38 protein-coding genes (2 of these 38 cut by a window edge) are annotated in these 57,671 nt (G+C 47.0%); 34 read left to right on the top strand and 4 right to left on the bottom strand.

Annotation, left to right across the window (positions count from 1 at the left end):
* The 5 genes from rffA to G9G54_RS09695 all read left to right on the top strand — a co-directional run.
* Nucleotides 1–719: the 3' portion of a dTDP-4-amino-4,6-dideoxygalactose transaminase gene (gene rffA / locus G9G54_RS09710; RefSeq protein WP_165177660.1), read on the top strand. Its footprint begins 436 nt before the window's first position; only the last 719 of its 1,155 coding nucleotides appear in the window; the start codon falls outside the window, past its left edge; the stop codon is at nucleotides 717–719.
* A complete protein-coding gene (locus G9G54_RS09705; RefSeq protein WP_165177658.1) occupies nucleotides 713–1,438 on the top strand; it encodes a GNAT family N-acetyltransferase in 726 nt (241 codons plus the stop codon). Before rffA ends, G9G54_RS09705 begins: the two co-directional genes overlap by 7 nt.
* Before the next feature lie 206 nt (nucleotides 1,439–1,644).
* The gene (locus G9G54_RS25580; RefSeq protein WP_233903786.1) at nucleotides 1,645–1,845 is read left to right on the top strand and encodes a hypothetical protein; all 201 of its coding nucleotides are present in this window, start codon (nucleotides 1,645–1,647) and stop codon (nucleotides 1,843–1,845) included.
* A 7-nt stretch (nucleotides 1,846–1,852) separates the two neighbouring features.
* Nucleotides 1,853–2,332 carry a hypothetical protein gene (locus G9G54_RS09700; protein WP_238807882.1) on the top strand — a complete coding sequence of 160 codons (480 nt, stop codon included), beginning with the start codon at nucleotides 1,853–1,855 and terminating at the stop codon, nucleotides 2,330–2,332.
* A gap of 262 nt (nucleotides 2,333–2,594) precedes the next feature.
* The gene (locus G9G54_RS09695) at nucleotides 2,595–2,792 is read left to right on the top strand and encodes a cold shock domain-containing protein (protein ID WP_013312263.1); all 198 of its coding nucleotides are present in this window, start codon (nucleotides 2,595–2,597) and stop codon (nucleotides 2,790–2,792) included.
* 159 nt (nucleotides 2,793–2,951) lie between these two features.
* Here the strand turns inward: G9G54_RS09695 and G9G54_RS09690 are convergent, their stop codons facing one another.
* Nucleotides 2,952–14,027: a DUF7507 domain-containing protein gene (locus G9G54_RS09690; protein ID WP_165177656.1), complete on the bottom strand. Its 11,076-nt coding sequence runs from the start codon at nucleotides 14,025–14,027 to the stop codon at nucleotides 2,952–2,954.
* Between the two features lie 435 nt (nucleotides 14,028–14,462).
* On the opposite strand from G9G54_RS09690, the gene hpf reads away from it, so the two are divergent.
* The 4 genes from hpf (at nucleotide 14,463) to G9G54_RS09670 (ending at nucleotide 20,514) form a co-directional block, all read left to right on the top strand.
* Nucleotides 14,463–15,023 carry a ribosome hibernation-promoting factor, HPF/YfiA family gene (hpf, locus tag G9G54_RS09685; protein ID WP_013312261.1) on the top strand — a complete coding sequence of 187 codons (561 nt, stop codon included), beginning with the start codon at nucleotides 14,463–14,465 and terminating at the stop codon, nucleotides 15,021–15,023.
* A gap of 412 nt (nucleotides 15,024–15,435) precedes the next feature.
* On the top strand, nucleotides 15,436–17,886 hold the full coding sequence (gene secA, locus G9G54_RS09680) for a preprotein translocase subunit SecA (RefSeq protein WP_134903256.1): 2,451 nt from the start codon (nucleotides 15,436–15,438) through the stop codon (nucleotides 17,884–17,886).
* Between the two features lie 517 nt (nucleotides 17,887–18,403).
* Nucleotides 18,404–19,517, top strand: a protein-coding gene (prfB, locus tag G9G54_RS09675) for a peptide chain release factor 2 (protein ID WP_155765234.1) whose coding sequence is annotated in 2 segments (ribosomal slippage) — nucleotides 18,404–18,475 and nucleotides 18,477–19,517 — 1,113 coding nt in all. Because the reading frame shifts where the segments join, the coding sequence is not laid out codon by codon here.
* Nucleotides 19,518–19,614: 97 nt separating this feature from the next.
* Nucleotides 19,615–20,514 (top strand): YitT family protein, encoded by a 900-nt coding sequence (locus G9G54_RS09670; RefSeq protein ID WP_165178332.1) that lies wholly within the window; start codon nucleotides 19,615–19,617, stop codon nucleotides 20,512–20,514.
* A gap of 93 nt (nucleotides 20,515–20,607) precedes the next feature.
* Here the strand turns inward: G9G54_RS09670 and G9G54_RS09665 are convergent, their stop codons facing one another.
* On the bottom strand, nucleotides 20,608–21,528 hold the full coding sequence (locus G9G54_RS09665) for an SMP-30/gluconolactonase/LRE family protein (protein WP_165177653.1): 921 nt from the start codon (nucleotides 21,526–21,528) through the stop codon (nucleotides 20,608–20,610).
* 416 nt (nucleotides 21,529–21,944) lie between these two features.
* On the opposite strand from G9G54_RS09665, the gene argC reads away from it, so the two are divergent.
* From argC to G9G54_RS09600, 13 genes are all read left to right on the top strand, one after another.
* Nucleotides 21,945–22,994: an N-acetyl-gamma-glutamyl-phosphate reductase gene (gene argC / locus G9G54_RS09660; protein ID WP_069290524.1), complete on the top strand. Its 1,050-nt coding sequence runs from the start codon at nucleotides 21,945–21,947 to the stop codon at nucleotides 22,992–22,994.
* Between the two features lie 103 nt (nucleotides 22,995–23,097).
* Nucleotides 23,098–24,324: a bifunctional glutamate N-acetyltransferase/amino-acid acetyltransferase ArgJ gene (argJ, locus tag G9G54_RS09655; protein WP_069290523.1), complete on the top strand. Its 1,227-nt coding sequence runs from the start codon at nucleotides 23,098–23,100 to the stop codon at nucleotides 24,322–24,324.
* Nucleotides 24,325–24,407: 83 nt separating this feature from the next.
* Complete coding sequence (argB, locus tag G9G54_RS09650) at nucleotides 24,408–25,247, top strand: acetylglutamate kinase (protein WP_165177651.1); 840 nt, start codon at nucleotides 24,408–24,410, stop codon at nucleotides 25,245–25,247.
* Between the two features lie 53 nt (nucleotides 25,248–25,300).
* A complete protein-coding gene (locus G9G54_RS09645) occupies nucleotides 25,301–26,563 on the top strand; it encodes an acetylornithine transaminase (protein WP_165177649.1) in 1,263 nt (420 codons plus the stop codon).
* A 48-nt stretch (nucleotides 26,564–26,611) separates the two neighbouring features.
* Nucleotides 26,612–27,568: an ornithine carbamoyltransferase gene (gene argF / locus G9G54_RS09640; protein ID WP_165177647.1), complete on the top strand. Its 957-nt coding sequence runs from the start codon at nucleotides 26,612–26,614 to the stop codon at nucleotides 27,566–27,568.
* A 63-nt stretch (nucleotides 27,569–27,631) separates the two neighbouring features.
* On the top strand, nucleotides 27,632–28,867 hold the full coding sequence (locus G9G54_RS09635; RefSeq protein ID WP_061829944.1) for an argininosuccinate synthase: 1,236 nt from the start codon (nucleotides 27,632–27,634) through the stop codon (nucleotides 28,865–28,867).
* An 87-nt stretch (nucleotides 28,868–28,954) separates the two neighbouring features.
* A complete protein-coding gene (gene argH, locus G9G54_RS09630) occupies nucleotides 28,955–30,367 on the top strand; it encodes an argininosuccinate lyase (RefSeq protein ID WP_165177645.1) in 1,413 nt (470 codons plus the stop codon).
* 513 nt (nucleotides 30,368–30,880) lie between these two features.
* Nucleotides 30,881–31,132 carry a hypothetical protein gene (locus tag G9G54_RS09625; RefSeq protein ID WP_023990629.1) on the top strand — a complete coding sequence of 84 codons (252 nt, stop codon included), beginning with the start codon at nucleotides 30,881–30,883 and terminating at the stop codon, nucleotides 31,130–31,132.
* Nucleotides 31,125–33,584, top strand: a complete 2,460-nt coding sequence (locus G9G54_RS09620) for a glycosyltransferase family 2 protein (protein WP_165177643.1) — start codon at nucleotides 31,125–31,127, stop codon at nucleotides 33,582–33,584. The genes G9G54_RS09625 and G9G54_RS09620 overlap by 8 nt, the downstream gene beginning before the upstream one ends.
* A gap of 23 nt (nucleotides 33,585–33,607) precedes the next feature.
* Nucleotides 33,608–34,615 (top strand): glycosyltransferase family 2 protein, encoded by a 1,008-nt coding sequence (locus G9G54_RS09615; protein WP_165177641.1) that lies wholly within the window; start codon nucleotides 33,608–33,610, stop codon nucleotides 34,613–34,615.
* Nucleotides 34,578–34,997, top strand: a complete 420-nt coding sequence (locus G9G54_RS09610) for a GtrA family protein (protein ID WP_023990626.1) — start codon at nucleotides 34,578–34,580, stop codon at nucleotides 34,995–34,997. Before G9G54_RS09615 ends, G9G54_RS09610 begins: the two co-directional genes overlap by 38 nt.
* The gene (locus tag G9G54_RS09605; protein ID WP_165177639.1) at nucleotides 34,994–36,595 is read left to right on the top strand and encodes an ArnT family glycosyltransferase; all 1,602 of its coding nucleotides are present in this window, start codon (nucleotides 34,994–34,996) and stop codon (nucleotides 36,593–36,595) included. Before G9G54_RS09610 ends, G9G54_RS09605 begins: the two co-directional genes overlap by 4 nt.
* 103 nt (nucleotides 36,596–36,698) lie before the next feature.
* Nucleotides 36,699–38,333, top strand: a complete 1,635-nt coding sequence (locus G9G54_RS09600; protein WP_165177637.1) for a glycosyltransferase family 39 protein — start codon at nucleotides 36,699–36,701, stop codon at nucleotides 38,331–38,333.
* A 75-nt stretch (nucleotides 38,334–38,408) separates the two neighbouring features.
* Here G9G54_RS09600 and G9G54_RS09595 read toward each other — a convergent pair whose 3' ends face one another.
* Nucleotides 38,409–39,197 carry an alpha/beta hydrolase gene (locus tag G9G54_RS09595; RefSeq protein WP_165177635.1) on the bottom strand — a complete coding sequence of 263 codons (789 nt, stop codon included), beginning with the start codon at nucleotides 39,195–39,197 and terminating at the stop codon, nucleotides 38,409–38,411.
* A 266-nt stretch (nucleotides 39,198–39,463) separates the two neighbouring features.
* Between G9G54_RS09595 and G9G54_RS09590 the strand changes: the two genes are divergently transcribed.
* Nucleotides 39,464–40,609: an S-layer homology domain-containing protein gene (locus G9G54_RS09590; protein WP_165177633.1), complete on the top strand. Its 1,146-nt coding sequence runs from the start codon at nucleotides 39,464–39,466 to the stop codon at nucleotides 40,607–40,609.
* 71 nt (nucleotides 40,610–40,680) lie between these two features.
* On the opposite strand, the gene G9G54_RS09585 is transcribed toward G9G54_RS09590, so the two are convergent.
* The gene (locus G9G54_RS09585; RefSeq protein ID WP_165178331.1) at nucleotides 40,681–42,099 is read right to left on the bottom strand and encodes a VanW family protein; all 1,419 of its coding nucleotides are present in this window, start codon (nucleotides 42,097–42,099) and stop codon (nucleotides 40,681–40,683) included.
* A 230-nt stretch (nucleotides 42,100–42,329) separates the two neighbouring features.
* On the opposite strand from G9G54_RS09585, the gene ftsE reads away from it, so the two are divergent.
* The 11 genes from ftsE to G9G54_RS09530 all read left to right on the top strand — a co-directional run.
* Complete coding sequence (gene ftsE / locus G9G54_RS09580; RefSeq protein WP_023990620.1) at nucleotides 42,330–43,016, top strand: cell division ATP-binding protein FtsE; 687 nt, start codon at nucleotides 42,330–42,332, stop codon at nucleotides 43,014–43,016.
* Nucleotides 43,006–43,923 carry a permease-like cell division protein FtsX gene (ftsX, locus tag G9G54_RS09575; RefSeq protein ID WP_013312238.1) on the top strand — a complete coding sequence of 306 codons (918 nt, stop codon included), beginning with the start codon at nucleotides 43,006–43,008 and terminating at the stop codon, nucleotides 43,921–43,923. The genes ftsE and ftsX overlap by 11 nt, the downstream gene beginning before the upstream one ends.
* 87 nt (nucleotides 43,924–44,010) lie before the next feature.
* The gene (locus G9G54_RS09570) at nucleotides 44,011–45,294 is read left to right on the top strand and encodes a M23 family metallopeptidase (RefSeq protein WP_023990619.1); all 1,284 of its coding nucleotides are present in this window, start codon (nucleotides 44,011–44,013) and stop codon (nucleotides 45,292–45,294) included.
* A 207-nt stretch (nucleotides 45,295–45,501) separates the two neighbouring features.
* Nucleotides 45,502–46,968 carry a S41 family peptidase gene (locus G9G54_RS09565; RefSeq protein ID WP_165177631.1) on the top strand — a complete coding sequence of 489 codons (1,467 nt, stop codon included), beginning with the start codon at nucleotides 45,502–45,504 and terminating at the stop codon, nucleotides 46,966–46,968.
* A gap of 165 nt (nucleotides 46,969–47,133) precedes the next feature.
* Nucleotides 47,134–48,450 (top strand): PDZ domain-containing protein, encoded by a 1,317-nt coding sequence (locus G9G54_RS09560; RefSeq protein WP_165177629.1) that lies wholly within the window; start codon nucleotides 47,134–47,136, stop codon nucleotides 48,448–48,450.
* Nucleotides 48,451–48,627: 177 nt separating this feature from the next.
* Nucleotides 48,628–49,185, top strand: a complete 558-nt coding sequence (locus tag G9G54_RS09555) for a class I SAM-dependent methyltransferase (RefSeq protein WP_023990616.1) — start codon at nucleotides 48,628–48,630, stop codon at nucleotides 49,183–49,185.
* A gap of 273 nt (nucleotides 49,186–49,458) precedes the next feature.
* Nucleotides 49,459–49,842, top strand: coding sequence for a hypothetical protein (locus tag G9G54_RS09550; RefSeq protein WP_023990615.1), 384 nt, complete (start codon nucleotides 49,459–49,461; stop codon nucleotides 49,840–49,842).
* Nucleotides 49,843–50,143: 301 nt separating this feature from the next.
* Nucleotides 50,144–54,208: a glycosyl hydrolase gene (locus tag G9G54_RS09545; RefSeq protein ID WP_165177627.1), complete on the top strand. Its 4,065-nt coding sequence runs from the start codon at nucleotides 50,144–50,146 to the stop codon at nucleotides 54,206–54,208.
* Between the two features lie 929 nt (nucleotides 54,209–55,137).
* On the top strand, nucleotides 55,138–56,346 hold the full coding sequence (locus G9G54_RS09540; protein WP_238807880.1) for a HEAT repeat domain-containing protein: 1,209 nt from the start codon (nucleotides 55,138–55,140) through the stop codon (nucleotides 56,344–56,346).
* A gap of 2 nt (nucleotides 56,347–56,348) precedes the next feature.
* Nucleotides 56,349–57,017 (top strand): hypothetical protein, encoded by a 669-nt coding sequence (locus G9G54_RS09535; RefSeq protein ID WP_165177623.1) that lies wholly within the window; start codon nucleotides 56,349–56,351, stop codon nucleotides 57,015–57,017.
* Nucleotides 57,018–57,454: 437 nt separating this feature from the next.
* Nucleotides 57,455–57,671: the 5' end (the start) of a helix-turn-helix domain-containing protein gene (locus G9G54_RS09530; protein WP_165177621.1), read on the top strand. Its footprint extends 1,181 nt past the window's final position; 217 of the gene's 1,398 nt are visible here — the first part of the coding sequence; the start codon lies at nucleotides 57,455–57,457; its stop codon lies off the right edge, out of view.

Genomic DNA, 57,671 nt, shown 5'->3' with positions numbered 1-57,671 from the left:
ATTTGGCAGTTGTGGAGGATGCAGCACAAGGGATTCTTAGCGAATATAAAGGAAGGAAACTGGGTACCCTGGGTCACTTAGGATGTATCAGCTTTCACGAAACCAAGAATGTACATTGCGGGGAAGGTGGCGCTTTGTTAGTTAATGATGAAACATTTATGGAAAAGGCTGAAATAATACGTGAGAAAGGGACAAACAGATCTAAATTTTTTAGAGGTCAGGTAGATAAGTATACTTGGGTTGACATAGGTTCTTCCTACCTCCCTAGTGAACTGAACACTGCATTTTTAATGGCACAACTTGAAGCCTCAGAAATGATTACAAAGAATAGATTGGTTAGCTGGAATTTATATTTTAATCTATTACAGCCTTTGAGTGAATTAAATTTAATCGACGTACCATTTATACCTCTTAATAGTACCCATAATGCTCATATGTTTTATATTAAAGTAAGAGATTTAGAAATAAGAACCGAACTATTAAATTTTTTGAAAAGACATGAAATCATGGCTGTTTTTCATTATGTGCCGCTTCATAGTTCCGAGGCAGGATTAAAGCATAGTTCATTTATTGGTGAGGATGCCTATACAACTAGAGAGAGCGAACGCTTAATTAGATTACCTCTCTATTATAATATAAAAGAGTCAGATATAAATAAGATTGTAGATTGTATATACGATTTTTTTCGACAGTATAGTTGGAGGGATTTAGGATGCTAAGGCTTTTGCATTGGGATTCTATTTTTTTTGCTATGAATATGGCGGAAGTTTCTACTACTTCCCCAGTTACAAGCTCATATTTTCAACATGTGATAGAAAAGAATCAATTAGATTTTATACAAGCACTTTGTAAAATTGATGATATAACGACTATTCATTTTCTCGAAAAGGAAAATTTCCACTTAGCGGATACTAAAGTAACATTTGAGACTAGAATAGATACTAATGCACAGAATAAAAGTTCTCTTGTATTAGCAACGGAGCATGACTTTCCTGTTTTACAAAATATAATGACTGGATTATTTAAGGATAGTAGATATTCTTGTTATCCACATATTTTTAATATTGAAAAAGTGGATGAGTTATATAAACTATGGGTGAAAAAGTCTATTACTGGTGCGTTCGATGATTATTGTCTTGTCATTAAATTAAATGAAGAAATTATTGGATTTGTGACAATTAAAGAAAATCTAATAAATAGAAAGGCAAGAATCGGTCTTTTAGGAATTGATCTGAAACATCAAAGCAATGGAATGGGCGCGAAGTTGCTAACAGAATTAAAGGTGTTTCTTGAAAGTAGGCCGATTGAACAACTAGTAGTTTCAACACAAGGTCGAAATTACAATGCATTGAATTTATATATAAAGTGCAGTTATAGAATTCAAAAAATGGAAAGTTGGTATTATTGGACGAGGGATTCGAAAGAAGAGGTGCAATGAACCTTCCTAGCTTCCCCCGCCGACAGTGCTCTCTTTGTATGTTGATGGTGCTGATCAATACTCGTTCATAGATTCAATGTAAGATCGTCTAAGACGAAATCTTAGAATAAAGGATAATTAAGTATGTTATAGAATTAGTACATTATCCATAGGAATTATTTTCAATCTATGAATAATTTTAAATATTCTGAGAAGGGATGATGTTTATGAAGTGGGGAAAATACCTTTCTGGAATTTTATTAGCCATTTTAGTTTTAAGCATTATGTCAATAGCTCCAGCCTCAGTTGAGGCCAGCTCATCAAGTTTAACGGCGAAGGATACTGATACGTCACTTTCGCTTAATACGATTCAAGCGCTGGAACCTACCAGCACGACTGAGGCTGTACTTCCACAGGAACGGTTATAGTATCCACATGAATGCGGTCTCGCCAGCGGATACACCGATTAATGGTAAGGCGGCCAAGCTAACATCCTACTCTAACAATTTGTTATATACGGTCATTGAGTATCCAAACGGAGATATTAAGGTGAATGGGACCCAAATTGCCAATACAACGGTGGCAAACCCGAATTTGGAATGGTCAAGAGAATTCAACTTTTCAAATTATGCAAGCTCTGATAATGCTGTTTTGATTGTTCTAAATGCAGATACGCTTTTTACCTATTTTGAATCTGCATATAGTTCTGGCAATCCACCGTATCACAGTTCCTCTTTTGTTGACACCAGTGGCAGAACTACGCCGAGACGCCTGGATTTTATTGATATGGCTGGAGATCCAGACATTCTTGTGTATGATCTGGATACAAAGAAAGTAATTGATTTTGTAAGTAACTTGAATTACTACTATGCAAAAGGAATTGAGCCCCAGCCAACGGTAGTTTACTATAATTAAGTAAAAAAGAAATAACAAAAATTTTCAAAGTTTTTTCCCCTAGAAGTTTCAAACATTCACAAAGAGTTTACTATACAAGTATAGTAAACTCTTTTGCCTAATATATCATTTCAATCTATAGGAATAGGTCGCTTTGTAAAATTGGAATAACTATGAATGAAAACATTATCAATTCCAATTGACAATGGATAACTTTGGGTGGTATAGTCGGAAATGTGGGCGAGAGCTTCACTTCATTTGATGACGAAGGGAATGTTAGTGCATGCAAGGTAAAGTAAAATGGTTTAACGCAGAAAAAGGTTATGGTTTCATTGAAACGTCTGACGGCGGCGACGTATTTGTACATTTTTCCGCAATTCAAACAGAAGGCTTCAAAACACTTGAAGAAGGACAAGACGTGGAGTTCGACATTGTCGAAGGCGCACGTGGACCACAAGCCGCTAACGTAACCAAATTATAATCATCCCCGGCATAGCCGACCTACATAATTGGTAAGATGGTTAGCAATGGATAACGCGCTAGCAACTGCCCTGGAATATATTCCAGGGCTTTTTTATGTTTTCTAATTACATAAAAAAGCTCCTTACCCAGTGGTAAGGAGCTTAACACAATAGAACATTTACTCTAGAGAACCGTCAAAGTCAGCCATCTCCACAAAAATGGTATTGGAGGAGGCAGATTGTTTCTCTACGCTTCCGTCTGGATAACGGAATTGATAGCGCAGGATAACCTGGGCGATCAGATACGCGCGGAGCGCAGATTCGATGTCGAAAGAGAATACGATGACTGCTTTGTGGTTTGGATCAAGCCGACCTAACGGAATACCTTGGAGCAGGTTAGGATACGGAAGTGGCACAGAATTCACGGTGACAGTTCGTAGCAAAATGAAATCTTCGGCTGCAAATGGTGCAGTGAGCAAGAGCTCTTCCAGTGGGGTGTTTCCGATGTTTTCCACATGGACGGTGAAGGACAGGGTATCTTCTTGGCCGACACGCAAAGCGCTGGAGCTAAGCGTAAGTTTAGGGATGGCTGCAATAACGGTCACGCCGACGGTGTTAGTCTGGGAGGTTTTCTGAATGGTCTCTCCTCCACTACGACGTGAGGTATATTCGATGGTGGCCTGGTTGCTGAATGTTCCATCTGCAGGTGCTTCACGGATTTGTGCCTGTAATGTAATGGTGAGCGTCTCCCCTGGTGCAATATCCGGGAGCGTGATACCTGCAGCGGGATTAGCGCCTGGCTGTGCTTTTTCTTGAATAGTCAGGCTGTTGGGTACATAAATGAGTCCATGCGGCAACGGGTCTCTGAACAGCGGATACTGCGCTGTGATTCCCCCTTTGTTAGTAATCTGTATGGTGAAGGTGAGTGTGTCGCCTACAGAGGCATCCGTGGTATTCACCTTTTTAACTAATTCGAGCAGTGGGAATACAACTGGGATCGTAACGGTATTGGTATTCAATGTCCCCGATACGACTCTTCCTCCAGGTAACGTAAACGAGTAGGCAAAGGCAGCTTGATTTACGATGTAGCCAGATGGAGGCGTCTCCGATACGGTCACTTGATAAGTCAGTGTCAATGACTGTCCAGGTTCCACAGACCCAAGGCTAACACCGACAGCAGGATCGGCTCCCGACAGTGATTGACCGTTCAACTGTATGCTGTCAGGAATCAATAGAGTCCCGGCAGGAATGAAATGTTGCAGTGTAACTTCGGATGTTACGTTGCCAAAGTTGTTGAGCAGTACTGTATAAGTAAGGCTTTCTCCTGCGATGGCCTCCGTATTTTCCGTAGAGATACTTGCGGCAAGCTGTGGATCAAAAACAGTTATAGTCACGGTGTTGCTGGTAACCTCGCTCGCACCGTCACTGCCAGCATATTGAAGCCGTACGCTATTGTTTAGACGTCCTCCGAGAGGCAGAGACTGAACGTTCACGCTGTAGGATACATCGATTGTCTGTCCCGCCTGTAAGCTGCCGATAAATAATGGTTCACCCGGCTTGCTAGAAGCAGGTGGAGAACCGTTAATTCTCAAGCTATCCGGGTTTATGATGGTTCCATTCGGTACGTAATCGGCTAATACTACATCGGTAATGACCGAGCCTCCATCGTTAACGAGAGTCAGCTGATAAGGCACAGCATCCCCTAATGCGACAGTAGACACTGTTGTGCGTAGCACGGCTGACAAGGCTCCTTTAGTAGTAGGGGCTACTTTAACCGAGACAGAAGGTGAAGCAGTTACCAGATTCGTGCTTCGTCCGTCCGGCAGCTGGTAGGAGTAAGCCAGCGAAGCTTGATTCACCAGTGTGCCAGACTCGGAGGCACGAATGACAAGCGCGGAGAAGACGGTAGTCGTTTTTTCTCCTGGTGCGATGGTGCCTAGGGCAATGCCTTGCCCTGGACTGACCCCATATTGAGGGATTCCATTAACCGAAACAGAGCCAGGAACAAAAGAAAGCTCCGATGGCAATGAGTCCGTTAACAAGCCAAACGCACCGATATTTCCCGTATTTTCTGTGACGATAGAATAGGTGATGCTTTGGCCTGGCTGTACGCTCTCCGTGCTGGCTGTTTTCGTCAGTTTCACCACAGGCTGAAGTAAGGCAATGGTGACAGTATTGGACAAAACGGCACTCGCTTCTTCACCATTTGAGAGTAACAAGCGTGCCTGATTCGTACGTGGTCCTGGCTGTTCTGTCGCTGTGATACGGACATCAAAGGATATGACAGTCTTGGTATTCGCTTGTAACGGTGGCAAAGGTATGCCAGTGCCGGGATCGCTTTCTGCTACCGTAGATCCATTAATCTGAACTGAACCTGTAATAAACTCGATGTCCTCTGGCAAAGTGTCCAGCAAACGGGCATCTTGCACGGTATTCGTATCCTCGTTGAGGATCACGAGTTCATACGTCAAGGTATCGCCAGTAGTGGCGAAAGGTGAGCTTACGCTTTTGCTTAATGTGATGTCTAGCGGTGACACGGCAACCTCAACAATGTTGGATAAATGGAAACCGCCTGCCTCTCGTCCATCTGGTGCATTAAAGCGATAGTCTACCTCAGCCTGATCGACTAGTAGTACGGTTGCAGGGATGGAGGATACCAGCACTTGGAAAGTGATGGTTGCCGATTGTCCTGCTGGTATGGCTGGAGTCGGGATGCCAGAAACCGGGCTTGCACCGGGAGCTGCAATGCCATTAATCGAGACTGTGTTGGGAAGGAATACAGAGCCGTCTGGAATATTGTCACTTACAGTAGTCGAGGCTGCAATGTTACCCGTGTTGGATACGACAATCGTGTAAGTGATGATGTCTCCGACTGTGGCATTATTGGTATTGCTTGTTTTGACTGCTGTCAGGATCGGCTGGAAGACCGAAATGGTTATCACATTAGATGTTGAGCTGCCAGTAAATACTCCGTTGGTAAAGCTAACGGATGCCTGATTAGTTAATTGTGCCGGTGTTGGCAGGAAGTCGACTCGAACCTGGAACGTAACGGTAGTAACAGCTCCTGGAGCGAGCGTACCGATGGCAATACCAAAGCCAGGGTTTCCATCAGGGAAGGAAGTTCCGTTTATGGTAACACTCCCATTCACAAAGGAGCTTCCCGTCGCAATCATATCTGAAACCACTATATTACTGGCTGTACTGATCCCATTGTTGGAGACAGCCAGTGTGTAGGTGATGATATCGCCAATAATGGCGTCGGTAGCCGTCGTTCCTTTGACGATGCTAACGTCTGGTGAGGATACAGAGATACTAACTGAATTGGATACCGCAGATCCAGATACAGTTCTGCCATCTGGTGGTTGGAAAGTGAATGTGCCTGATGCCTGATCGACCAGTACCTGTGGATTAGGCAGAGTATTGATAACGGTTTGGAACGTTACAGATACCGTTCCGCCTGGCAGCACGGATCCAACTGGAACGCCAGTTTCGATGGACAATCCAGGTTGCGGACTGCCAGCAATGCTGACACTGTTGGCAAGGAAAGTCGATCCGGCCGGGATGTTATCGCTGATGGTAAGCGCTGCTGCAATATTGCCGCTATTCACGGCCGTAATCGTGTAGGTCAGTGTATCGCCGACGGAGGTGTTAAGAGTGCTGGATGCCTTAGTAATTGCAATTAACGGTTGGAACACAGGTACGATGAGTGGATCGGAAAAGGCAGTGCCAGTGAACGTTCCGCTAGTAAATGTGACGGCTGCAATATCTGTGAGCAGTGGTGGCTGCGGCAAAGACTGGACAGTCGTTTGGAAACTGACGACGAATGTATTTCCAGGTGCGACGTTTCCAATGGCAATTCCAGCAACCGGAGAGGCATTAGGGAAGGCTACTCCGTCGATTAGGACACTGCCCGGAACGATGGAGGTACCTGCAGGAATTGTATCGGTTACAACAGTATCTGTGACTGAATCCACACCGCTATTCGTGATGCTCAGTGTATATCTGATCGTATCTCCGACTACAGCGGCTGCCAGACTGGATGTTTTCGTCACCTGAATATTAGGTGCAGACACAGCAACATTGACTGTATTGGATGTGACGGAATCACTCAGCACCCTACCATCTGGCGGTGAGTACGTAAAGTTTGCTTGCCCTTGGTCGGTCAATACAGGCGGAGTTGGCAGAGACGAGACGATAGTTTGGAAGCTCACTGTAATACTGCCTGAAGGGGCCAGTGATCCGAGCGTTATGCCTGTAACTGGCGAAGCCCCTGGTACAAGGATGCCGTTAACGACTACGCTGTTAGGCAGTAGTTCAGAACCTGCAGGAATGTTATCCGACAGCACAGGTATAACGGCAATATTTCCGGTATTGGTGAGCGTCAGGGTGTAGACCAATGTTGATCCGATCTGTGTGTTGACGGTATTGACGGTTTTGGTCAGTCCGATGATCGGCTGATAAACGGGCAAGGTGACCGGATCGGATTGCGAAGACGAGGTCAACGCGCCCGAAGTAAAGCTGACGGTCGCTTGATTGGTTATTTGCGGCGGTTGCGGCAGACTAACGACGGAGACCTGGAATGTAACTGCTGCCGAACCACCTACAGCAATGGTGCCCACAGGGATACCGGAGCTTGGCGACGCAGCAGGCACCGAAGTTCCATTCACGGTTACGCTACCCGGAACAAAGCTGGTACCGGACGGTAGTGGATCAGATACAACGGCATTGACGACTTGACTGATTCCGTTATTCGTAGCAATCACAGTATACGTAATGGTATCTCCGACTACGGCATCTGTAGCGGAGGCTGTTTTGATAACGTCCACATCTGGCGAAGAGACCGAGACGGTCACAGACGGAGATACTGCACTTCCAGTCAGGACACGACCATCTGGAGGTTGGTAGCTGTAAGCTGCGGTCGCCTGATTGACCAATGTACCTGATGCGGGCAGTGAGGTAATGACTGCCTGAAAGGTCAGAGTGACAGTCGTAGCTGCACCTATGATACCTAATGGAATCCCAACACTTGGATCTGAACCAGGTGCGGCGGTGCCATTGATCACTACACTATTAGGTATAAAAGCAGCCCCTGCCGGAATGGGATCACTAAGGACGGTATCTGCGCCGATGTTTCCAGAGTTCGTAACGGAGAATGTATAGGTTACAGTATCTCCAACCGTAGCTCTTCCCGTTCCCGCGCTTTTAGTTACAGTGACGATCGGTTGATACACAGGGATGGTAACGGGATTGGATACCGAAAATCCGTTAAATACACCTGAAGTAAAGCTGACGGTCGCTTCATTGGTAATGGACGCTGGCGAAGGCAGTGATTGTACGTTAAGCAAAAAGCGAATGGTGGCTCCGCCCCCAGCTCCAAGCGTTCCGACAGGAATGCCGTTTTGCGGATTGGCTGTAACAACAGGAGTGCCATTGATTGTAACGCTGCCTGGGACAAAGGCAGTTCCAAAAGGAATGGAATCTGTGACGATTACGTTAGTAACCGGATCGAGTCCGTTATTGAATGCAGTTATGACATAGGGGATAGAATCACCCACGACAGCGACAGCCACATCAGCTGCCTTCGTGGCGGTAACATTCGGTGATGAGATCGGAATGGATACAGGTAGGGCTGCACCATTTCCGGTCAGCGTTCGTCCATCTGGTAGCTGGAACGTGTAGTTCACAGTGGCCTGGTTGGTTAGTATGGAGCCAGGTGGTACTGATATGACCACAGCGCTAAACGAGACGGTTACCGTTGCACCTGGGGCGACCGAACCGATATTAATGCCTGTAATCGGGTCTGCTCCGGGAATGGGCGAACCGTTGACCAGTACGCTATTTTGATTCAGGCTAAGCGAGCTGGACAACAGATCAAGCACGACCGTTTCTGCAGGCGCGTTGCCGGTATTGGTTACAGTGATGAAAAAACCAAGTGTATTCCCTACGGTTGCACGATCTGCACTGAGGGTATTGGTTACATTCAAGATCGGCTGTAATACAGGCAGGCTGACCTGATTCGAGACGGATTGACCTGCAAAAGCCCCGGAATTAAAAGAGACCGTTGCCTGATCCGTTGACAAACCTGACACTGGCAAGGATGTTACCGTGGTCTGGAAGGTGACCGTTACTGAGCTGGCGGCAGGGACAATGCCTACGGATACGCCTGTGGCGATGTTGGCGCCCGATATAGTGACACCATTGACTTGTACGGAATTAGGTATAAAAGTAGTGCCATCAGCAATCGGGTCGATAAAGACAGTTCCCGTCACGGGTGTAATGCCGCTATTTACTGCATTAATGGTATACGTAATGGTATCGCCGAAGGCAACAGAAGTCTGATTGACCGTTTTGGTCACGGTGACATTCGGATTGGATACGGGAATGAACACCGGATTCGATTGTGCGCTCCCATTTAATGTGCGGCCGTCAGGTGGCTGGAAGGTGAATGTGGCCGAACCTTGATTTAATAGACCCAGACCAGCAGGGACAGCGTTAATGACCACTTGAAAGGTAAGGGCGACAGAAGCCCCTGCTGCAATGTTTCCGACCACTATCCCTGATTGAGGATTGGCTCCAGCAACAGGCAGACCGTTCACGGTGACGCTATTCGGTATAAAGGAGGAGCCTGATGGAATGGCATCGGTGAAGGTGGCGGTCGCTGCTAGATTACCTGTATTTTGGGCGGTGAGTGTATAGACTACGGTGTCGCCTACCGTTGCTTGACTCGTATTTGCGATTTTAACAAGACTGATAATAGGCTGGTAAACAGGGACGACAACTGTGTTAGAGAGTGATGTGAAATTCAGTGTACCGCTGGTAAAAGAAACTGTAGCCTGATCACTCAGCTGAGGTGGGTCAGGCAGGCTGTTGACAGACACGGAAAAGGTGACGGTTGTTGACGCTCCAGCAGCGACGGAACCGATTGGTATCCCCGTTAAGGGGCTGGCTGACGGCAATGTCGTTCCATTTACAATAACCGAGCCAGGAACAAAGGTGGAGCCCGACGAGATCGTATCGTTTACTCGAACATCCGTCACGGTTTGGACTCCGCTATTGGTAGCTGTAATGGTATAAGTTATTGTATCACCGGGAACTGCGTCAGCTACCGAAGCACTTTTACTTACCTGTACATTGGGTGATGATACAGGAATTGTGACAATATTGGACGAAACATTGCCGTTAACAATCCGGCCATCCGGCGGTTGAAAGGAAAAGCTGATATTCGCCTGGTCGGTGAGTTGGGGAGGTAAAGGCACGGAAGTAATCACCACCTGAAAAGTTGTTTGAGTCACGGCTCCAGGTGCAATGGAGCCAATAGACAGACCTGTTTCGGGACTGGCACCGGGAATAGGAACACCGTTGACAACCACACTGTTCGGTACCAGTGCTGAGCCTGCGGGGATATTGTCTATCAATGTGGCAGCAGCTGCAATATTACCGCTGTTGGTTACTGTCACAGAGTACGTTACGATGTTTCCGACAGTGGCTGATATAGGCTCAGCGGTTTTGCTTACGCTTAACACCGGAGCGTTCAAAGCCACTGCCACCGGGTTAGATACGGATACCCCTGAAAAAGCACTGCTGGTGTAGCTGACACGCGATTGATTGGTGAGCTGCGGCGGACTTGGCAATGGAGAGGATACCATTGCTCTGAAAGTGATCGTAGCTCCCCCTCCAGCGGCAATGCTCCCAATTACGATACCTAAAGACGGATCTCCACTGGCTATTGTGGAGCCATTCAGCGTTACGCTACCCGCAGTGAATCGAGAGCCGGCCGGGATAGGATCGGAAACGACCACATTGCTCACGGTCTGGATTCCGTTGTTGAGTACGGTCAGGGTGTATAACACCGAATCACCCGGAATGGCGGTGGAACGGTCTGCAGTCTTCGAAATGGACACATTCGGCGCTGACACAGGAATGGATAACACGTTGGACGATGTGCTATCTGTTCGCACCCGCCCATCGGGCAACGTAAAGGAAATGGCGGCGGTGGTCTGGTCTGTCAGTTGGGATGGTGTTGGAAGAGAAGCCACTACAGTTTGGAATGTCAATGTGATAGGGCTTTGCGGCGACACGGTTCCGATGAAAATACCTGCTGCTGGACTGGCTCCGGGCTGACTAACGCCATTGATTACCACGCTGTTTTCCATAAATGTGGACCCGGCAGGAATAGCATCTGTCAGCGTTACAGAAGCGTTATAATTGCCGCTGTTCGTGACCAACAATGTGTACAGAATCGTGTCGCCTATCGTAGCGGCTGTTGTATTTGCAGATTTGGCCACACTGATGCGAGGCTGATAAACCGGCACAGAGACGGTATTTGTCTGGGATGTTCCGGTAAAAGCACCGCTGGTGAAGCTGACACTGGCTGTGTTTTGCAGCGGCTGTACGGACGGAACGGCATTGACCAGCACAGCATAGGACACCTGTACGGATGCGCCTGCGCCAATGGTGCCGACTGGAATGCCACTTCTTGGGTCGGCTGTGCTAACAGGTGAACCACCGACGGTTACACTCCCGGGTACAAATGACACGCTGCCGGGGAGTGGATCGGTGATCACGGTGTTTGTGATGGGGTCAATTCCGTTATTTACGGCGTTCACGCTGTAGGTCAGCGTTTCGCCAACACTAACGGATGTGAATCCCGCAGACTTGGTTACTGCTACGTTGGGAAGCGAAATCGATACGGAAACAATATTGGAAAGAAGCGAGCCCGAGAGGGTTCTTCCGTCTTGCAACTGATATGAATATTGGAGCAGGCCCTGATCGTTTAACCCACCCCCGGGTGGTAGGGAATCCACTGTCGTCCGGAATGAGACTGTAATTTGTGCACCAGGGCTTACGGTGCCCACTGAAATTCCCGTATTAGGATTGGCGCCTGGCACTGAGGACCCGCCGACAATGACGCTTCCGGGAATAAAGGTGGAGCCTGTCGGTACAGTTTCCGTCAAGGTTGTGTTTAATACGGCTGTTCCGGTATTAGCGATGAGAAATGAATAAGTAATCGTCCCGCCAACGCTGGCACGGTTGGAGCTGGCGCTTTTGGTAATCGTCGGCGCTGCAATAACGACTGGTATGGTTACAAGATTGGACAAAGATGATCCGGTAAAGGCCCCGGAAGTGAAGCTGACAGTTGCACGATTGTTGATCTGTGCAGGAGAAGACAGAGAATTAATAGCTGCCCGAAATACAACCGTAACCGATGCGCCTGGAGCTAAAGTGCCGATCGGAATACCGTTCACAGGTGTAGCAGTCGCAGAAGCAGTTCCGTTCACGGTGACGCTACCAGGTACAAAGGCAACTCCGTTTGGCAGCGGATCGGTAACGACTACATTGGTCACATTGGCGATTCCGTTGTTTGTGGCGGTTATGGTGAATTGAACAGTCTCTCCGACTGCGGCAGCCGCCAGGGAAGAGGCTTTTGTCACGGTCACATTTGGTGAGGATACGGGAATGGTGAGCGTGTTAGACGTGCCGCTTCCGTTCAATACACGTCCGTCAGGCGGTGTGAAGGTATACGTGTAAGCCGCCTGATCGGTCAGATTACCAGAGGCGGGGACCACGTTGACGAGGGTCTGGAAGGTCACGGGTATAGTAGCACCTGTATTAATCGTTCCTACTGAAAAACCAGTAGTGGGATTGGCAGCAGGCACGGAAGAACCACCAATGGTCACACTTCCCGGTATGAAAGATGATCCGGCGGGAATGCTCTCTGAAAAGCTGAGATTTGCAGCAATGCTGCCCGTGTTGGATATCTGAAACGTGTACGTAATCGTATCTCCAGCTGTAGCAGCCGTTGTATTGGCACTTTTAACAATCCCGATGACGGGCTGGTAGATTGGTGTACTGGCAGTGTTGGACGGAACGTTGCCAGAAATGACAGGTCCTCCAGGCACGGTTTGGAAGGAAAAGGATGCCGATGCCTGATTGCCCAGCTGGGTGTTTGCTGGCAATGAAGTGACGGTTGCACGGAATGTAATGGTCACCGTGGAAGCAGGAGCTACACTGCCCACTGTGATACCTGTAGCGGGATTGGCCGTTGGCTGGGCTGTGCCCGCGACAACAACACTGCCGGGTACGAAGGTAGCCCCGGCTGGTATGGTATCGGTAAGCACTGTGTTGGAAGCACTGACGAGCCCCGTATTCGAAATGTTAACCGTATAGGTAACTGTATCGCCAATAACCAAGCCTGTAGAGCTGGCAGTTTTGGTCAGGGTCACCAGCGGAGCATTGATATCAATTTGAATGGCATTGGCATTTACAGTGTAAATGTCGCCATTTGTTGTCAGCTGGAGGACGCCTGTGGTTTGGCTGTTGAGCAGCGTGGAGGAAATATCGACATTGGTAATGTCCCAGCCTTGCCTTCCGCCCGTCACCTGCGTTCCAGGTGCCCCATTCACGGCATTAGTTGTACCGAAGGTCCCGGTCGTGACCAATGTACCGTCGTCTCCGTTTATTTGAGAAGCGAAAAAATTAGTTGAAAAATTATTAGGCCCAGACAGCGCAGTCAAACTGGATGTGGTAGGTCCAAACAACGCACGATCACCAGTGATGTCCACGTCACCCTCTTGGGCGCTAATCAGCGCCCTACCACGCAAAGTCCCCTGTACGGGCGTAGCAAAGCCACTCACCACCACATTGACCGAGCCTGTAGCGGTACTGACCCCTTCACCACCAACGCGTAGCGACAGGTTACGGAAGGGCAGAGATGGGTTATTGTACACCACAGCCAGCGTCCAGCCGGCATGGTTGGTGTTGGTGGAATCGGGAACCGTGATGGTGCCCGTTACATTTCCGACCGTGTATGCCCCTGCACCGCCTTGAATGACTAGATTTGTGACATTCGCTGTTCTCACATAGGTACTGAGACTGGTGACGTTGACTGATGTTGCAGATTCAGGACTGACCGTAGTAGATAAAGCAGGTGTCTGAAATGTGACCGGGTTGTTGGTGCTGGATAATACATTGGTACTGCCGTTGGCATAACTTCCTCCCCAAATAAGCTCAGCGTACAGCACCGTACTGCCCACAGGAAGCACAAGGAATGCTGTGGATGAGTTACTGGTAAAGGCAGAAGTCGTACCGAATGGATACGTGCCGAAGCGAGAGGCTGTATTGGTTGTGATGAACGCGCCAATGCTGGTCGTTGTTCCCGGCACTCCTACCGAATTAGAGCGTGCCAGACCAAGTGTATTCCCTATAAAGGTGACAGCCCCCGTCTGGTTCGTTACGTAACGCTGAATAAAAGCCATGGATTAGCTTCCTACTTTCCATCTCTTCCAAATCCGTTATCTTGGGATCTCCGTATAGGGAAGAGCCAGCTAGGCTGGGTGTAATAATCCTTTCGTATAAATTGTCTGGGTTGTAACCAGGCCTTGCATACCGCACAAGTCCATGTACCTGTCCAGCGGGAAAGGGACACCCCCTTTTTCGATAAAAATCGCTTAGCATGAAGCCCAAAATAGTTGTTTGTCATGACGTCAGCGGAGCAATATTCGTATATGCACTCATTATTCACATATGTATGCAAGTCGATTTTAAACATACCTGTTTTCAAAGAATGACGTTATGGGAAGCGTTTTAGCGAAAAAAGAAGAATTTTGTAAAGTAGCTTCGAAAGGTTGGTCTCTTTTTTTACTTGGCGTTAACATATGTGCTATACTGAAGGGGCAAAGGAGGCGTGCCCTATGAACTTAACAGTACGAGGTCAACAGATCGAGGTTACCGACGCTTTGAAGGACTACGTTGATAAGAAATTCAGCAGACTTGAAAAGTATTTCGATGCACCCCCGACGTCTGATGGAAGTGTAACGTTAAGCACAACCAGAGATTTGCACACTGTAGAAGTAACCATTCCTTTGCCGGGGCTTGTACTCCGTGCCGAAGACGAGAGCGATGACATGTATGCATCCATTGATGCCGTAGTAGACAAGCTTGAACGGCAAATTCGCAAGCACAAAACCAAGCTAAACCGAAAATTCCGTCAGGAAGGCAGTTTGAAAACCCTTTTTGTGGAAGATCCGGCAGGTGGCGTGGCTGTTGCTGAAGATGAGGATGTAGAACTGGATGAGCTGGAAGTCGTCCGCACCAAGCGTTTCTTATTGAAACCTATGGATGTGGAAGAAGCTATTCTTCAAATGAACATGGTTGGACATAATTTCTTTGTATTTTCCAATATAGACAACGAAGAAGTTAACGTAGTTTACAAGCGCAATGATGGTAAATACGGTCTGATCGAACGGGAATAGCCTGTAAGTAGGAACTTTTTACATTTTAAAATGAATAGAACGATTTCGATTGAAGCATGCTTCATGGATATTAGGAAAATGAAAACAACACGAGCCTTATCCTTGCGAACCTGGCGGGATAGGGCTCTTTTATATGTTTTTTTTGTAAATGTAAGGAAAATTTAACTTGGATAAGTGTAACCAAGTTGTGTATTTCGTGCGTCAATTGTTTTGGTATCTTTAACCGGATGCAAATCTGGAGGCTGCTTGTGTTGCGGCATGTCCTACAAACTGTTACAATTTATGCAAAGAACATCGCACGATGGGCTGGTACAGCCGGGCCTGTCAAACATATCGGGAATCAATTTCATCATGGACCCTTTCTTATTGTGAAATTGATTCTATTAATTGTTTTGCGTGAAAGGGGTAAACCATGCTAGGAATTGTTAAGAAAATCTTCGGAGATACCAATGAACGTGATGTCAAGCGTTTAATGAAGACGGTTGAACTGATCAATAAGATAGAGCCGGATTTCGAAAAGCTCTCGGATGAGGAGTTGCAAGCGAAGACGGCGGAATTTAAAGCTCGGGTCGAACAAGGAACTACGGCTGAAGAAATTTTGCCGGAAGCTTTTGCAACTGTTCGCGAAGCGTCCAAACGGGTGCTGGGTAAACGTCATTATGACGTACAGATGCTCGGCGGTATTGCGCTGCATGAAGGTAAAATTGCCGAAATGAAAACCGGTGAGGGTAAAACACTGGTAGGAACACTGCCAGTTTATTTGAATGCTCTGTTGGGCAAAGGCGTGCACGTGGTTACGGTCAATGACTATTTGGCGCAACGTGACAGCGGAGAAATGGGACAGATTTATAACTTCCTGGGAATGTCCGTAGGGCTGAATTTGGCCAACATGGATCATGCCGCCAAGCAGGAAGCGTATGCTTGTGACATCACGTACGGTACAAACAATGAGTTCGGGTTCGATTATCTGCGCGATAATATGGTGCTTTACAAAGAGCAGATGGTACAACGTCCGTTGTACTTCTGTATCATTGATGAGGTCGATTCCATTCTCGTCGATGAAGCCCGTACACCATTGATTATTTCAGGACAAGCTCAGAAATCGACAGAGCTGTATTTCGCGGCCGACCGTTTTGTGAAGAGCCTGAATGTTGAAGAAGATTACACGCTGGATATTAAGGTGAAGTCAGTTGCTTTGACCGAAAACGGCGTATCCAAGGCCGAGAATTTCTTTGGTCTCGAAAACTTGTACGATCAGGAAAGTGTTACAATCAATCATCACATTGTACAGGCATTGAAGGCTAATGCTATTATGCGTTTGGATGTGGACTATGTCGTAGCTGACGGTGAAGTTCTGATTGTCGATGAGTTTACAGGTCGTCTGATGGCTGGACGCCGTTATAGTGATGGTCTGCATCAAGCCATTGAAGCGAAGGAAAACATCATTGTACAAAATGAAAGCATGACGCTAGCGACGATTACATTCCAAAACTATTTCCGTATGTACCGCAAATTGGCGGGGATGACGGGTACAGCGAAAACAGAAGAAGAAGAATTCAAAAAAATATATGGTCTGGAAGTGCTCCAAATTCCGACGAATCGCCCCAACCAGCGTGTGGATATGCCTGACGTAGTGTACAAGAGCGTAAAAGGCAAATTCCATGCAGTGGTAGATGAAATCCTGGAGCGCAACAAAAAGAACCAACCGATATTAGTAGGTACGGTTTCTATTGAAAACTCGGAGCTTCTTTCTGAAATGCTGAAACGCAAAGGCGTTCGTCACAAAGTGCTTAACGCCAAGTATCATGCTGAGGAAGCTGAGATTATTTCCCGTGCAGGTGAAGCTGGCGCAGTTACTATCGCTACCAACATGGCTGGACGCGGTACTGACATCGTACTGGGCGAAGGCGTATCAGAACTTGGTGGTTTGCACATCATCGGTACAGAACGTCATGAATCCCGTCGTATTGATAATCAGCTTCGCGGACGTGCAGGACGTCAGGGTGATCCGGGTTCCACACAGTTTTACTTATCGCTGGGCGATGAGTTGATGAAGCGTTTTGGTGCGGACAACGTACTGAATATGATGGAGCGGTTGGGTTTCGAGGAAGATCAACCTATCGAGAGCCGTATGATTACACGTGCTATCGAATCAGCTCAAAAACGTGTCGAAGGCAACAACTTTGATCAGCGTAAAGTCGTTCTCCAGTATGATGATGTAATGAACCAGCAGCGTGCTATTATTTACAAGCAACGCCGTGAGGTGCTGGAATCAGAAAACATCAAGGAAATTGTGTTTGACATGATCAAGCCTGTCATTGAGCGTGTGGTGGAAGCTCATTGCGGTGATGACATTCCTGAAAACTGGGAACTTGAAGAAGTAGCAGAGTATGTGAACAACAACCTGCTTGAGGAAAATACACTTACGCGTGACGACCTGTGGGGCAAGGAAAAAGAGGAGATCGTGGATATGATCTTCGAAAAAGTGACCAACAGATACCACAGCCGTGAAGAAATGATTGGCGAAGATATGGTACGCGAGTTCGAGAAAGTTATCGTACTGCGTGCAGTCGATAGCAAATGGATGGACCATATTGATGCTATGGATCAATTGCGTCAAGGTATTCACTTGCGTGCTTACGGCGGTACCGATCCGCTGCGCGAATATCAATTTGAAGGCTTCGAAATGTTCCATGCTATGATTGCTAGCATCCAAGAGGAAGTAGCGACATACATCATGAAAGCACAAATTGAATCCAATCAAGAGCGTCAAGCTGTCATCGACGAAGACAAAATCTCGACGAGTGGTGAACCCGCGGCTCCTAAAAAGAAATCCGCTCCTTCGCGTCCGCGTAGAAAATAACGGATTGAAATTAAGGGAGAAATCTTGAGATACACTATTCCCTGCAGTGCATATAATGGCAGGCGGCAGTTCAACCACTGACCGTCGGCCATTTTGTGCCATACAGGGGTGAGACTGATGTATTCAACTTAGAGTTCTTCTGTTTAAGGGTCAGTTTGAATATTGATGAATGGCTAGATTGCTCTCAATTCTTTTAAAACAATTATGACAAACAAGCAGATCCCTGCTTGCTTGTCAGTTAATTAGCTCTTGACTCGGCTTCACATACCAGAGCCGATTATTTAAAAGTCGTTTGACTTTACGGCGGTTGGTAGCGAAGCGGAGGATTTGAATCTGGAGAAGCGTCAGCGTTCGCCTTTGCAGTGAGATGCCCACCTTTGAATGTGTTAATCCAATCAAGGGCATCTCGCTGCAACAGCGATCGTAAGATCAAATCATTCGCGCAGCGCCTACCCACCAGCCGTAACTCACAACGCTTTTACTCCCCCTAACCATATATTAAAAGGAGAATGACATCATGATTGATCCAAGTGTAAAGCATGATTTGCGAGAAATAGGCAAGAAACTAACAAACCTTAGGGGGTCTCTTTGACTTAGATCTCAAACAGGAAATGATCGCAAACTTTGAAGTAAAGATGGCTGCACCTGACTTTTGGGATGATAATGATAAGGCTCAAGGTGTAATTGCAGAAATGAACGCTGTTAAGTCATCAGTAGACAGCTATGAACAGCTTCGTCAGGAATATGAAGACGCTGGTATGATGGCTGAGCTGGCTGATGAGGAAGGCGATGAAACACTGGCTGGAGAGATCGAGAACAGTGTCACTTCTCTGCTGAGCAAGCTTCAGGAGTTTGAATTGCAATTGCTTTTGAATCAGCCGTATGACAAACTTAATGCCATTCTGGAGTTGCATCCGGGAGCAGGCGGAACTGAGTCCCAAGACTGGGGGCAAATGTTGCTACGGATGTATACACGCTGGGCTGAAAAACGGGGCTTTAAGGTAGAGACCCTGGATTATCTAGCGGGTGATGAAGCAGGGATTAAGAGCGTAACACTATTGATTAAAGGTTATAATGCCTACGGCTATTTGAAAGCGGAGAAAGGCGTGCATCGGCTGGTTCGTATCTCTCCATTTGATTCCTCCGGCCGTCGGCATACATCGTTCGTATCCTGTGATGTGGTGCCTGAAATTGCGGATGATGTGGACATTGAAATCCGCACGGAAGATCTCAAAATTGATACGTACCGGGCCAGTGGTGCGGGCGGTCAGCATATTAATACGACCGATTCAGCCGTTCGGATTACGCATTTACCTTCCGGTATTGTCGTGACCTGTCAGAATGAACGTTCCCAGATCAAGAACCGAGAGCGTGCCATGACGATGCTCCGTTCCAAGCTCTACGAGCGTAAGATCGAAGAGCAACGTCAGCAATTGGACGAAATCCGCGGAGAACAGTCCGATATTGCATGGGGTAGCCAAATTCGCTCCTACGTGTTCCATCCATACAGCATGGTTAAGGATCACCGTACTAGCGTGGAGACTGGCAACGTAGGAGCTGTCATGGATGGCGATCTCGATCCATTCATCGATGGTTACCTGCGCAGCCAAATTAAGCTGGACGCAGAATAATAGCCTGTACGTTTTCCTACAGTCCGCAGACCATGTGCCTGCGGACTGTAGGAATTTTTGTGTAACGGTATTTTTTAACTAAAGGAGAACACGAATGATGTTTCAATTGAATCCTCCCGCTGCCCGCCGAAGACGACGCAAGCCTCTGATTGCCGCCAGCGGACCCGCACGCAACGTGACCGATATTTTGCTGATTATACTCGGCTCTTTCATTACAGCGCTGACCTTTAACATGTTCTTGCTCCCAAACCGGATTGCATCCGGGGGTGTATCGGGCTTGTCAATCTTGGGCGAGGACCTGTTTGGCCTGGAACCCGCCTATACGCAGTGGGGAATGAATATTCCGTTATTTATAGCAGGGGTCCTGCTGTTAGGGAAAAAATACGGTTTACGTTCTCTGCTGGGAAGTATTATGCTCCCGCTGTTCGTTTATGTGACGAAGGACTGGGCAGTACCGACAACAAATCCGTTGCTGGCTTCGCTATATGGTGGAATCGGAGTAGGGTTGGGTTTGGGTACCGTGTTTCGGGGCAGGGGCTCGACGGGTGGACTGGCTATTTTGGCGCAGATTATTCAAAAGTATACGGGGTTTAGTCTTTCTCTCTGTGTCATGTTGATGGATGGCACAGTGATTACACTGGCTGGTTTCGCCCTCTCGCCGGAACGGGCGCTGTATGCGTTGATCGGCTTGTTTGTAACGGGCAAGGTCATTGATGCCGTGGAAATGGGACTGAGCTACTCCAAAGTGGCTTACATCATATCGAGTCAGAAAGAAACGATCACGCAGGCTATTTTGCAGGATCTGGACCGGGGATTGACAGAACTGGCGGGACGGGGCGGTTACACGAACGAAGAACGTCCTGTGCTTATGGTTGTAGTCGGACAAAACGAGGTAACTCGCCTTAAAACGCTCGTCCGTTTGGTAGACCCGGAGGCTTTTGTGATTATTAGTAATACTCGTGAGGTATTGGGTGAAGGGTTTAAGAAGGAAAGCTGAAACCAAGAGGGCCTTCGGAGGCATGCTCTTAACTGAATCCATGCAGGAGAGCCCACTAATGTAGTGGGCTCCTCTCTCTTCAGTATGGCTTTACTAGATTCTTTTTACTAATCGTTCAAGCCAATTTGCCGTTTGTCCTTGATTGAAATACGAGGTTGGCATCCCTTTTACGCCTGTTTTCACCATGAATAGACCGCCTGCTAAGGGTTGATCGGCACTATCATCATCTTGAGCAGTCGTAATATATAACTCATCCAGATGTTCACCGCCAAAAGCGCACGAAGTCACACAATTGACGGGGAGTGACACCTCAGCAATTACTTCTCCATGAGCAGGATGGATACGGGAGACACGTTTACCGCCCCATCTCGCGATCCACAACATGCCCTCTGCATCGATTGTCATGCCATCTGGATACCCTTCACATTCATCCAATCTAGCCACCAGTTGCTTATCCTTAATAGTGCCTTGTACCACATCGTAATCGAAGGAGACGATCTCCAATGTTGGAGTATCAATGTAATACATTGTACGATGATCTGCGCTCCAGGCTAATCCATTAGATATGGAGGCTTTATCAACCAGTAAGGAGACATGGCCTTTTGTGCTCAAACTATACAATGCTCCTTGTGCGTGTTCGTCATTTAGGCTCATTGTTCCTGCTAAAAAACGACCTGCAGGATCGCATTTTCCATCATTAAAACGATTACCTGGTCTACCTTCCTCAGGATCATGGATCAATACTTTGGCCCCTGTCTCAATATCCAAACAATATAGACCGCTAATCAGCGCTACGATTACTTTATTTTTGAGATAAGGTACAACTGCACCAATATGTTCACCAACATCTATTGTACGATCTGTGCACGTAGAAGGATCATAGATATGCAATTGAAAGCCTTCAATATCGACCCAAAATAAACGTTGAAACCGCTGATCCCAGCTAGGCCCCTCGCCTAACTTTGCTTTTGCATCTATAACGATATTCGCTGTATATGTTTCGATGTGTAGCACTCCTAACGTTTTGGTTTATTTTCGACCCCAATTATCCGCTTCAGCGGCTCCTCTACGCAGATTCACTAGATGCAGCCCATGTGATTTGCTCTTGTGTGTAGTGCTACGTGTACTCCCTTCATGTTCAACAAGTTCATAAAGTGCAGCAAATGACCAATCGAGATGGATACCAATATGTGAAATAATTTAAAGGGAATATCCCCCTTTTCTTTATGCAAAACGGCAGACTGTATTCAAGAGGTCCTCTGTCTATTTTTTATTTCCTTTATTATAGCCTGTACTGCCTGCCCGTCAAAAGAATAGGTAAGAGCGCATATTTTAAATTTGGAGGAATAACATGACATGAGGTGTTGTATTTATATGAATAGAGTCGTATAATAATACATATTTCATAGGAACGGAATGGAGGAAGGTCTGTGAGCAGCAAGTTAAAAGTGGCAATTGTCGGTTCCACCGGGTATGGCGGGGTGGAGCTGATTCGTTTTTTGGTTCATCATCCGCAAGTAGAGATTGTATCTGTTATTTCTTCATCCAGCGCGGGTGTCCCAATCAGTGACGGGTTTCCACATCTGACGGACATTGTGGTGCAGGATTTGGACGGTGTCGAAGTCCACGAAATTGCTGCCAAGGCCGATCTGGTTTTCACTGCTACGCCATCGGGCGTTAGTACTAAGTTAGTGCCGCAGCTTCTTGATGCCGGACTGAAGGTCATTGACCTTTCCGGGGACTTCAGGCTTCGAAGCGGAGAAACGTATGAAGCATGGTATAAAAAGCCTGCGGCTTCACCCGAGTATCTCAAGCAAGCAGTATACGGACTCAGTGAGGTGTATGCAGAAAAGCTGGCGGGCGTTTCTTTTATTTCTAATCCAGGCTGTTATCCGACCGCAACATTGCTGGGCATTATTCCTGCACTGAAAGCGGATTGGATTGACCATCGGTCGCTGATTGTAGATGCCAAATCCGGGGTATCCGGCTCAGGTAGGGGAACAAGCCTCGTTTCGCATTATGCGGAAATGAACGAAAATTTTAAAGCTTATAAGGTGAATAAGCACCAGCACATCCCTGAGATCGAACAGGTACTGGGTGATATTGCGGGCGAGGACGTTACGATTACGTTTACGACACAACTTGTTCCCATGACCCGAGGAATTATGAGTACAATTTATGTCACGCTGAAGGGTGACCATACAGATCAGGATCTTATCGGGTTATACCGGGATTATTATAAAGGGCATCCTTTTGTCCGTGTACGTGGTGAAGGTATATGGCCAGCAACGAAGGAAGTATTGGGTTCGAATTACTGCGACATCGGTTTTGCAGCAGATGCTCGAACCGGGCGCCTTACGATTATTTCCGTCATTGATAATGTTGTGAAGGGTGCCGCTGGACAGGCGATTCAGAATTTAAATTTGATGATGGGATGGGAGGAGAACCTCGGGCTGGGCTTCATACCGGTATATCCGTAAGTAGCAAGTAACCGCAACATGGATACGGAAACGTCAGCGAGCGGAATTTCGAATACAGGCAGCTGTCATTCATCGAATATGTTGCGAACGAGGGCACATAATTATGGGCAAAGTAGAGTTTACAGTAGTAAACGGAGGCAACATCGTAACTCCGCGTGGCTTTACAGCCGGGGGATTACACTGCGGACTGAAAAATTCGAACCGCAACGATATGGGGGCAATTCGTTGCGAGGTAGAAGCGACAGCTGCTGCGGTGTACACCACCAATGTGTTTCAGGCTGCACCGCTGAAGGTGACCCGCGAGAGCTTGGCAGATGGCCGATTGCAGGCAGTAGTGGTGAACAGCGGGAACGCCAACGCCTGCACGGGACAACAAGGAGAGCAGGATGCCTACGCTATGCGTTCGGCTGCGGCTCATGAACTGGGTGTTGCTGAGAGCAATGTAGCCGTCGCCTCGACGGGCGTGATCGGCGAGCATTTGAAAATGGATTGTGTACTTGGCGGTATATCCTCCTTACCTGACCGTATGAACGGGGCAAACGATGGAGCAGAGCAATTTACGCAAGCCATTCTGACAACGGATTTAGTTAAAAAGGAAGCGTGTGTGGCGGTTGAAGTGGACGGTGTGACCGTACACATCGCTGGGGCGGCCAAGGGCTCGGGCATGATACATCCGAATATGGCAACAATGCTCGCTTTTATGACCTGTGATGCAGCGATCGGACAGACGGCGCTTCATCAACTATTAAAGCAGGCAACGGATACCAGCTTTAATATGATTACGGTGGATGGGGATACGAGCACGAACGATATGCTAATCGCCATGGCGAGCGGACTGGCTGGCAATCGTGAGCTGAACGTTGGGCATCCCGATTGGGACGCTTTTGCCGAGGCGTTCACCTATATCTGCCGAGAGCTGGCGAAGGCAATTGCTCGCGATGGAGAGGGTGCTACGAAGCTAGTAGAGGTGTCTGTAAGCGGAGCGGTAAGCGATGCGTCCGCTCAAGCGATAGCTAAGACGGTGGTTGGGTCCAGTCTGGTCAAGTCAGCCGTCTTCGGAGCAGATGCGAATTGGGGACGGATTATTGCGGCCGTAGGGCGTGCTGGAGAGCCCGTTAATCCAGATACGGTAGATATTCGCTTGGGTGATATTGTTGTGCTAAGCCAATCGAGTCCGGTCGCTTTTGACGAAGAAGAGGCGCTAGCCTATTTGCGGGGAGATACGGTGCAAATTATTGTTGATTTGCATCACGGGAACGGAACCGCTACAGCATGGGGCTGTGACCTAACCTATGATTATGTGCGGATTAACGCTGCTTATCGGACATAGATACCAGAATAAAATACGGATTGAGTAAGTCCAGCATCATTTAAAAATTGCACGGATATGCAGAGAAGAAAAGGAGAGATGATATGCAATCGGCAGTGGAACACGCGGATCAAGCGAATCATGCGGGAGTGGCACGTCGTAATTTTGTGATGAAATGCGGAGGAAGTACGCTGGCTGCGTTACCTGATTCCTTTTTTGAAGATTTGGCGCGTTTGCAGTCGGAAGGTCTTCAACCTGTCATTGTACATGGCGGTGGCCCTGCGATTTCCGACAACTTGGCGAAGCTGGGGATCGAAACAGAGTTTATTCATGGATTACGCAAAACGACCGAACCCGTGCTGGATGTCGTGGAAATGGTACTGGCAGGCAGCATTAACAAGCAGATTGTACGTAGAATAGGGATGCATGGGGGCCGAGCGTTGGGGTTGTCAGGCAGTGATGGCTATTTAATCGAAGCCAAGCCTGTGTCGAACGCCGCTGAGGTCGGTTGGGTCGGAGAGGTAACGTACGTTCAAGCCTCGATTATTACAGGTGTACTGGATATGGACTATATGCCTGTTATTGCACCCATCGGGATTGATCGATCTGGTCAGCGTTACAACATTAATGCGGATACAGCGGCGGGTGCGGTAGCCTCTCATCTGGGGGTCAGTCGGATGATCGTCGTTACAGATGTACCAGGCATATTGAAGAAGTATGGCGGAGAAAAGAAAGTGCTGGATTCTATCACCGTACAGGAGATTGAGGATATGATCAGCACAGGTGAAATATATGGTGGTATGATCCCGAAAGTGAGAGCGGCTATTGCCTGTATCCATGGCAAAGTGAAGGAAGTCGTCATTGTGAACGGTAGCGAACCGCAGGTACTAAGCCGTGTGCTGGGCGGAGAATCGATTGGAACACGCATCGTGCGTATGCAGTAATTGCAACATATAGCTCGACCTATATAACCAAACGATAAAGGAGCGTGAACATAATGAGTAAGGAACCGAATACGCTGGTGAGCGAGGAAATGCCAAGTACGGATGGAAGCGGAGTGCAAACGGAAAAGGTGTCGGCAAAAGCGCAGACAGAAAGCTCCCTTTTTCCAACCTACGCAAGATACCCGCTTACACTCGTGAAAGGACAAGGAAGCTGGCTGTGGGACGATCAGGGCAAGCGTTATCTGGATTTCATGTCAGGCATTGCCGTTACCAATCTCGGCCATGCGCCTCAAGCAGTAGCTGAACGATTGAAAAAACAGATCGATGAATTGTGGCATGTATCCAATCTGTTTCATATTCCGGGGCAAGAACGGGCTGCTGCGTTGCTGACAGCAAATAGCAGTGCAGATGCCGTGTTTTTCTGCAACAGCGGGGCCGAAGCGAACGAAGCTGCAATTAAGCTGGCGCGTCGTTACCACCAGAAGGTAAAGCAGACCGGTCGCTACGAAATCATTACGTTCACGCAATCCTTTCACGGACGGACGCTGGCAACCTTGACCGCTACGGGTCAGGACAAAGTTAAAGAGGGTTTTTTACCGCTTCCTGCCGGGTTCAAAAGTGTTCCGCTTCATGATCAGACGGCTCTTGAAGCAGCCATTAGTGAGCATACGGCGGCAATTATGCTGGAAATGGTGCAGGCTGAAGGCGGTATGTATCCGGTAGACCCTGCTTTCGTAGACGTGATTACAAAGCTGTGCCGTGAGCATGGTTTGCTGCTGATCATTGACGAGGTGCAAACAGGTATGGGACGGACGGGCAAACTGTTTTCCTTTGAGCATTATGGCATAGAGCCGGATATCTTTACATTGGCGAAAGGACTGGGCAGTGGTTTCTCTGTGGGTGCGATGCTAGGCAAAGGATATTTGCGTGAAGCGTTCACAGCGGGCAGTCATGGTTCTACCTTTGGAGGTACGCCACTTGCTATGGCAGCGGTTCAAGCTACTATTGAAACGATTATTGATGACAAGCTGCCAGAACGTGCAGCTGAGATGGGAGATTACCTTTTCTATAGTCTGCAAAAGCAGCTTGGAGATAGTCCTTTTGTAAAGGATATCCGTGGAAAAGGTCTGATGGTTGGTATTGAGTGTGCGGAACCGGTAGCGGAGCTTGTTTTGGCAGGACAGAAGAAGGGCATTCTGTTCATTACAGCAGGACCGAACGTGATTCGTCTGTTGCCTAACTTGTATGTAACGAAAGACGAAATAGATCAGGCTGTAACCTTGATTGCTGAATTGTTTCGGGAGCATTTGGCTTAGTGTAAAGGCCAAATTATCATAGACTAGAGTGTAAAAGGAGACGATAGCATGAGCCAGAGCGGCGCACTGCAGCAGATGAATTTGAAAGGACGAGACTTCCTGGAGCTGGACGATTACTCTCCAGAGGAAATCCAGTATTTAATTGATCTCGCCATTGAAATTAAGCGTAAGCATAAAAACGGGGAAACCTATCAGCCGCTAAAGGGGAAAACGCTCGGACTGATTTTCGAAAAATCCTCTACACGTACACGGGTATCTTTTGAAGTCGGTATGTATCAATTGGGGGGGCATGCTCTTTTCCTAAGCAAAAATGACATTCAACTGGGACGCGGCGAACCGATTAGCGACATGGCTCAAGTCATGTCACGTTATCTGGATGGCATTATGATTCGTACCTTTGGGCACGATAATGTGGTAGAGTTGGCACGTTATGCATCCGTTCCTGTGATTAATGGATTGAGTGATTTGGCGCATCCATGCCAAGTGCTAGCTGATTATCAAACCTTGTATGAGCAAAAGGGTAAGCTAAAAGGGCTCAAATTGGCTTACATCGGAGACGGTAACAATATGGCTCATTCCCTCTTAATTGGGGGAGCAAAGCTCGGAGTGCATGTGTCCATTGCAAGTCCAGCTGGTTACGAGCCCGACCCGAATGTGGTCGTAGCTTCCCGTGAAATTGCCAAACAGACAGGGAGTGAGATCGTTATAACCCAAAGTCCGCAGGAAGCAGTACAAGATGCGGATGCGATCTACACAGATGTGTGGGCGAGCATGGGCTTTGAGGAAGAACAGAAGGAACGGGAGCTTGCTTTTGCCGACTTTCAGGTGAATGAGGAGCTGGTCAAGCTGGCGAAGCCAGATTATTTATTCTTGCACTGTCTGCCTGCGCATCGTGGGGAAGAAGTAAGCGCAGGCGTAATCGATGGTCCGAATTCGGTCATCTTTGATGAAGCAGAGAATCGTCTGCATGCGCAAAAAGCGCTGTTAGTTGCTTTAATGGCATAAGGTTGATAGGTATTGATAGGTAAAGAAGATAAAGGCTAGAAGCATTCGGGGAGGACTTCAACAATGGCAAAAGAAAAAATCGTACTCGCATATTCCGGCGGTCTGGATACGTCGGTCATTCTGAAATGGCTCAAAGAAACTTATGATGCTGAAATTATCGCATTCACCGCAGATATCGGTCAAAAGGAAGAACTGGACGGTTTGGAGGAAAAAGCACTCGCTACAGGGGCTTCCAAAGTGTACATTGATGATCTGCGTGATGAATTCGCCAAGGATTTTATCTATCCGATGTTTCAGGCAGGTGCTTTATATGAAGGACAATATTTGCTCGGAACGAGTATTGCACGTCCATTGATCGCTAAGCGGATGGTCGATATTGCGATTGCCGAGGGAGCAACAGCCATTGCTCACGGGGCAACAGGCAAAGGTAACGATCAGGTACGCTTCGAGCTGAACGCGGCGGCGTTGACGCCGGATATCAAGGTGATCGCACCTTGGCGGCTGGAAGAGTTCCGCAATCAGTTCCCGGGCCGTGCAGAAATGATTGCCTATGCGGAAAAACACGACATTCCGGTAACTGCTTCTGCAGCCAAACCATACTCCATGGACCGTAATCTGCTGCATATCAGCTATGAAAGCGGCGTGCTGGAGGACCCTTGGTTTGATCCAAGTGCTCCTGAAAATAAAGGAATGTTCTTGCTCAGCAACGCGCCTGAGGACGCTCCTGATGAAGCAGAATATTTGGAGTTGGAATTTGAAGCAGGTAACTGCGTCGCTTTGAACGGAGAACAGCTAAGTCCATTGCAAGTGATGGAAAAACTGAATGAGCTCGGTGGCAAGCATGGTATCGGACGTGTGGATATGGTAGAGAACCGTTTTGTCGGCATGAAAAGTCGGGGAGTCTATGAGACGCCGGGCGGTACGATCCTGTTCACAGCTCACCGCAAAATGGAATCCATCACGATGGATCGCGAGGTTATGAATCTGCGTGATAGTCTGATTACCCGTTATGCTACCTTGGTTTATAATGGTTTCTGGTTCGCACCGGAACGTGTCGCTTTGCAGGCCCTGGTTCATGAGAGTCAGAAAAATGTCAGTGGTACCGTGCGCGTGAAGCTGTACAAAGGCAACGTTATCGGCGCAGGCGTTAAAAGTCCGGTTAGCTTGTACAACCCGGACATTGCTACCATGGAAGCCGATCCGACACAAGCCTACGATCAAGGCGATGCAACAGGCTTTATCCGCTTGAATGCTCTGCGTTTAAAGGTCAACGCGGGCGTAACACAAAATCATAAATAATGATGTAACCTAAAAAAATGTACGGGATGCGGGCCGTTCTTGTCCAAACGACGAGGGCGGCTTGTATTGCAGAGAGGGGATCATGCAATGAGTAAGCTATGGGGCGGACGGTTTACGAAGCAAACGAACAAGTTGGTAGAGGAATACACGGCTTCTATCGGGTTTGATCAGGCGTTGGCGGAAGAAGATATTCAAGGCAGTTTGGCTCATGTGGCCATGCTGGGGAAATGCGGAATTATTCCGCAGGAGGATGCAGACACGATCAAGGAAGGACTGCACACGGTTCTGGAGCGTATCCGCCGTGGGGAAATTGAATTTTCCGTTTCGGATGAGGATATTCACATGAATATTGAAAAAAATCTAATTGAGGCCATTGGTCCGGTCGGGGGGAAACTACACACTGGGCGCAGCCGTAACGATCAGGTAGCAACGGATATGCACTTGTACTTGCGAGGACGTGTGGTATCGCTGGTGGGTATGCTGCATGACGTACAAGCTGCATTAATCGGCCAGGCAAAGGATAATCTGGACACGATTGTACCTGGATACACACACTTGCAGCGTGCACAGCCTATTTTATTTGCACATCATCTGCTGGCGTATGTGTCTATGCTGGAGCGTGATATTGACCGACTCAAAGACAGCTATAAGCGGATTAACGTATTGCCGCTCGGTGCTGGCGCTTTGGCGGGGACCACTTTTCCGATCAACCGTCACTTTGTAGCCGAGCAACTGGGGTTTGATGGCGTATATGAAAATAGCCTCGATGCCGTCAGCGACCGGGATTTTATCGTAGAGTTCCTGGCTGGCGCCTCGCTGATTATGACGCATTTGTCTCGTCTGAGCGAAGAATTGGTGCTATGGAGTAGCACGGAGTTTGGTTTTGTCGAGCTGGATGATGCTTTTTGCACAGGCAGCAGCATTATGCCGCAGAAGAAAAACCCGGACGTGCCCGAGCTGGTACGTGGTAAAACCGGACGTGTCTATGGAAACCTCATGGGCTTGTTGACTGTACTGAAATCCTTGCCGCTGGCATACAACAAGGACATGCAGGAGGACAAGGAAGGGATGTTCGATACCGTTGCCACGCTGGAAGGAGCCTTGCAACTGTTCGCACCGATGATCGCCACGATGAAGGTGAACAAGGATCGCATGCGTCAAGCGGTCAACCAGGATTTCTCCAATGCAACTGATATTGCGGACTTTTTGGTCGGCAAAGGGCTTCCGTTCCGTCAGGCGCATGAGGTCATTGGCAAAACCGTGCTGTATTGCATCCAGCATGGAAAATATTTGCTTGATCTGACACTGGACGAATTTCAGCAGTTTTCGGATCTGTTCGACGATCGTATTTATGAGGTGCTTCAACCAGAAGCGGTAGTTAATGCACGGAATGTATATGGCGGAACCGCTACTGCGCAGGTACAGGCAGCCATTGGGCGCAGTGAACAGCTCCTGGCGAATACATCAACATGGTTTGGAGGGCACAAGCCGAAAAATTAATCAGTAAAGAAAGATATTATTGTCTTGCACAGTAGCGGGATGCTGTGTAAAATCAGATTTTAAGGAATTAGCAATCTAGGTTTCAAAGGCACCGTTCGCGGTGTCTTTTGTGCTTTTTGAGGTATTTGTTTTATTCATGATCCCAATGATCATGAAATGCATAGATTTCCTGGAAGGTATTTTTCATAGCATTTAATTTATAGTTCTAAATACCTACTAATACGCTAGTGTGAAAGTTTCTAGAATTTACATTTTTGTATACTACGCCTACGATGATTATGGTAGAATAGCACTAAGTTTTTCATTGAATTACCAATTCAATAGGACAAGAACTATATTCAATAAATAAATGTCAAGTTACTAGAGGCACTTTTGATTAGGCCAATTTCATAAATGTGTAAATGAAGGGCTTGAATGAGAACATAGGTATGTCCTGGTTTCGGGAGAACGGCAAGTAAAGGCTCTAAAGTCGATGTAGCTGAAGGCAGAGTCGGGATGATCTAGGGAGGTATTATGAGAACTAAAAGGACGGCGCGTCAGTTAAAGAGCGCTTGGTTCGGTTATCGCGCTTCTGAAGCCGATCAACTGATATCTTCATTGCATGAGGAACGGGTGCAAGCGGAGGAGTTACTGCGTGAGGAGCGGGAACTTTTCCACGCGGCGCTGGAACGGAAAAAGCAGCGGGATGCGGAGTTAAAGCAGCTGCTTGCGGATGCGCTTGCGGAAGAGCGGCGCTGGATTGAAAGGGCGGGAATTCATGGGTGACAAGCTTAGGTGGCAGGTTGGAGGAGTTTCAATTCGCCAAACCAAGAGAAGAATAAAAGAAGAGCGTCAGCGAATCGAACAACTGCAACAACAGCTAGAGGCTCAGCGGTTAGAGCAGGCCCCGGTGCTGTACAAGCTTGATTTTCATATTGAAGAGTTAGAACGGCGACTTCAGGATACAGAACTTCGTATCCAGGTGATACAGAACGCCAATGATACAGCAGCAGCTGTGGAACAATTGCTGGATGAAGGGATACAGGATGGACAGGTGCAGGAGGCTCAAGTCCAATATGCCTCTGGGCAGGAACAGACAGCAGCAGGAGCTGCTATGGGCGCTGCTTCCAGTATCCCTGGTACGGAAGGCGAAGAGGCCGCAACAGGAACGCAGAGCGGACGAAACGGCAAGGCCCGTCTGGGGGATCAACTGGTGGAGAACGGGATGATCACCCGCGATCAGCTGACAGATGCCATCCGTAACCAGAAGCGTTACGGTGGCAGGTTGGGCGATATTCTTGTAGAGATGGGCTTCATTACGGCTGAGCAGCTCCAGGAACAGGTTGACGGCGACGAGTCCAAGGAGCGCTTAGGCGATATGCTGGTTCGTTCCGGTTATATATTACCGGAACAACTGGAGCGCGCACTGGAGTTCCAGGCGAAGAGCGGCGGACTACTGGGAGACATCTTGCTGTCATTGCAAATGCTGGAACCTGCGGATTTGTACCGCGCGATTGCTACACAGAACCGAATCGGGCGTATTGGTGAGGAACTCGCGCTGGATGCGGCGTATAAACTACCCGAGCAAGTGGCGATGGCATATGGCGTGGTCGTCATCCATCAATATATGAACCGTTATATTGTGGCGGTCAGCGATCCACTGCCAGAAGAGCGACGCTTGAAGCTGGAAGAAATTTTGGGTATGCCGGTAGAGCAGGTGCTTGCTACGAAGGAAGAGATGGAGCAGCTCTGGGGTAAAATCTACGGTGAAGAAATGATGCAGGAGAGCACGACCGGGCTATTGGAAAAAGAACCGCACAATTCGGCGCGGACGACTTTTACAAAGGGACAACTTTGGGTGTTCGCGGCCATGGGTATGATTACACTGCTCGGCCTCTTGTGGAACAGTTGGAAAACGGTGTTGATCATCAATATGATGATTCAGCTGTTTTATTTTGCCATGACGCTATTTAAATTTGGCATCATTTATCTTGGTTCCCGACGTGGGGCGCAGCTTCGTTTCACGAAGGAAGAGGTTGACGCCATGGATGAAAAGAAACTGCCGATCTATACCATTCTTGTACCTATGTATAAGGAAGCGGGCGTGCTTCCGATGTTATTGCGGAATTTGGAGCAGCTGGATTATCCAAAGTCCAAGCTGGATGTGCGGCTGCTGATTGAAGAGGATGACATTGAGACGATTGAGCTACTTCGGGAAATGAAGCTGCCGGCCTATTACACGACACTAGTCGTTCCAGACGGTTTGCCGAAAACCAAGCCGAAGGCATGTAATTACGGACTTATTCGGGCACGTGGCGAGTTTGTCGTGATTTACGATGCTGAGGATCGTCCCGACGCTGATCAGCTTAAAAAGGTCATTGCAGCGTTCGATTCACTCCCTGAGCATTATGCGTGTATTCAGGCGAAGCTCAACTATTTTAATAGTACACAAAATCTGCTGACCCGCTGGTTCACTCAAGAATACAGTATGTGGTTCGAGTTACTGCTGCCGGGTATTATGCAGTTAGATACCCCAATTCCGTTAGGCGGCACATCCAATCATTTTCGGGTATCTGTATTAAAAGATATTAATGCGTGGGACCCCTACAATGTAACCGAGGATGCTGATCTGGGCATACGTCTGTATAAAGGCGGCTACAAAACTGCTATTGTCGATTCCCGCACATGGGAGGAAGCTAACAGCCGCGTGGGCAACTGGATTCGTCAGCGGTCACGCTGGATCAAGGGGTATATGCAGACATGGCTGGTTCATATGCGAAATCCGGTTAAGCTGGTGCGCGAAGTGGGCTGGAAAGGCTTTTTCGGCTTTCAGGTGATGATTCTGGCAACTCCGATGTTGCCATTGCTGAATCCGATTTTTTGGGGGTTGCTTATTTTATGGTTTGGCTGGGAGTTGTCCTTTATTCCCAAGCTATTCCCGGGTTATGTATATTACTTGGCCAGCGCGGAGTTTTATATCGGTAACTTTCTGTTCGTATTCAGTAATGTGGCCGGAATGTATTGGGTCATCGGGGAACTGGAAGAGCGCGGTGAACGAACATTTTCATACGCGATGGTCAAATACGGGCTACTCTCGCCGTTATATTGGGTACTTATGAGTATAGCTGCGGTGAAAGCCGCTTGGCAGCTCATTACCAAGCCGTTCTATTGGGAGAAGACCACGCATGGTCTGACCGATATGCACGACTTGGATGATACCCCGGCACAGTCCTCCTGAATATGAAGAAAGAAGGAGCAAGAATGGAGACAAAAACACCTTTTTTATCCGTCGTCATTCCCATGTACAATGAAAGCTCGCATCTCGAGCGTTCACTTAAGGTAATTGATGGGGTATTGTCTGTTGTCACCTCACGCTATGAGCTCATCATAGTAGATGATGGTTCCAAAGACGATACGTGGCTCAAGCTGTCCGAATTGTCCCGTCGTATGCCCTCTTTGCTCGCGCTCCGGCTGAGTCGGAATTTCGGCAAGGAGCTGGCGTTGTGCGCAGGTCTGGAAAATGCCTCTGGCGATGCGATTATTGTCATGGACGGTGATTTGCAGCATCCTCCTGAAATGATTGGAGAAATGGTACGTTTATGGCAAAATGAAGGTTATGATTTGGTCGAATGTGTGAAAGAATTTCGGGGAGAAGAGTCGGTGGGCAAAAAGCTCGGAGCTTCTTTGTTCTACGCGACCCTGAACCGCTTGACGGGCTTTAATCTCAAGGATGCCTCCGATTATAAGCTACTGGATCGACGAGTGGTGGATGCCTGGATGGCGATGCCAGAGCGGATGCCGTTTTTCCGCGGGATGACAGCCTGGCTAGGTTTCCGTAAAACCCAGATCTCATTCCGGGTGGCTCCACGCGAAGAGGGGCCAAGCCGCTGGAGTCCGTTAGGGCTGATTCGACTGGCAGCAGAAGCGATCGTTTCGTTTTCAACAGTACCGTTGCGGGTAGTAAGTCTGATGGGCCTCATTTTTATGCTGATTTCAGTCGTATTGGGGATTCAGACCTTAATGCGCAAATTAACGGGTGACGCTGTGACCGGTTTTACCACTGTGATTTTGCTGCTCTTGATTATTGGCAGTGTACTCATGCTGTCGATTGGAGTGGTAGGAGAATATATTGCCGCCATATATCACGAAGTCAAAGCTAGGCCTCGCTATCTGATAGCAGATAAACGGGCGAATGCTGACCGATTTTGGGTGGACAGGGAGTTTAATCAACATGATCAGACGTTCATATCTAAAGTATCCAATCATTAAATACGGTATTGTGGGGCTGCTGGGTACAGGTATCCATGTTGGTGTGCTTGTGTTGCTGGTGGAGTTGTTTACGGTACCAGCAGTAACGGCTACTACAATCGGATTCGTGGTTACATTGCTCGTTTCGTATGTGCTGAACCGAAACTGGACGTTCGAGCCTACCGGCGAGGGAAGCCGCACCCAGTTTCTTAAATATTTATTGGTCTGTACCTGTGGCTTGCTCTTAAATGCCGCTCTGATGTACGTGACCATTCACTGGATCGGTTGGTCGTATCTGATCGGTGAAGTACTAACTACCATCATCGTGCCTGTTCATAATTATATCTGGAACCGTTACTGGATCTTCTCCGTTCCGCAACAGCGTCAGAAAGAGGTTTCATGATTTTAAGAAAACACGGAAAATTGCTATCATTGTTTGCTTGTATTACTACTCTTGAACTGGCCGTGGGTGTGTATTTTGCATGGCATCTTGGCTATATGCATACCGATGCGCTCAGTCGAGTGGCTAATGCATTTTATGTGCTGTACAGTCGTGATCCACACTTGGGTGCTATCGGGTTTGTATGGAATCCGCTACCCAGTTTGATGGAACTGATAGTGCTGTTGTTTTATCCTTTATTTCCGGTACTCGCTTCCCACGGGCTGGCGGCAGTGATTGTGAGTAGCCTGTTTGCAGGGGCGAGCGCGGCATTATTGTATGCGACGGGCAAACAGTTGGGGCTTCACGGTGCAACCAGCTTGCTGATTGCGCTATTATTTTCACTGAATCCATTTATGTTTCTGTTTGGCTTCAACGGCTTGAGTGACTCGCCATATATCTTTTTCATCCTGTTGACAGTGAGTCGATTTTGTATGTGGTTGAAGGATCGCAAGGCGGCGAATTTGATCGTATCCGGTTTTGCGCTTGCATTGGCATTTTGGGTACGCTATGAAGCGGTCCCGCTCGGCGTTGCGATGGCTGTGGGTGTATTGCTGACGATCTTTTTTCTGCACCGGTGGCGTACAAACAGAGAGAGGGTTAGAACGGAATTGTCTTTAAAAGAGCGACTGTACAAGGTGGAGGCGACATGGCTTCTATTATTGTTGCCACTTGTCTTTTCCGGTCTGCTGTGGCTCTTTTTTAACTGGATTATCATGGGCGATCCGCTTTACTTCTTACGCTCGCAATATTCCAATTCCACACAATCAGCGGTTTTGTTGGAAGATCAACGCTTTGTGGCCATGTTTGCCCACCCTGTGCTGATGCTAAAGTTTATCGGGCAACGAACCTTATGGTATGCTGCTCCGTTGATTGCGATTTTGCTCATACGACTATTGGACAAACGTCTGTTGAGTTGGAGCACGTTAACGCTACTGGCCATTTTTTTATCGGTGCCTGGACTTCAGCTTTTGCTGATGCTCAAGCAGTCTTCTTTTGGCTGGTTCCGATATTTTATGTATGTATTCCCGATTACAGTTGCCTGGTTGCCGTATGAGCTAAGTTTATTGAAGGGAAAAATGAGGGGGATCGGAATCTCTCTGGTAACAGCAGGAATGTTGGTAACAGCAGGCTTGTTATCCTACGCACTGACGAACCCCGCGATTGCAGCAGATGAACACAGCTATTTAACGCATAGTGGTAATGAAAGCTACGAACGTCAAATTATTGAGCGGAAAATAGCGCCGTGGCTGGATGAGCATTATGGTTCATCTCTCATTTTGACAGATTCCTATGCCGCCTATCCGATCATTTTGAGCAGTAAAATTCCAAAGAAATTTATGATTACGAGTGATTACGATTTTGGGAAATCTTTAATGGATCTGCCTGCTTCCAAGGTGGATTATGTCTTGGTCACGCGCTTGGTGGATGGGGTACCGCTGGATCAGGTAAACCGGAGCTATCCTGATTTATTCGAAAAGGGAGCGTCGTGGGCCTCACTGGTACATGACTTTGACGGGCAGTGGCGATTGTACAAAATAGAGCATGAAGAATCGAAATAATTATGATATTTTACTGCATCGTAGCGGAGGAAAGAATACAGCTGTAGGGTGTGAGTGGGCTACAGCTGTATCACCGCAAGAAGTTTGAGGGGGAACGAGAGGAATGTCCTTTCGCAAATGGTCTGCAAGCAGATGGATGGCTATAGGTCTGTTTGTATTTATACTTGCATTGGAACTGTCTGCGGGTATCTATTTCAGCTATGTTCTGGGATATATGCACACAGACGCGCTCAGTCGCGTAGCTAATGCATTTTATGTGTTGTACAGCCGTGACCCGCATCTGGGCGCAATCGGATTTATCTGGAATCCACTACCCAGTCTTCTGGAGATGGTGATTCTACTGCTGTATCCAATCTTTCCGGCATTAGCCACCTATGGATTGGCTGCGGTCATTCTTAGTGCTACCTTTGCCGCTTTGACCGCTATGTTGCTGTATCGGGCGGGGGTCAGAACAGGGCTTAGCTCAGGGATGAGCATCATGCTGGCACTGTTGTATGCACTGAATCCGTTTATTTTACTGTTTGGTGCCAATGGGCTGAGCGATTCGCTATACATATACTTCATTATGATGACGGTGATTGAGTTTGCATTGTGGCTCAAGGATCGCATGACGGCAAGTTTGATTGTTTCTGGATTAGCGCTTGCCATGGCGTTCTGGACTCGCTATGAAGCGGTTCCTCTGGGCGTGGCAATGGCGGGTGGAGTGGTATTGGCGATCATGTTTCTTCATCGAAACATGGGCAGACGTGAACTGGCCTTGCGAGAAAAACTGCACAAGGTCGAGGCAACCTGGTTACTGCTTCTGCTCCCTGTGGTCTTTTCCGGGCTGTTGTGGATTTTCTTCAACTATCTCATTATGGAGAATGCTTTTTACTTCCTGAATTCGGAGTATTCGAACACAGCCCAATCGGCAGAGCTGCTGAATGATGATAAGTTTGTAGAGATTTTCTCCAATCCGCTGGTGGCCTTGAAATTTATTGCTTCCAAAACACTCTGGTATTCGGTACCGTTGTTTGCTATTCTGTTCATTCGTCTGTTGAGTGGACGCTTGTTCCGATGGGGAACATTGATTATTTTGCTGCTGTTCCTGTCAGTGCCAGGGTTGCAATTTTTACTCATGATGAAGCAATCTTCGTACGGATGGTTTCGTTATTTTATGTACGTGTTCCCAATTACTGTAGCTTGGTTGCCTTATGAGCTGAGCCAGCTTCAGGGACGATGGCGGAGGGCAGCCTTTGGTCTGGTGTCGGTCAGTCTGCTGCTTACCGCTGGATTACTTTCCTATGCGTTGACTCGCCCGGATATTGCACCGGATGAGAACAGCTTTCTCACACGAACGGGTAATGTGAACTATGTGAGACAGGAGTCAGATCGTAAGATTGCCGTCTGGTTGGATGAGCATCTGCCGAAGTCTACCATTATGACCGATTCGGCTTCAGCCTACACCATGATTGTCTACAGCCAATATCCCAAACGCTTCCTGATCACCAGTGATTATTCGTTCAATAAGGCATTAAGTTATCCGCAGGATAACCATGTGGATTATATCCTTGTACCTAAGATCATGTCAGGCATGCCACTGAGTAAAATCAATATGGTATATCCAAATTTATATGAAAAAGGCGCTCCATGGGTCCAGCTTGAACGTGAGTTTAACGGTGAGTGGCGCTTGTACAAGGTGCTACCCAAGTCACTAACTAAAGCCTCTCCCTCGACGGAGACCACGACAAATCCGTAATGTGCAAAAAAATCCCCGAGCCTATCCCTTAGCCATGGTGCGATGAGGGAAGCTGCGGGGATTTTTTTAACCTGTTTAGTGCTCTTTGAGTGGTAGCCACGCCAGTACATCCTGAATTTTCGCGTCCCAGTATCCCCATTCATGAGCCCCAGGACCTTCTTCGTAGGTCAGCGGAACTCCGGTAGTATTACATCTTTCACGGAAAACCTGATTTCCCTTATATAGGAAATCCTCCGTGCCGCAGCATTGGTAAAGCCGGGGAAGAGAGGTCCCCAAGGTCGCATGACGTTGTAACAGTTCCAGCAAGTCGTGATCCGTTCCACGTATTTCACCTGGACCAAAAATGTTAAGCCATTCCGCTGGACTCATCGCATTTTGCATAGGATCGGTGCGTGATGCGTGTAAATCCATGACTCCCGAAAGGCTGGCAGCGGCTGCAAAACGCTCTGGATGCTGGAGTGCCAGTTTGAAAGCACCATATCCCCCCATAGAAAGCCCGGCTACAAAATTGTCTTCACGCTTGTCGGACAGAGGAAAGAATGAACGTGCCAAAGACGGCAATTCTTCACTGATAAAGGTCCAATAAGCCGCTCCTTGCTCCATATTCGTATAGAAACTCCGATGTACCTGGGGCATGACGACAGCTAGGCCCAATGAGGCGACATAGCGTTCAATGGAGGTTCGACGCAACCAGGTTGAATCATCGTCCGACAGGCCATGCAGCAAATATAGCGTCGGATGTGGCCCGGTTCCTTGCTTGCCCTCCAGTCCGATTTGCGAACGGGTTGCCTGAGGAAGAATAACATTCATGGATGTGCTCAGACCTAGAACTTCCGAATAAAACTGACATTGAATAAGAGCCATAAGAAGACCTCTTTTCTTAGGGTTTTGTGATCTCATTGCGGTGTTCCAGCATATGACTGAGTATTCATTCAGTATACCTTAGCCTGTCTAAATATACATATCCAAGTGAATAACTAGGTATTAAGTCCCGTTTCTTATTTATCCTACATTAGGTGGGGGTATGGTTATATGGGACGATTTTTTTAATTTGGGGGTTATTTGGGTTTGATTTCTGGTAAAGTGTTTAAAAAAGAATGATGAATCCAATCAGAGGAGGAATTTATAGCATGGGAAAAAAGTTAAGAAACACAGTTACAGGTGTATTGAGTACAGGTCTTATTCTTAGCGCATTCAGCGCAGCGGCAGCTGCTCCCCAAACTACAAGTGGACATTGGGCGGGAGACCAGGTGCAACGCTGGTCAGCCACAGGGCAATTGGACGGGGCGGTGAAACCGGATGCAGCAATCACACGTGCTGAATTTATTGTTCTTCTGAATCGCAGCTTGGGAACGTTCACACAGGAAACTCCAGCAGTGACAGACGTAACATATGCGGGTGGTGTGAAAGTAAACGGTAATGGAAGCAGAACGTTCACAGATGTTCCAGCTTCGCACTGGGCATACAACGAGCTGACAAGTGCCGTGAATGCAGGCTACATAAGCGGCTATGCAGATAACAAGCTCAAACCAAATGGTAAGGTAACACGTCAAGAGGCTGCGGCTATCGTAGGCAAAGCTATTGGACTGACTGCGGGTAACGCAGCAGATGTTACTAAATTCATTGACTCCGACAAAATTGGATCTTGGGCGAAGAAAAGTGTAGCGGCAGCTGCGGAGCAAAAAATCATCAACGGTTATCCGGATGGTAAATTCCAGCCACTGAAGTCGCTGACTCGTGCAGAGGCGATTGCTATTCTGGACGCTGCTTCCGGTTACAACCTGAGCTCTGTCGATAATCTGACGACGACTCCTGGTGGAACGGTGACGGACTCCACATACAGCAACGTGACAGATTCCACTTATGGTAACACGTCAACTACTTCTGGCAGCGAAACAGGAGATAGCAGCACAAGTACCAGCACAGATAGCACGACTACGGACAACTCTACAACAATAGATACCAACACAGATACCGACACAACTACGGATACGACTACGACTACAGACACAGTTGCAACTACGGAAGCACTGAAAGTCAACGATGTGCATGATGGTGAAGGTACAATTACAGGGACAGCTAAAGCTGGTTCCACAGTTACTGCCTATTCCAACGATCTGCCTATCGGTAGTGCAGTTTCCAAAGATGATGGCACATTTAGTATCAGTGTGCTTACTCAAAAAGCAACGGTTAGACTGGTAATCAAAGCTAAAGATGCAGACGGTAACGAAAGTGAGCCTGTAGAAATTTCTGTTTTGGGTAAACGCAGCGAGTAATTTATAGCTAAAATCCCCCTTTCACTCTGTCTGGAACAAGTCCAGCCGACAGTAGAAGGGGGATTTTTCGTTTATTCGCTTATACCGTCCTCGACAATAGATCTCTCGGGTTCACGTGTTTGTGGCTCAGACGATGTGCCACCGCCATAACTAGCTATAATGCGTTGCTGCGCTCGATACGTATCGCGGCTGATTCGGGTGCGATCTACAGTTTTTCCGTCTACCTTTTTTACCCGGAATGTTTCTACCACATACCCTTCTTTGCCTTGCCGAAGTACTTGATAGAAGCCGGGGGAAAGTGAGTCGTTACGGAGTCTCTTCTCCGGTATGGGAAGTACGCGAACCGTATGGGATTCCAGTTCATACGAAACATTGGATGGAAATGTACCAAAAAATTTAACAGTAAGCGTTCGGTTTTGGACAGCCGCACGAAGCAGTAAATGCTTGCCTGTATTGTTTCTAAAACGAAAATTAATGGACCCTGTAGCAAAAGTCGCATCCTGACCTTTGGGTAGGTAGCTGACTGGCAAAGAATGGTTGCGGCGCTCAACAATGTCCAAACCGACTCGCAGTGCTGCATTATACACCGTGCTGGATACCTGACAAATCCCGCCGCCTATGCCGGACTCCAACTGACCGTTCACGATCACTGGAGCTTCACGAAAGCCATGAGTGCGCTCAGCCTTGGCAATCAATTGACCGTAGTCGAATATGTCGCCCGGCTTGAGAATTAAACCATCAACGGTGCTTGCCGCTGAATTGACGTTATACACGCGTCCTTCCGAGCTACTGCCGAGACTGGTGGAGAACTGGACGATTTTACGCTCAATCCCTTCATTACGTAGACTGTCCACCGAAATTTTCGGTTCCAGCTGACGGAACGGTAATTCCACTCGTATCGGCTCGTCAGAAGCGGTAAAATCCTTGGGCAGCGCCTTATCTAGTGCGGCGTCCAATCTGGGCCAATCCAGGCGTCGGGCAGAGCGCCCTGGAATATAACGAACCTGATCATTCCCGTCAATCTGACGCACAGCATTGATAGGCATGCCATATCGTTGCTCCTCCCAATCGACTCCGAATCGGGCCCTTAATATCTCCTTCTGTCGGAAAGATGTGATAGACCATTCCTTCTCGAAGCTAAAACGTGTCTGCACACGAGTCCATAGATGCTCTGAGCTGAGCGCCTTCACGGCATTCCGAAATGCCTCCGCTTTATAACGAATCCCTGCTTCCCCAAGTGTAAGTTTTATATCCTGTGCACTGCTGTCACTGTCCGTCAGAAGCAGTCGACGTTGCTTCAATGCATCCAGTTTTTTATCCACCAGCCGAAGAGCGGCTGTGTGATCCATGCTTCCTACGTTCATTCCTCCGACCCTCACTCCCTCCGGCAGCGTTTGTCTGTCGGCGTACAGATGAAGTCCTCCCCACAACATGGCCAGCGCCAGAACGCCAGACCATATCCAAATGACAGATAAATGAATTTTTTTCATTTTCATAATGCAGATGTCTCCTGTCTGATAAGCTTGATAGCGTACTCGTGTGCCATAATATTCATATATATGTGCCAAAAGCAGAAAACTTTCGGTACTATTTAGGTAACAAATTTGTTACAATGATAAACGGTATGATGAAATAGAGAAGTTTTTAAAGGAAATGCATGGAATATGTCGAATGGATATTAGGTTATGCGTAATATGATTAAGCAGCGGGAAGTGATCGAGTGATTGAAATGCAGGATGTGTGGAAGACCTATACTAACGGAACCCACGCACTTCAAGGAGTATCGGTCAGAATTGACCGTAATGAATTTGTATACGTAGTCGGCCCGTCTGGAGCGGGGAAATCGACTTTTATGAAGCTTATTTATAGAGAAGAAGTACCTACCAAGGGGCAAATTTCAGTCAATGGTTTTAATATCGGGAAGCTCAAGCAGCGTAAAATTCCCTACGTTCGTCGTAACATCGGAGTCATTTTTCAGGATTTCCGGCTTTTGCCGCGTTTGACGGCTTATGAGAATGTGGCTTTTGCTATGGAAGTTATTGAAGCTCCCAAGAAGCTGATTCGCAAACGGGTACCAGAAGTGCTTGAACTGGTTGGCTTGAAAACAAAAATGAATCGTGAGCCTGCCCAGCTTTCCGGTGGGGAGCAACAGCGTGTAGCGATTGCACGGGCCATCGTGAACAATCCTTCCGTGATCATTGCCGATGAACCTACGGGAAATCTGGACCCCGAAACATCGTGGGAGATCATGCAGTTGCTGGACGAAATTAATTTTCGGGGCACGACTATTGTAATGGCGACCCACAATAAGGACATCGTGAACTCCATGCGTAAACGTGTAATTGCCATTGAAAATGGCAACATCGTAAGGGATCAGGTAAGAGGGGAGTACGGATATGACTTTTAACACCTTCTTACGTCATGTGCGGGAAGGTTTCAAAAACATATTCCGCAATGGCTGGATGTCCGTGGCATCTGTCACCTCGATTATTGTGTCATTACTTATATTGGGCGTATTTATCATGCTGGTGCTCAACGTCAATTCCCTGGCTGATCAGGCAGATAGTCAGGTGGAGGTTAACGTATTTCTGGAGCTAAATGTAGAGCAGAACATGCGTGAAACGCTGCAAAAGGAAATTGCGGCGATGCCGGAAATCAGCAAAACGACCTTTGTGACTAAAGCTCAGGGTTTGGAGGAGCTGCGCAAAGATTTGGGAGACAGCGGCAAGGAGCTGCTGGAGGGTTTTGACAAGGACAGCAATCCACTCCCGGACAAAATTGTGGTAGAGGTTATTGAACCAACAACGGTTCCATTTGTGGCCGAAAAGATTGAGAAGCTGAATACGTTGCATCCAGAGAAGCCGATTTTAAAGGTTCGTTATGGAAAAGGCACCGTAGAGACACTCTTTACGATTACGAAGCTTATTCGTAATGTAGGCTTTATATTCGTCGCCGGACTGGCGATCATGTCCATGTTCCTCATCTCGAATACGATTCGAGTGACCATATTGGCACGACGCAGAGAGATTGGCATTATGAAGCTGGTCGGTGCGACCAACTTTTTTATACGCTGGCCGTTTTTTATCGAAGGTGCGCTTATCGGTCTCATTGGTTCCTTGATTACCGTAGGTATTTTATTTACTGGCTATCAGCGTTTGCTCACAGCCGTACAGGGTGATATAGCTCTGAATATGTTGAAGCTTATGCCACTTGAAGGCATTTGGATTCAGTTGAGTGCATTGCTGATTATTTTGGGGATGCTGGTCGGAATTGTTGGCAGTACCCTGTCCATGCGCAAGTTCTTAAAAGTATAAAAGAAGCGTTGGCTGGACGTCGTGTTCGATATCAATTAGAACGGGGAAGCCCGGTGTTATTTTGCGATAAAGGATGGGGAGTGCAAGTTGAAAAAAACAGGATCTGTGTTGGCCGCTACCTTGGTAGCCGCATTGCTAATCCAGCCTTCTGACGGATATGCCAAAAGCATGAGTGAAATCAATTCGCAGCTGAACCAATTGGAAAAGCAGGCCCAATCTGCTAAGCAACAACAGGAAAAGGCTGCTCAAGATAAACAGTATGCTCAACATTACAAAAATAAAACCGTGCAAAACCTGAAAATTGTGCTTGCTCAGATTAACAGCGTCAGTGATCAGCTGACTCGTGTTGCGGTTCAGATTGACCAAACGGAAGATAATCTGCGTGCGACTAAAAAAGATTTAGCCGAGGCCATTGATCGTATCCAGTCACGGGAAAAAATGCTGGAAACCCGTGTGCGCTTGATGTATACGGATGGAACCGTCTCATATATGGACGTGCTTATGTCTTCGTCCAGTTTTAGTGACTTTCTCAGCCGGGTAGATTCCCTGAAAACGATCGTGGAGCAGGATCAAATCCTGTTGGACGAGCATAAAAAGGACAAGGCATTGGTCGTAAGCAAGAAGAAACAGCTGGACACGGAATATAAAAATGCCAAGAAGCTGTATGCGCTCAAGCAGGACGCTAAAGCAGAACTGAATTCGAAAGAGAAAGAGAAGCAAAGACTGATTTCCAATTATGATCATGATATTGCGGAGTCAGATGAAATCAGCGAAGAGCAAAATGACATGCTGGTAGCACTCGCTAACAAACGTGTGGGTCTGGTGCAGGAGAAGAACAAGCTTAGAGCGGAGCAGGCTGCCAAAGCAGCACGCGCTAGAGCGGCTGCACGTGCGGCTGAAGCCAAACGATATGCATCTTCATCCTCAGGTGCCGCCTCGAATTCCAGCCATGCGGCAGCCAGCACGTATACAGGCGGAACGGGCACATTGGCTTCGCCTGTATCCCATTACCGACTTTCATCTACTTTTGGCATGCGGGTACATCCGATTACTGGCAAGCTTAAAGGCCACACAGGTGTTGATATGGCGGCTCCGCAGGGAACCGATATTCATGCAGCCGAAGATGGTGTTGTCATTGTTGCCGAATGGTGGAGTGGCTATGGAAACACAGTTGTGATTGACCATGGAGACGGACTATGGACCCTATACGGACACATTCGCAATGGCGGTACGGTGGTTCATACCGGGCAGACTGTGAAACGGGGTCAAAAAATTGCAGAAGTTGGTTCGACAGGCAATTCCACAGGACCTCACTGTCATTTTGAGGTGCGCGAAAATAACAAACCTGTAAATCCGATGAACTATTTATAGTAGATAAGGTAAGCCCTATTTATAGCCATTACGGTTGTAGATAGGGCTTTGCTTTCATAGCTTGTTACCCGATGAAGAACATGTGCATTGAGACACAGAGTAGGATACAATTAACATATTCCGTACAAGCTAGACGTATACTTCGTGGATGGATATGCGTTGTAAGGCAATAGGATACAAGATAATGAGAAGGCGGTGGACGATTAGATGTTGAAAAAAAGTACAGCGATACTCTTGATGGTGATCGGGCTGCTTGGCGGCAGTCTGCTCACTTTTGCCTATACTGGAACGACTACAGTAGGGAACAGCGCTCTGGGCGAAGGACTGCTGGCGAGTGTGACAGGTAGCAGTTCTACCTCCAGAAGTGATATCCGCAAAATCGAGACGGCGATGGACCTGATTCAGGGACAATATTATCAGGATGTGGATCGTACCAAGCTGGTGGATGGCGCCATCAATGGTATGATGGAGTCGCTCGGTGACCCGTATTCCTCTTATATGGGTAAAGAAACTGCCCAACAATTCGAGCAATCCATTGAAGGCTCTTTTACCGGGATCGGAGCCGAAGTAGCTGCCGAAAATGGGAAAGTCGTTGTAGTCACGCCAATTAAAGGCTCCCCGGCTGAAAAGGCAGGGTTACGCTCTAAGGATATTATTTTGTCTGTTAATGGTGAAACACTGGACGGATTGGATCTAAACAAGGCCGTTTCCAAAATCCGTGGACCTAAAGGCAGTCAGGCGAAAGTCAAAATTCAGCGCAGCGGCTCTCCAGATGCACTCGAATACACGATTACCCGTGACAACATTGATATGGAAACTGTAACGGCTCATATGGAAAGCGACGGTGTAGGCGTCATCACGATCACCCAGTTCTCCTTGAATACAGCAGAACGTTTCAAGGAAGAGTTAGCGAAGCTCGAAAAGCAAGGGCTTAAAGGGCTCGTCATTGACGTGCGTAATAACCCGGGTGGCGTGCTTTCCGTCGTCATTGATATTGCACAGCAATTTGTACCTTCCGGCAAAACGATTGTACAGGTGGAAGACAAGAATCAGAAGCGTGAAGAAGAGAAATCCAAAGGTTCACGCAAAAATTACCCTGTGACTTTGCTAATGAATAAAGGTAGCGCAAGTGCGTCCGAAATTCTGGCAGGTGCTCTCCAGCAATCAGCAGGTGCTGTGTTGATCGGGGAAAATTCCTTTGGTAAAGGTACTGTACAAACCAGCTATGACAAGCAAATGGGTGACGGTAGCCTGCTCAAAATCACGATTGCCAAATGGTTAACGCCAAATGGAACGTGGATTCATAAAAAAGGGATTAAGCCGAATATTGCGGTCGAACAGCCTGAATACTTCACAGCAGCACCGTTGAACAAGGAAAAGTCCCTGAAATACAATATGAATAGCAGTGATGTGAAAAATGCACAAATCATTCTGCAAGGCTTGGGTTACAAACCAGGTCGCGAGGATGGCTATTTTGACAAAGTAACGGAAAGCTCTGTTATTGCTTTTCAAAAACAAGTGAAGCTGACGGCTAGCGGCATCATTGATGCGAAGACAGCAGCAGCGATGGAAGCCAAGCTGATTGAGAAAATTCGTGATCCGAAAAATGATAATCAACTCAAGCAGGGGATTGAAGAGATTCGGAAGGAAATGAAGACAAGTGTAGCGAAATAATAGTGAGGCTACAACAAGGGGGCTGGAAACAGCCTCCTTTTATATTGGGATTTATTTGCAGTCTGTCGGTTTGTCTTCCCTACGTTGGCAATTTCATATAGAATAAATGGATATGAAATGTACGTGATCCGCTATACAGCGGGCCAGGGGCATTAAGGAGTGTGAATGGACTTGGAATGGGCATTACAATGGGGATGGAGCGTCTTAAATGCTTGCCTGCACCTGCTTTTGCAGCCGTTTTATTATATCTCGATACTCATTGTCGCACTTGGTTATCGTCGGCAAATGCTGCTGGAGCGCAAGCTATTTCATACCAAAATGCATAGCTGGGCTGCAGAGACCTGGCGTGTCGTATGGAATGGTTTGCTTGCTGGAATGGCGCTATCTGCTCTGGGGATGTTCGTCAGCGTGCATCTGAACTCGGCTTCCATCGTATGCCTGTGGGTAGCGACATTACTGCTCATGCTGGTACGCGTCCGTTACCTGTGTCTCGCTTATTCGGTAGGTCTGCTAGGTGTGGCTCAATTTTTCGTAAACGTGGCCAGTGGCTGGCAACCTGGGGGAGCGCTCGGAACATCAGTAGCAGCTATCCGTGGATTGGATATTCCAGCACTGTTGGTGCTGGTCGCCGTGCTGCATGTGGCTGAGGCGTTGTTGGTTCGCTGGCAAGGGGGGAAGGCGGCCACTCCGCTGTTTGTCGAGGGCAAACGGGGAAGATTGGTTGGCGGTTATCGTATGGAAGACCTCTGGCCCATTCCGTTGTTGTTGTTGGTACCGACTCAGGGAGGCTTCATGCTTCCCTGGACACCTTTGTTCGGCGGCGATGCCGGAACCGGGTATATGCTGGCAGCCTTGCCAGTCCTGATGGGCTTCAGCAGCGTGACGCTAGGCCAGCTACCACGACAGAAGGCGGTACTTACTTCGAACCGTTTGCTCCTGTATAGTGTGGCTTTACTTCTGCTGAGCTTGCTGGCTGCATGGTGGAGTCCGCTGATATTGTTAGCAGCGTTATTCTCCTTTCTGGCTCATGAGGCGCTGATCTGGTATGGTAATATAGAGGAAAGTCGTCTTAGCCCGATGTTTGTCCATCCGGAGCAAGGGATGCGTGTTCTCGCTGTGCTGCCAGACAGTCCGGCGACAGCCATGGGCATACTGCCGGGCGAGGCCATTTACCGCGTGAATGGGATTGTTGTGAATACCCGTGCCGAGTTACACCAGGCCTTGCGGATCAACTCTGCTTTTTGTAAGCTGGAGGTACGCAATCTGCAGGGCGAGAGCAAGTTTGTGCAGCGAGGCATGTACGATGGCGATCATCACCAGCTAGGGGTTGTGCTTGCACCTGATGCAGACGCGAGCTGGGCCGTATCCATACAGCCAGCCTCCATCTACCGGATTGTTGCCATGCACATAGGCGCACGCCAACGTAAAGCTGGACAGGCATCGCAGGCAGAGAAGGCACATTTGGATACCATGGACAAATAGATGTTACAACAAGAGGGTAGTCATTATTTGATTAGAGTCGAATAAGGCTACGCTCTTTTTATATGCCGACAGTAGCCTGCTTGAAATCAATATTCTGATCGGTATACAATGAATATGTAATAAGAAGCGTTGATGAACCGAATGCCTATCATGTGTGACAAGCAGGGAGAGGAAAAGATGAACGCAATCCACTTTATTCGAGAGTACATCAGGCATCCACGCAGCGTAGGCGCTGTTATACCCAGCTCAAGACAGTTGGCCAAACAAATTGCCACACCGATTTACTTTGACAAAGCATCGTGCATTATTGAATATGGTGCAGGAACCGGTGTGTTTACGCAAGAGCTTATTTTGAACAAGCGTCCAGAAACGCTACTTTTAGTGATTGAAGCTAATGAATCGTTTTACAAAACGCTACAAAGCAAGTACGGACACTTGGAGAGGGTACACATTATTCATGGATCGGCTGAGCATGTAGCTCAGTATATACGACAGTATGAGGTCCCAAAAGTGGATTATGTCGTGTCAGGGCTCCCTTTCACCAGCTTGCCCGCTGCATTATCCAGCCTCATTTTGGGACAAACGGCTGAGGTTTTGGGCCAGGAAGGCAAATTTATTACGTTCCAGTACAGCAAGGTCAAACACAATTTTTTCCGCACCTTTTTTGCTGACATTCAGATTAAAAAGGTAAACTGCAATGTTCCGCCCGCTTATGTGTTCACTTGCAGCCTGTAACTTTGCAGCTATGTAGAGGATTAGAATAAATACGAATGTGAATATACGGATGATTATGAGAAGACTTGGTCAGCGTCATTGAGATGCTGAAACGGTCTTTTTTTGTTGTGCACTTTTATGGATATATAAGAAGGGGATATGTTAAAAAGCAAAATTCATTTAAGGAATCATATTTTAAAATGGGGCTTAACCTATATATTACATAAGATGGAACCCGCTAGATTTTTGTAAGATTCATGATAAATCTGAACTTTTGTTAAAGGAGATTTATATATGGTAAAACCGCTGATATTCATGCGTTGGTGTGAGTACTATGAGTTAAGTGACCGTGAGACGGATTTTGTATCTTTTTTTATGATGAATTTCTCGGCTGCCCGTTCAGGCAATCAACCGAAGCTTAGGGAGCAGTTTGTTGAAATTCAGAAAAAAACCTTTCCTGAATACCCGTTTGATATTACCCCGGAAGAACTGGATTACTCCAAATTCGAAGGCTTGATGAAGCAAGTGCTGAAAATTCATTTTGACACGGCCGAGCTGCTATACTCCTTCTATCTCCAAAAGCTGTGCGCGCCTTTGGCAGAATACATTTTATCCACTGGAGAGTCAGAGCCTGCACGCATCTATTATAAGCTTATTCAAAAGGATAAAGTGCGCTAGGGAAGACGAGTGTGGATGAGCAAGAGCTATTGGGATACTCAAGCTATATGGTTATTTAAGAAATTAATACTATCTAATTAAAATAATAGTTAAAAATGTCAATATACCTTTGTGTTAAGGTAATATTATAAATCCAGTTTCAAAGAAAGAGGGTGTTGTCTTCGGCTGGAACATTTCAAGCAGGGATATGACGCTGCAACGGAACGATAAGCTCGTTTGGGGACAGGAAAGGGGCCTTAAAGCCTCAAGGAGGGGCATTCGTATGGGTGCCGCTCTTTTTAAATTGAAGGGAGGAAGAGGCATGAAGGGGAAAAATTGCAGGGGTATTTTGTCCAAGCGTTCCAAATGGCTGCCGATCGTCATGGCATGCACGATTATAGCAGTGGGGGCTGTACCGGCTCCAGCTGTAGTTCACGGTCAAACGGCAAAGACTGTTACCATTAAAGTCGATACATCCAAGGATCGTAAGCCTATTAGCCCTTATATTTACGGTACGAATCAGGAGTTGTCAGGCGATGAGAATCTGACTGCCAGACGACTTGGTGGCAATCGAATGACCGGATATAACTGGGAAAACAATATGTCCAATGCAGGAAGCGATTGGGAGCAATCCAGCGATAACTATTTATGCAACAATGGCGGTCTGACAAAAGCTGAATGTGAAAAGCCGGGGGCGGTGACGACTTCGTTTCACGATCAATCGCTGAAGCAGGGCACATATTCTTTAGTCACACTGCCGATGGCCGGTTATGTGGCCAAGGATGGAAACGGAAGTGTGCAGGAAAGCGAAAAGGCTCCTTCCGCTCGGTGGAATGAGGTCGTAAACGCTAAAAATGCGCCGTTCCAACTACAGCCTGATCTGAATGACAATCAGGTTTATGCGGATGAATTCGTCAACTTTTTAGTGAAAAAGTACGGCGTTGCTTCAACAAAAACAGGTGTGAAAGGATACTCGCTCGACAATGAACCCGCTCTCTGGTCGCATACGCATCCGCGCATTCATGGTGAAAAGGTCGGAGCGAAAGAGTTGGTAGAGCGGTCGGTAAGTTTATCCAAAGCCGTTAAGGCGGTTGACGCGGGTGCGGAAATTTTTGGGCCCGTCCTTTACGGTTTTGGCGCCTATAAAGATCTTCAAACTGCACCTGATTGGAACTCTGTAAAAGGCAACTACAGCTGGTTCGTGGACTATTACCTCGATCAAATGCGCCTCAGCTCGCAAGCTGAAGGCAAGAGATTGCTGGATGTTTTCGATGTGCACTGGTATCCTGAAGCGATGGGTGGAGGCATACGAATTACAAATGAGGTAGGCAATGACGAAACGAAGAAAGCCAGAATGCAAGCGCCTCGTACTTTGTGGGATCCGACCTACAAGGAAGATAGCTGGATCGCTCAATGGAACAGTGAATTCTTGCCTTTACTGCCTCGATTAAAGCAGTCGGTGGATAAGTATTACCCGGGAACCAAGCTGGCTTTGACTGAGTATAGCTATGGTGGCGAAAATGATATTTCCGGCGGTATCGCTATGGCCGATGTGCTGGGCATCTTGGGCAAAAACGACGTTTATATGGCAAACTACTGGAAGTTAAAGGATGGTGCCAACAACTACGTTAGTGCCGCTTACAAGCTTTACCGCAATTATGACGGAAAAAGCTCTACTTTCGGTGATATCAGCGTTCATGCGCAAACGTCGGATATTGTTAATAGCTCGGTGCATGCTTCCGTAACGGATGCATCCTACAAAGAACTGCACCTCGTTGTCATGAATAAAAGCATGGACAGTGCATTCGACGCCCAATTTGATCTTTCCGGCGAGACGACTTACGGTTCCGGTAAAGTATGGGGCTTCGACAAAAATAGCTCGCAAATTAAGGGAGCAGCGCCAATCACGCAAATTTCAGGCAACCGCTTTACCTATACAGTACCGCCTTTGACGGCTTATCACATCGTGTTGACTGCTGGCAATGATACGTCTGTGCCACCTGTGGAAGGTCCTGAAAGCTTTGCCCTGAGGGCTGAGGCTGGCGATGGGAAAGTCGATTTATCCTGGGACGCTTCCAGCCGAGTTGTAAGTTACAGTGTACAGCGGGCAACGTATGAAAACGGTCCTTTTGCTGCTGTAGCATCCAACTTGGTCGAAACGTCTTATACGGATACGAACGTAACGAACGGCACTTCTTATTATTATAAAATAACCGCACAAACAAAGGCGGGAACGAGCGAATCCAATGTTTTGAAAGCGGTTCCGCGAACGCCTGTAGACGGACAGGATCGCTATGAAGCCGAAGATGGCACGCTGAAGGGAACCATTGTGGAATCCAGCGGGACCGGCTTCTCCGGTACTGGTTATGTAACCAATTTCCACAATGCAGGGGATTCCCTGACGATGACGATTCAGGCAGAGGCGGCAGGCTTGTACAATCTTACAATCGGCTACCGTTCGCCTCATGATGACAAACGCACCAACTTCTCTTTAAACGGCAAAGCGTCTGGCGAGCTGGTACTTTGGAAATCGGCTGATTTTAAAGAAACCTCCGGTGGTAAGGTTCTGTTGAATGCAGGGGCGAATACGATCGGTTTTGAAACAGGCTGGGGCTGGTATGATATCGACTACGTCAAGCTGGAGCCAGCTGCTGACCGTCCACCACATGCAGTAACCAAAACGCTCACCAATCCGAATGCGACGGTAGAAGCAAGAGCATTGATGAACTATCTGGTTGATCAATACGGGAAGAATATGCTTTCCGGTCAAGAGGATATGCCCGAAATTGATTGGCTTCAAGCGAATGTAGGTAAAAAGCCGGCTATTGCGGCACTTGACCTGATTGACTATTCCCCAAGTAGAGCGGAACACGGTCTTAGTTCCACAGAGACGGAAAAGGCGATTGAATGGGATAAGCAAGGGGGCATTGTTACCTTTGCATGGCACTGGAACGCGCCGAAAGGTCTGATCGATACACAGGGAAAAGAATGGTGGAGAGGCTTCTATGCCGATTCGACTACATTCGATATAGAATATGCGATGAATCATCCAGAGTCCGAAGATTATAAATTGCTTATTCGCGACATCGATGTGATTGCAGGGCAATTGAAGAAGTTGCAGGATGCGAAAGTTCCTGTCCTGTTCCGTCCTTTGCACGAAGCGGAAGGCAAATGGTTCTGGTGGGGCGCTAAAGGTCCTGATCCTGTTAAAAAATTGTATATTTTGATGCACGATCGTTTGACTAATGTGCACAAATTGAACAATCTGATCTGGGTCTGGAACTCTGTTGCTCCCGACTGGTATCCGGGAGATGAGTATGTGGATATTTTGAGCTTCGACTCTTATCCACAAGCAGGCGACTACAGCCCGCAAATTGCAAAATATGAAGACCTTGTTACATTAGGCAAGGACAAAAAGCTAGTTGCCATGAGCGAAAACGGACCTATCCCGGACCCTGACCTTATGAAGGCGTATCAAGCCCATTGGAGCTGGTTCGCTACATGGTATGGGGATTTCTTGAGAGACGGCAAACAAAACAGTCTTGAGCATTTGAAAAAAGTGTATAATCATCCGAATGTCATTACGCTTGAAAAGCTCCCGACTAACTTAAAAACGTATGGCATTACCGAGCAACCATCAGTACCAGGCAGCTTCACGCTGAACGCAGCGGGCGAAACGGCAAAAGTAAAGCTGAGCTGGACAGCATCGGCAAATGCCGCAAGCTATGAAGTGAAGCGTTCGACGGCTGAAAACGGTACGTTCGCCACAGTTGCGAGCGATGTATACGGAAGCAGCTACACCGACATAGCCGTAACGGCAGACACGATGTACTATTACCAAGTCGTAGCGAAAAACGATGCAGGACAGACGCTTTCGAACACGGCTAGCGCAGCACCGAAAGCGGATACTCAGCAGCCGACAACGGGACTGGTGCTCCAGTATCGCACAGCGGATACAAATGTGAACGACAATCACTTGAACCCGCATTTCCAAATTGTAAACAAAGGTACAGCCTCCGTACCGATCAACGAGTTGAAACTTCGCTACTACTACACGATCGACGGTGACCGTGACCAGACATTCAACTGCGACTATGCGGTGCTGAGCTGCTCGAAGCTGAATGGTAAGCTGGTTAAAATGGATAAAACTGTAGGAGGTGCCGATTATTATTTGGAAGTCAGCTTCAACTCGAATACTGGCGTGTTAGCACCTGGAGGAAGCACGGGCGAAATTCAAACCCGTATTCATAAAACAGACTGGTCGAACTATAACGAAAGTGACGATTACTCGTATAAAGGCACGCAGACTTCATTCGCCGATCATACGAAGGCTACGTTGTACCATAACGGCATACTTGTCTGGGGAACCGAACCGACAGCTAATTAAGACAGGCGTCTGATATAAGGTGACATGTGAATCAACCGATTATTTCCATTTTGAAATTAGATAAATACCATCGCTGAAATGAGCAGGGGGATTTAGTTTCCCACCTGCTCATTTTTTTGTACAAGAAAACCCCCAGTTCGACTGGGGGTTCAGGAAAGCTTATAGCTAAGTTTACTAGGGATAACAAAGGATGGACAAGAGCAGTTTGGCACGCCGATAGTAACCACCCAAGCCGATCTCAGTTTGGCACGCCGATAGTAACCACCCAAGCCGATCTCAGTTCGGCTGACCGACAGGCAAATTCTCGAGACTCGTCTTTTTATTGATTATTCTGTAAAAAAATGAAATGATATGTTTGTTTCGATCTTTTTTGTAACACATCAAGAATTATAATTTCATTATAGCCAGTGGAAAGGAGGATAGGTTTAAGAATAATTGGCTCAGTGGATGCAGGGACGAACTCGGAAGAAACCTGCTAATAGCGACTTGCATTTTAACAAAGAAGCAAAATCACCTGTTTCAAAGGAGGCGTAGGTATAAGGTAATGCCGCATTTTGAAATAAATTTTTATCTTGTTCTTTTTATTAGACGATCCAAAATCAAACCAATAAGATACCAGAAGCCTAGTGTAGTCAAGTATATAACAGGCATTGGAATATTTGCTTCTCGCACAAATCGAAATGATTCGTACATCCAAACCAAAGGGCTAATGATAGCCAATAAAAAATTATAGTCATCATAACCGGAAATATTTATAGTAATTACTAAAATTGAGATTAGAATCAACCAAAAGCGAAATGATTTCATCAACCATACCTCCAAACAAATATTTACAGTTAACATAACATATAGTCGTCGTTGTAGCAAAAAAATAATACAACAAAGTATACACTTACTTCTTGGACGGTATGAGTTAATTTTCATTAAACATGAAAGAAGGTCAAGTGATGAAAATAAATAAGACGGTTGTAACAATCGGGACTACCATTCTCTTAATTTCCTCTGTCGTTCCTGCTTCTCTAGCATTAAATGCTGCCTCAAAAGATTCGACAGGCTTTGTTAAACCAACCATATCGTCGCTTAAAGATTTAGATCATGTCGAAGTATTGAAATCGCTGAATAACGCTCAAACAGTCAACTTATCAGTGTATGGTGATTCAGATAGCCGGGGAAAACAAACTGAATATTTGAAAACATTAAATGGTAATGAGTTATTCGAGACACTTGGTGAACTTTCCATTTATGACGAGCCAAATTTTGAAAAATATGCAGAATCCATTTTACCCTATTTAAAAAAACAATGGCAGGGAAAAGTGCCTGCTGGAGTCTCAGATATCGTAACTGACCAAGAGTATAATTCAAAATTAAGAGCGTTTATTATAGATATACTGGCTAATGGTAACAAATTGGATAAAAGAAGTCTCGAAAAGATTAAAACCGTTATAGAAAATAAGAGTGAGGACGAAAATCTTCGAAGATATGCTTTATTGCAACTAGAGCCACAAAAAGATGCTGCATTAAGTGCTGAAGAAAAGTCTATTAATTTGAAAGCAATATTTGATGATTCTAATGAATCTGTTCAAGTAAGGTCCGCCGCAATTACAGCTATGCGGAGGTTAAATGATCCTCATTTTAAAGTGGTCTTATCTTCTTTAAGCAAAAGTGAGAACGCGAATGATCCTTTACTTCGCACTTTGGTTACAAGCGCTGCAAAAGCCGGAGAGCTAGATAATTATACGGAAGTTGTGAAGAAAATTCTTAATGAAACTAAGGATGAGCAAGTTTTTGAAAGTACAATATACGCGCTTGGTGTTTCTGGTGGTGAGGAAGCAGTAAATCTAGTTGTACAGCATCAGGGGAAGTTTAAGGGCAATGCAGAGGAAATTGGTAAGTACTCCTTACTAAGAAATTTGAACACCATTTCATCCATGTTGAAAAGTCAATCTGATGATAAAATCATAACAGCTTTAAAAGCATCAGAGATTATCAATTATGGAGAAGTGTACCCTGACATAAAAGAAATCCATAAAAATTCCAAAAACTCAGAGGTTATCAAATCAGCAGAACACGCTTTAGAGACGATTATACCGGAAAATCTTGTTGATGAGTTTAATACCAAGAAGTGGGAGGGGAAATAATAATGCATAATATTTCGCTTCTAAATAAAAAAGTACTGTTAGCTATACTACTTCCACTATTAGTTTTACTAGGAGCTAGTTACACTCACGCGGCAGATAGAGGTGATGCAGGATATAGAGAGGGGGGATGGCTTACTTTTGGAAGTGACCATGGTGGCGTACGCGGAAATAGTGGTGTGGTTTATGAAATTAGGGGCATTGCCAGTGGGGTTGTATTGAGTGATTTTGATAGCTTTAAATCTGGTAAAACATTCTATGGGTTTTATACCAATCCTTCTATAACAGATTCGAAAAGAGGTTATATTGTAAGCACGGTTGCTGCAATGACCGCCGATCCAGACATTTCTTATACTGCTCAAGCGCAACTTATGCATGACGATCATCGCTCATCATCCTACGTCCATGTTGATGAAATCACAGATATACGTTGCGATGGGGTTATCGAGTATGCCTATGAATATAATGATGTGTATGTATGGGGACCATCTAATACTAGAACAAGCTCAGGGAATCCAACAGATTTTGATATATCAAGTAAAGTAAATGTAGAATATCACGCAGATTTAGGATATGATGAGCCTTGGTTAGAAGTTAGTCCAAGAGTACAGCGTGGAGCGGCAACGGTAGATAACCCTACAAAATGGACTCAATTACGCCCAAGAACCTCGTAAAATGACATAACTAGTACACTAATCAGTCTTTGAACTGTAGATACAATCGTTTGAGTTTTATATGTATACGGGCGTCTTCGGTAGTATTACGCCTGCTTATCAATAGCAGCATTAGCAGTGCAGTATTCTCTAGATTTCACTAAAAGGAAAAACGAAGGGCATTCTTGGATAAATCCGAGAGAGCCCTTTTTGCATTAAATAATCAGTACTTTAATGAAGGGCTTGAATGTTGAAAAAGGGATGTGTTCCAAGCCCCGATTGTCATGGGAAATCATAAAAAAAAGACTTCTGTCTAAGGCATCATAAATTAAAGTGGATATATAGACCATATATTTCACTATTTTCGTAATTTTGTACTGAAATGAATTTCCTATAAGATGGATTTTACATATAAGCACCACTTACGCTATGTCTAAAACTTATTGAGGGGGATTGGCATGGAACATACACCTACGATCCGCTCCAAGATAGAGACAGAACTAAAGCAGAGGGGTTACACATTTAGCAGCTTCAGTAAAATATCTGGAATTAACCGTGGTACATTCAGTACCATGCTGAACAGTAACCCGCCTAAGCCGATCTCGGTTCGGCAGATGGACTTGATTACCAAGGCACTGGGATATCCCGAAGGCTGGCTGTATGAGTTGTACATAG

The sequence above is a fragment of the Paenibacillus sp. EKM212P genome, from assembly GCF_011066115.1.
Taxonomy (GTDB): Bacteria; Bacillota; Bacilli; order Paenibacillales; family Paenibacillaceae; genus Paenibacillus; species Paenibacillus polymyxa_B.
Note: the sequence above shows the minus strand (reverse complement) of the source record. Positions and strands in the feature narration are given on the sequence as shown.

Excerpts from the sequence above, each read along its gene's own strand:
- G9G54_RS09705 (WP_165177658.1), top strand. The coding sequence starts at position 713 with ATGCTAAGGCTTTTGCATTGGGATTCTATTTTTTTTGCTATGAATATG.
- G9G54_RS25580 (WP_233903786.1), top strand. The coding sequence starts at position 1,645 with ATGAAGTGGGGAAAATACCTTTCTGGAATTTTATTAGCCATTTTAGTT.
- G9G54_RS09700 (WP_238807882.1), top strand. The coding sequence starts at position 1,853 with ATGAATGCGGTCTCGCCAGCGGATACACCGATTAATGGTAAGGCGGCC.
- G9G54_RS09695 (WP_013312263.1), top strand. The coding sequence starts at position 2,595 with ATGCAAGGTAAAGTAAAATGGTTTAACGCAGAAAAAGGTTATGGTTTC.
- G9G54_RS09690 (WP_165177656.1), bottom strand. The coding sequence starts at position 14,027 with ATGGCTTTTATTCAGCGTTACGTAACGAACCAGACGGGGGCTGTCACC.
- hpf (WP_013312261.1), top strand. The coding sequence starts at position 14,463 with ATGAACTTAACAGTACGAGGTCAACAGATCGAGGTTACCGACGCTTTG.
- secA (WP_134903256.1), top strand. The coding sequence starts at position 15,436 with ATGCTAGGAATTGTTAAGAAAATCTTCGGAGATACCAATGAACGTGAT.
- G9G54_RS09670 (WP_165178332.1), top strand. The coding sequence starts at position 19,615 with ATGTTTCAATTGAATCCTCCCGCTGCCCGCCGAAGACGACGCAAGCCT.
- argJ (WP_069290523.1), top strand. The coding sequence starts at position 23,098 with ATGGGCAAAGTAGAGTTTACAGTAGTAAACGGAGGCAACATCGTAACT.
- argB (WP_165177651.1), top strand. The coding sequence starts at position 24,408 with ATGCAATCGGCAGTGGAACACGCGGATCAAGCGAATCATGCGGGAGTG.
- G9G54_RS09645 (WP_165177649.1), top strand. The coding sequence starts at position 25,301 with ATGAGTAAGGAACCGAATACGCTGGTGAGCGAGGAAATGCCAAGTACG.
- argF (WP_165177647.1), top strand. The coding sequence starts at position 26,612 with ATGAGCCAGAGCGGCGCACTGCAGCAGATGAATTTGAAAGGACGAGAC.
- G9G54_RS09635 (WP_061829944.1), top strand. The coding sequence starts at position 27,632 with ATGGCAAAAGAAAAAATCGTACTCGCATATTCCGGCGGTCTGGATACG.
- argH (WP_165177645.1), top strand. The coding sequence starts at position 28,955 with ATGAGTAAGCTATGGGGCGGACGGTTTACGAAGCAAACGAACAAGTTG.
- G9G54_RS09625 (WP_023990629.1), top strand. The coding sequence starts at position 30,881 with ATGAGAACTAAAAGGACGGCGCGTCAGTTAAAGAGCGCTTGGTTCGGT.
- G9G54_RS09620 (WP_165177643.1), top strand. The coding sequence starts at position 31,125 with ATGGGTGACAAGCTTAGGTGGCAGGTTGGAGGAGTTTCAATTCGCCAA.
- G9G54_RS09615 (WP_165177641.1), top strand. The coding sequence starts at position 33,608 with ATGGAGACAAAAACACCTTTTTTATCCGTCGTCATTCCCATGTACAAT.
- G9G54_RS09610 (WP_023990626.1), top strand. The coding sequence starts at position 34,578 with ATGATCAGACGTTCATATCTAAAGTATCCAATCATTAAATACGGTATT.
- G9G54_RS09605 (WP_165177639.1), top strand. The coding sequence starts at position 34,994 with ATGATTTTAAGAAAACACGGAAAATTGCTATCATTGTTTGCTTGTATT.
- G9G54_RS09600 (WP_165177637.1), top strand. The coding sequence starts at position 36,699 with ATGTCCTTTCGCAAATGGTCTGCAAGCAGATGGATGGCTATAGGTCTG.
- G9G54_RS09595 (WP_165177635.1), bottom strand. The coding sequence starts at position 39,197 with ATGGCTCTTATTCAATGTCAGTTTTATTCGGAAGTTCTAGGTCTGAGC.
- G9G54_RS09590 (WP_165177633.1), top strand. The coding sequence starts at position 39,464 with ATGGGAAAAAAGTTAAGAAACACAGTTACAGGTGTATTGAGTACAGGT.
- G9G54_RS09585 (WP_165178331.1), bottom strand. The coding sequence starts at position 42,099 with ATGAAAAAAATTCATTTATCTGTCATTTGGATATGGTCTGGCGTTCTG.
- ftsX (WP_013312238.1), top strand. The coding sequence starts at position 43,006 with ATGACTTTTAACACCTTCTTACGTCATGTGCGGGAAGGTTTCAAAAAC.
- G9G54_RS09565 (WP_165177631.1), top strand. The coding sequence starts at position 45,502 with ATGTTGAAAAAAAGTACAGCGATACTCTTGATGGTGATCGGGCTGCTT.
- G9G54_RS09560 (WP_165177629.1), top strand. The coding sequence starts at position 47,134 with ATGGACTTGGAATGGGCATTACAATGGGGATGGAGCGTCTTAAATGCT.
- G9G54_RS09555 (WP_023990616.1), top strand. The coding sequence starts at position 48,628 with ATGAACGCAATCCACTTTATTCGAGAGTACATCAGGCATCCACGCAGC.
- G9G54_RS09550 (WP_023990615.1), top strand. The coding sequence starts at position 49,459 with ATGGTAAAACCGCTGATATTCATGCGTTGGTGTGAGTACTATGAGTTA.
- G9G54_RS09545 (WP_165177627.1), top strand. The coding sequence starts at position 50,144 with ATGAAGGGGAAAAATTGCAGGGGTATTTTGTCCAAGCGTTCCAAATGG.
- G9G54_RS09540 (WP_238807880.1), top strand. The coding sequence starts at position 55,138 with ATGAAAGAAGGTCAAGTGATGAAAATAAATAAGACGGTTGTAACAATC.
- G9G54_RS09535 (WP_165177623.1), top strand. The coding sequence starts at position 56,349 with ATGCATAATATTTCGCTTCTAAATAAAAAAGTACTGTTAGCTATACTA.